The sequence below is a fragment of the Spirosoma sp. genome (genome assembly GCF_026391055.1).
GTDB lineage: Bacteria > Bacteroidota > Bacteroidia > Cytophagales > Spirosomataceae > Spirosoma.
Window position 1 is genome coordinate 1 of the sequence record NZ_JAPLET010000019.1, and the last position, 57,671, is coordinate 57,671.

The following is a 57,671-nucleotide window of genomic DNA, read 5'->3' on the forward strand; positions in this document are numbered from 1 at the left end:
TGTTCACCTCTACCATTTCGAACAGAGCCGTTAAGCCCCGTACTGCCGATGGTACTGCTGTCATAAGCGGGAGAGTAGGAAGATGCCACCTATTGAAACAGCGAAAGCCGTTCACCCAGTGAACGGCTTTTTGCGTTTAATCGGGTTTTAGCTACGAGTAGAAATCCATACCTAATCTTTTTGTACATTAGTCTTTTCAACTCCCCTTGCCCTAAAAATGGCTATCTTCAAACTTCAAATCAACGGTCGTAGTTATCAGGCTGATGTCGAACCAGACACCCCGCTTCTTTGGGTACTACGCGACAATTTTGGACTAGTGGGCACAAAGTACGGGTGTGGTATAGCTCAATGCGGAGCTTGTACTGTACATCTGAACGGTGAAGCTACACGTGCTTGTGTACTACCAGTTTCTGCGGTAGGTAAATCGAAAGTCACTACAATTGAAGGATTATCTGTAGCTGGGACTCATCCTGTTCAACAAGCCTGGGATACAATGGATGTGCCTCAGTGCGGTTATTGTCAGGCTGGCCAGATCATGACGGCAGCAGCACTACTCAAACGTAACCCAAAACCCAGTCAAGCTGAAATTGACGAAACCATGACCGGTAATATTTGTCGGTGTGGAACGTATCACCGTATCCGAGAAGCCGTCAAACTGGCTTCTATGTCTTCTCCTGCTGGAACTATCAAATCCTCGAAAACGAAATAGCGATGCAAACGATAGAGCATTCAAGTAGAAGAGGCTTTTTAAAAATAGCCGCGGCTACAGGTGGCGGACTTATTTTAGGATTTAACTGGTTTGAATCAGAAGCCGCGACCGCAACTACGACTGCTGCAGCAGTCGCAGCAGGAGCTGATTTTAATAGCTACCTGTCTATTAGTCCCCAAGGCATAATTACCATACTTTCCCCAAATCCGGAAGTCGGACAAGGTATAAAAACCGCTTTCCCGATTATCGTAGCAGAAGAACTGGATGCAGACTGGACCAAAGTAGTTGTAGAACAGGCGCCCCTTGACACGAAGAAGTTTGAACGGCAGGTAGCCGGTGGTAGTGGGTCAATTCCTCACTCCTGGGAACGACTACGGAAAGCAGGCGCTACGGCCCGACAAATGTTGGTGGGGGCAGCTGCTAAGCGGTGGAGCGTTCCGGGTTCGGAATGCACAACCGAAAAAGGATTTGTTATCCATTCAGCCAGCAACCGGAAACTCAGTTACGGCGAACTCGCCACAGAAGCGGCTCAACTGCCCGTTCCTGCCGATGTAAAGCTCAAAGCCGTAAAAGATTTCAAGCTGATTGGAACTACGGTTAAAAACGTTGATAACGCGAAAATAACAACCGGTAAGCCTTTATTTGGTCTCGACTTCTACCGTGAGGGGATGTTGTTCGCCATGCTTCAACGTCCGGCATTTGGGTATAAGCTTAAATCCCTGAATGCTGAAGCCGCTAAAGCAATGCCGGGCATTGTAAATGTAGTGACGTTTGATAATAATGTAGCTGTGGTCGGAAAATCGACCTGGCAGGTTAAGAAGGCTAAAGACGCCCTGAAAATTGAATGGGAAAAAGCCGATGCACTGGAAAGCACTACAGATCATAATCGCTTGTTTAAGGAATTATTAGATAGTTCCAACGCAACGGTCCGCCGGAAAGATGGCGACGTTGAAACTGCATTCAAAAATGCCGCCAAGGTTGTGAGGGCTGAATACCAATGCCCGTTCTTGTCTCATGCACCCATGGAGCCGATGAACTTTTTCGCGCACGTTCGTCCGGATGGCGTTGAGCTTGTAGGGCCAACGCAAACCCCCGAACTGGCTCGGAACGAAACCGCTAAACTTCTTGGCATCACACCCGACAAAGTTTCAGTCCAATTAACGCGCATGGGTGGCGGTTTTGGTCGCCGTTTGAAGGCCGATTACGTGGTCGAAGCCGTACAAGTGTCGAAGCTGGTGAATGCGCCTGTAAAGCTGATCTGGACCCGCGAAGACGATATGACGGGAGGTAGTTACCGGCCAGCCGTGCGTTACCGATTTGAAGCGGCCCTGGACGCACAAGGTAACATGATCGGCTATAAACTTCGTGGCGCTAGTATAAACGCCGGCAACGCAACGCGGGAGGATAATTTTCCTGCTGGTGCAGTTGACAACCTTTTAATTGATAGCGTTGATCATAAATCCCCAATTACAACCGGCCCTTGGCGTGCACCCATTACCAACTTTCTTGCTTTTGCTGAGCAGTCGTTTATTGATGAAGTTGCACAAGCAGCGGGTAAAGATCCGGTGCAGTTCAGACTTGACCTTTTAAATAAAGCAAAGCAGAAGCCAGTGGGGGCTATTAAGTACGATATCGATAGAATGAAAGGCGTAATTGACTTGGCCGTTGAGAAATCGGGATGGGGTAAAAAGAAGGGCGCAGATGGTAAACTAGTAGCACAGGGATTCAGCGTTTACTTCTCGCATCGTTCGTACGTAGCCCAAGTAGGCGAGGTGGTGCTGCAAAAAGGTAAGCCGGTTTTACAAAAGGTTTACTCAGCCGCAGATTGTGGTGTGGTTATTAACCAGAGTGGTGCGCAGCAACAGGTACGGGGTTGCGTCGTTGATGGTATTGGGCATGCGATGTATGGAAATCTTACATTCAAAGATGGTATGACGCAGCAGAAAAACTTCAACGAATACCGGCTTATTCGTCTGAATGAAATCCCTGAGATAGAAGTTCATTTCGTGCAAAATGAAGTTGACCCCACAGGTTTGGGAGAACCATCGCTTCCACCTGCTGGCGGTGCGGTTGCCAACGCTATTTTTAAAGCAACGGGCAAGAGGCTTCGGAGTCAGCCGTTTGTTGAGCAGGATGAGTTTAAAGGAGTTTCCTGATGATTACTTTCCTGAAGATTTCCTTAGTCAATGGCTAGTATATACTCTACAAACAAAGAATGCCCAGATTCACCTGGGCATTCTTTGTTTGTAGAGTAGTGGTGTTTAAACGGGTTATGATTTGCTGCTTACAGCTCGTATTTGTTGTTTACTGGTCGCATTTATTATGCCAAAATATATGCCAGATTAAAGCTAGCTTTGATAGACAAGGGGTTATTGAAATCAAGGTTGTCGCACCTTGTCCGTAAGTGGACAGCCTACGTTCACTTACGGACAAAATTATATGCTGTACTAGCTGAGCGAAAGTGACAGCGTATGAACTGTATAATTTGATGGATAAACCGAGCGGAACTCATGATGAAGTAGTGCCTAGATAGAAAATTTTGACTGGCTGTTAGACCCTGTTATAAACAACCCGGTGTCATGTCTGTTACGTTTATACACAAGGTATATCCAAAATGAGCAGGGCTTTTTTGAAAAATGAGAGTGCAGATGACCCGGTTGTAATTCCTGCCAGAGCTCCATTGCCAGCTGGATCAGTAAATTATGTGACGCCCAGAGGCCTGGCTATGCTACGGGATGAGCTTGAAAGACTTGAGAAGGAGCGTACATTGGCTCAGACGCAATTTACTGACGAAAATGAGCGTACCCGGCAGCTTGCCCTGCTGAACGGACAAATAGCTGCGCTTAATCAGCGAATCGCTACGGCAAAAGTTGTTAATATGCAGGATCATCCGCTGGATGAAGTTCGGTTCGGTGCTACAATTACCTTGAGCAGTCACGGCACCGGTAAGGCTGACAAACAGCTAACTATTGTCGGTGTTGATGAGGCTGATGTCATTCATGGAAGAATTGCCTTCCCGGCACCCATTGCCAGATTATTGCTAGGGAGAAAGATTGGCGATCTGATTACCCTTCGTACTCCACAGGGAGAAAACGTACTGGAAATCAAGTCTATTTCTTATAATGATTAGCTTATGTTAGTCAGAGTCATTCGATTGCATTAGGCCGTTTATTTAGTTGTTAACTACATCTTATACACGTTTACAGAGTCCCTACCATTTCGCATGCAAACTGTTGATTCCATTCTACTCACTTACGCTATCGTGGTTACGACAGCGTCGTTTATTAACTTTATAAGGCTGGATTACTGGTGGATTAGGATGTGGGATTTTCCTCATCTACAGCTTACTGCAATGGCATTCATTGGACTGGTAGCCTGGGCTATTTTTAGTCGTCACACCGGTTGGCCAACGGGAATTGTACCGGTTGGCCTATTTGTAACGCTTCTTTACCAGGGATGGTTGATTCATCGATTTACTCCCTTTCATAAGAAACAGGTCTTGCGAGTGCCTAAACATATGGATCAGCAGATTGCGGATAAAAACACTATACGCTTGCTGGTAAGCAATGTGTACATGGAAAATACCCAGACACCGAAGGTTTGGGCTATGGCAAAGAAGTATGATCCTGATGTTGTCTTAGTGCTTGAAGCCAACCAGCGTTGGCAGGATGAGCTAGCACCAATGGAAGCAAGCTATCCGTACCATATATTACACCCACTGGAGAATACGTATGGTATGCTTCTTTACTCTCGCCTGCCAATGCGGCATCATGAGGTACGATTTCTTATCCAGGATGATATTCCATCGGTATATATACAATTTGAACTGCCCTCCGGGCAGGTGATTCATTTTTATGGCGTTCATCCGATGCCGCCTACGCCAACGGAACATTACCGTTCGGCCGAACGGGATGCGGAACTTCTGCTGGTTGGAAAAGAAGCCCGAAAGCTAAAAGAACCAGTTATTGTAGCCGGTGATTTGAATGATGTAGCCTGGTCGCATACAACGCGTTTGTTTCAGCGGGTAAGCGGCTTATTTGATCCGCGTGTTGGCCGGGGCTTATACAATACATTTCACGCAAATTACTTTCTCTTTCGCTGGCCGCTCGACCACGTATTTGTATCCCATCATTTTAAGCTCCGGAAAATTCGTCGGTTGCCCAATTGTGGCTCCGATCACTTTCCGATATTCACTGCGCTCACGTACGCACCCGAGCCGGATGAGCGTCAGGAGGAAATTCCACAGCCTGAACACGATGACCTGGAAGAAGCTCACGAAATAATTGAACGTGCTACGTAGGAACAACGCATCTTGATTACCCTTTCGCCGGTATGATCTTACTTTGGAGTACTTTTGTAATCAAAAATTTTCCTTCCAAACTAATTAGTTCATGTCAATACCAAATCAACCGCTACGTGTGTTGGTTGTTGGATGTGGTAATATGGGTGCGTCGCATGCCATTGCCTATACAACAATCGGTGGTTTCGAAATTTGCGGTATCGTGTCAACCGGGAACAGCAAAGTTGTTCTAAACGAACGGCTGGGCGGTGGTTATTCATTATATGATGATTATGCGAAGGCACTTGCCGAAACCAAACCGGATGCCGTTTGCATTTCCACCTACCCGGATACACACGAAAAGTTCGCCATTATGGCTTTTGAGCAAGGGTGTCATGTATTCATGGAAAAGCCTATTGCGGATACGGTAGAAGGAGCCCGGAATGTGATGGCGGCTGCCCAGAAAGCCGATAAAAAACTGGTTGTGGGCTACATTCTGCGGCATCATCCATCCTGGGAAAAATTTGTCGAGATTGCCCAGGGATTAGGTAAACCGCTGGTGATGCGGATGAACCTGAATCAGCAAAGCCACGGCACCATGTGGACCGTACATCGGAACCTGATGAAAAGCCTGAGTCCTATCGTAGACTGCGGAGTGCATTACATTGACGTGATGTGTCAGATGACCCGCTCGAAGCCACTACAGGTAAATGCAATTGGTGCCCGCTTAACCAACGATATTCCGGCTGGTAATTACAACTACGGTCAGTTGCAGATTCGGTTTGAGGATGGCTCGGTTGGATGGTACGAAGCTGGCTGGGGTCCCATGATGAGCGAAACCGCTTTCTTTGTGAAAGACGTAATTGGGCCCGATGGCTGCGTGTCGATAGTAGCCAAAAATGCGGGCGCTGCTGGTAAATCAGACAATGTCGATTCACATACCAAAACGGAATCGCTGCGGGTACACAAAGCCGCTCTGGACGCCAATGATCAGTTTGTTGAAACGGATACCTGGATTGATATGCAGGACGAACCTGACCATCAGGAACTCTGCAACCGCGAACAGCGGTATTTTCAGAAAGCTATTCTGGAGAATCTGGACCTGACCGACCATATGCAGGATGCTGTGAATAGTTTGCAGATTGCTTTTGCCTGCGATGAATCTGTCCGCACGGGCCAACCGGTTATGTTATAACGAATCGGCATACAAAAAGGGGCTATAGTCTGCAACTATAGCCCCTTTTTGTATGCCGATTCGTATAGGACACTGGTCTTACACGTAGCGTTCTGTGATATGACGGGCCAACTCGGCAGTTTCGAGCAGCAAAGGGTGGCGCGGCTGACTCAGGGCTGTTTCCAGTTCCGCAATGGTATCCTTGAAGAGCAGATTAACCGGAATTTCGTGCGACTCCTGTTTGCTCTTAATGTACATTAAGGAAGGTCGTACGGTGCCTGATGCGGCCAACTCGTTATACTGCTGTTTCGCTGCGATAAACTCCTCGTCGCCGGACCCGAAGGAAATAACCCGTTCGGGCAGCGGATTGGCTTTGCGGTGCGCCAGCTGAGCGTCGAGTTCAGTGAGCAGATGTTTTAAATGAAAGGTGTCTTTTCCCGTGCGGATACGTTCACGCAGCGACTGGCGGATAAGGTACGTCAATGAGTTTGCCAGATTCAAGCCGATTTCTGCCATCTGCTTGAAGATAAGTGAGGAAGGCGACATACCCGGTATGGTATTGGGATCATGCAGCAGCACATCCCCGGCGGGCGTCAGAAAACCGTCTATTCTGGAATAGACATTAATGCCCAATCGGGTAAACACCTGAGCAACCGCCAACTGAATTTTACGGTTGTTCTCCAGACTCGTTTCGACCGGAATCCGCTTTTTTGTCGTGTTTAGTTTGTATTTCGACTCGAAGTCAAAGCTGGTTACGTTGTAGATTTCCGTTGGAGGCAGAGCAATCGCAACTTGATCGTCATCTTGGATTACTCCACACGAGAACTCCTGGCCTGTAATGAACTCCTCAAAAAGGACTTCATCTTCCGCATTGAGCGACGCCAAGGTAATAGGCTGACTGCTTTGCGCCATTAGTGCATCTAGTCTGGCAACAAAGTCGGCCGGATGCTTGATTACTTCACCCGTTTGTTCGATAACAACCGGGAAGCTGATTCCTGAATCCAGACTGACCATCTTTTGCGCCAGCTCGTGCTTTTCTATATCCGATAAACTCGTCCATTCGCTCAGCTTACTCCATCCGTCCGGTTGAATGCTCATCGTGAAAAAGCATTGTTCAACAGACCGGCAAAACTGAGCCAGATCGGCTTCGCGTACAATGGCCACCCCAATGGATGAACCTTGGTGGGGGGCTTTTACGACAATTGGCAAACCCACATGCTCGACCAATGATTGAAAGAACTGCGCTTTATCAGCCTTTTCGTAGTCGTCCCGGCTAATGGTTGCCGTTTTCTTTTTCTGCCCGTTCGCCAGTGCTATAAGCTCGTTTTGCAGGATTTTATTGATACCTACCGCCGATCCAACGAGGCCTGGTCCAGTATACGGCATTTTATGCCATTCCAGCAATCCTTGAATAGCACCATCCTCGCAATCGGGGCCGTGCATGGCCAAAAAGGCAAGATCGAAGTGGTTGCGAAACTGTTCCGGGCGAAGTTCAGGTAGTATTACGTCGAGGGCATCGACTCCGAGCGACTCATCGTAGACTGAAAAACCTGAGCTATCTTGCGGGAGTGCTTCGCGTAGAGAAGGTGATTGAAGAAAATCGGGCGACACAAGCCGGAACCGTCCGCGGCCATCAACAAATACCAGAACTGGCTCGAATAAGCCTTTGTCCAAATTAGCCAGTGCGGTACGTCCGCCCGCAAAGGAAACCTCACGCTCCCGCGCCGGCCCACCGAAGAAAATGCCTATTTTCACTGAATTGAGGGATAATACGAGTTACAAAGAAACAAAAAAACGCCTTATTCGGCGTTCTAATGTTGGAGAAACACATGACTGACGTTAATCAGGGAAATGACAGATAACAAAAAGATAGGTGTCTCTTCCACAATTCGGGGGACCCGCCCATGACATCTTTCGCTGTCATGGGCGGGTCCCGTATTTAAAAAGCAGGTGTAATGTTTACCGCTTCAACCTTTGTGATCTCGGGTACGGCTTTGAGGATGGCTTCTTCTAGACCGCCTTTAAAGGTCATTGCCGACATAGGACAGGAACCACACGACCCCATCAGTTCAAGCCGAACCGTTTTATCTTCTGTTATTTCCAATATCTTCACATTGCCGCCGTCGGCCGCCAGATACGGCCGCATGCTATCAAGTGCCCGCTCTACCTTACTAATTAGTTGATCGTTGTTGACTACCGTCTGCATTGAAAAGTTGATTTACGGTAAATTTATACTTTCTGTGTTGTTTATGCAACCTGTACCCGTTCGGTCCGGTCGATGGTAGCGTTGCGGATAGCGACCTGTTGTGCCAGGGCTTCGGCCGCATCCTGGAAGGCTGCCGTTGCGATGGGGTCGCCTGAACTAATGGCGGGGCGTCCGTCGTCGCCGGATTCACGAATACTTTGCACAAGGGGAATCTGCCCCAACATCGGCACATCAAATTGATCGGCCAGCAACTGGCCACCTCCTTTACCAAAGATATAATATTTATGATCGGGCAATTCAGCTGGCGTAAAGTAGGACATGTTTTCGATAACCCCCAGCACCGGCACGTTGATCTGTGGCTGACGGAACATGGCCAATCCTTTCGTTGCATCGGCCAGTGCCACTTTCTGGGGCGTTGTAACAATAATGGCACCCGTAACCGGTACGGTCTGTACCAGCGTTAAATGAATGTCGCCCGTACCCGGTGGCAGGTCGATGAGCAGGTAATCCAACTCACCCCAGTCGGCATCGGAAAAAAACTGCTGCAACGCCCGACCGGCCATGGTGCCTCGCCAGATAATTGCCTGACCCGGCGCTACGAGCAAGCCCATCGAAAGGATCTTAATACCGAACTGCTGAATGGGTTCCATGCGTGTCAGGCCATCCTGCTGAAAAATACGTGGCTGAATATTTTCTGCTCCGAACATCGTTGGCATGGATGGTCCGTAAATGTCGGCGTCGATAATGCCCACTTTCGCACCTGATTTGTGTAAGGCAATGGCCAGATTAGCCGTAACCGTTGATTTGCCAACTCCACCTTTGCCCGACGAAACCGCAATAATATTTTTTACACCCGGTAGCGTCGGCGCGTTCATGCGCGTTGAGGTCACGTCCGAAGTCATATCAATCGTTACCTGAATATCGGCACCAATATGGGTATGAATGGCATCTTCACAACGTTTGCGGATGACTTCTTTAAGCGGACAGGCTGGCGTTGTTAAAACGACGGTAAAACGAACGGAGCCGATACCCAGCACAACATCCTTTACCATGTTGAGCGAAACGATGTCGCGCTTTAAATCAGGTTCTTCAACGGTGCTCAATGCCCGCAGAACAGCTTCGGTAGATAATCGGTAATCAGACATAGTTAACTGGAAAAAGGAGGGAGGCAAAGAGCCGGGAAAGTTTAAACAAGTTCTCCCGTTCCCATTTCTTTCTTTTCTCCCTGTTTTAAACGAGTTCGAATATCAGCCAGTTCCGTCGAAAGATTGATACGTTTTGAAAGTACCTCTAATTCGGCCAGCAGTTTAACCAGAAACTGCTGGTGAGCCGGGCTGTTGTCACTATAAAGCGGGCGGTGAGCCAGCGATCTGCTGATCTGTGCCCATTGTGTAACGAATGCACGAAGTTCGGTATCAAATGCGCTTTGGGCAAACTTCTCGAAAATATAGTCGTGTGCCTGAGCATTTGGATGGATCATGTCCGGTTCGTAAAAACGATAATCGCGCAGATCGTCCATCATTAACTCATAAGCCGGGAAATAGGTCACCCAGCTGTTCCAGATTGTTAGTTCATGGCTGAGAACCCGCAGTGTTGACTTGCTTACACTATTAAGGGGCATCGTATCGCGTGTGTGGCGAACAGGGCTCACCGTCAGTACAACCTTGAGCCTGGGGTTCGCTTTGTGTAGTGTTTTCAGCAACCGGGTCAAGTCGTCACGTAAGTGATCGATATGATACAGATATTTTTCAAACAATGTACCCGGCATCTTATGGCAGTTTGCTACGACCTCACCGGTTTCCAGGTGGCGATAGACGATAGCGGAACCGAGCGTCAAAAACAGAAAGTCGGCTTGTCGGATGGCTTCGGCCGTTGTCGACAAGGCGTCGGTTAGTTTGGTCCGTAATTCATCCTGCGTGTTGGCCCAGAGAGACGAATGGAAATCATAATGGAACCAGACGCCATCCCGTTCAACATAGCCGTTGTCGTCGGGTGTAGCGCCACGCAGCGCCATGGTTAGCAATTTAGCGATGGCGATCGGATTGAAAATCGTACCGAATGGATTGTTGAGTACCTCCAGCTTATTGTCAATCAACCGACGTCCCATTACATCGGCAAAACACGACCCAATGGTAACAATCCGACTGTCGGGACCAAGGCGAAAGGGGAGCGGTTCGGGCGAAAACTCTGTATGAAACTGCATACTTTACCAACAAAAAATCGGACTGATTAGGTCCGATTTTGGGAAAAGAATCTTGCAGGTAAAAGGCTGATTATTAGTGCTGATAAGGTCATGTTTAACGAACCAGGTTGTCTCATGTATAAGAAAAATACCGCCTGATACATTAGACAAAAAATCGACCGGCTCATTTCGCAACGAGCCGGTCGATCTCATCAAAAATAGTACTGCTTATTCAGCCGAAACTACTTCAAATTTCACTTTATGCTTTACATCCTTGTGCAAATCAAGAGCTGCTTCGTAGGTGCCCAGTACTTTAACATCTTCAACCGTAATTTTCTTCCGGTCAATGTCAAAGCCTTTTGCGCGAAGGGCTTCTGCCACCTGGGTGTTGGTAACCCGACCGAAGATTTTGCCGCTGTCGCCCGCTTTCGCTGGAATCGTCAGCGTCATATCACCAATACCATCGGCAATATTCTGAGCTTCGGTTTTAATCTTCTCGGCTTTGTGAGCAGCCTGACGAATGTTTTCGGCAACGATCTTCTTGTTCGAGTCGGTTGCCATCATTGCAAATCCCTGAGGAATCAGGTAATTGCGACCGTAACCGGGCTTCACCGTAACGGTGTCGTTCTTATAGCCCAGGCCGGCAATATCGGTTTTTAAAATGATATCCATTTTTGTGAGAGTCGGTAAGTTGGTAGGTCGATAAGTCGGTAAGTTATTAACCGCATAAGCGTCACTTACTGACTTACTGACTTACTGACTTGATTAACTTATTTCAGTGAATCGCCTACGTATGGCAATATGGCCAGATGACGAGCGCGTTTGACGGCCTGGGCCACTTTGCGCTGGTTTTTCAGGCTTGTGCCGGTTAACCGACGGGGAAGGATTTTACCTTGCTCGTTCAGTAATTTCAGCAGGAAGTTGCCGTCTTTGTAGTCGATATACTTGATACCGGCTTTCTTGAAACGGTCGTATTTTTTACGGTTCTCGGTTTTCGAGACAGATTCGTTTTGCAGACTCATGATTACTTGGCCTCCCCGGCGTTTTCGGTTTGTTTTTTCTTACCCACTAAGCCATTGCGCTTACGATCGTTGTAGGCAACAGCGTGCTTGTCGAGCGAAACCGTCAGGTGGCGGATGATACGCTCGTCACGAAGATACTCGGTATTGAGTTTCTCGATGATCGTGCCGGGGGCCTTAAACTCGAAGAGTTGGTAGTAACCCGTGTTCTTATGCTGAATTGGATAGGCTAGCTTGCGCAGGCCCATGTGGTCTTCATGAACAAGTTCCGCACCGTTGTCGGTCAGCACTTTACGAAACTTGTCAACGGCGTCCTTCATCTGAGCTTCAGATAAAACGGGAGTTAAAATGAACACCGTTTCGTAGTTGTTAGGAAACATTTTTTTGTAATTTGTTTGAAATGAGGGCGCAAAGGTAAGAAATAAACAGACAAATGCAAAGGGAGTTGTCGGTAAGTTAATAAGTCGGAAAGTGGCTGGTGCGAGTGTTACTTTCGCACCAGCCACTTTCCGACTTATTAACTTACCGACTAAAAAACTATTTTATTAAAAACTCGCCATCACCAATTCGGAACCCTTCGCAATAGACTTCAACGGTATGTTTGCCCTCAATAAAACGCTGACCACCCCGACCATAGTAGAAGTCGAGCCGCTGCCGGGTATTATCGAAGGTGAACTTCTGCATGGCCGTGTAAATCATTCCCTGGTTGTTATACATAAACTCGCCCGAGCCGGTGGCCAGATCGGAAACAACAGCGCCATTTGGGTCAATGATCCGGATATAAAGTAGTTTCTCGTCCTTTTTGGCTAATCCGTTCGGCGAAAGCTGCATCGAGATGTGCACCTTGTCGGTTCGCTTTGCCTTGTACTCCCCGCCGTCGGTTTCCTTTCCTTTGGCATTGACACCCGTTACCGTAACCGTTTCAGCCCTAAGGGCGGCTGCAATGGTTACTTTCTCCGCCAGTTCCTGATTTTTAATCGTGACCGACACTACCGAGTCACTCAAGCTTTGCTTCTCAGATTTTAAGCCATTGTTCTCTTGAGCCAGAGTTTGATTCTGTTGCGCCAGAACGCCATTCTCTTCTTTTAATCGGGCAATTTCCTGGTCTTTCTGCGCCAGTAAAGACTGATAATTACGAATCTTCTGATCGTACTTCTTACTGTCAAACGACCCCACATTTTTAAGCTCACGCTTATCGACCTCAAGCTGGGCTTTTATTTTCATTAACGAATCAACACTGCCGCCTAATTGCCGAATTTCAGCAATTTTCTCATCTAATTGAGTTGAAATCGAATCAAGTTTTGTTTTAGCAATAAGTACCTCTTCCGTTTTTGCTGCAATGGTTGCGTCTTTTGTCTTGTTGTCCTGCCGCTCCTGATAATAGAAATACAGCAGTAGTACGTTAAGAGCAGCCAGAATCAGTAAAGCCGCCAATAAGTAACTACGACTGTTATTCCGGGGTTGTGGTCTAGGTTCCATTGGGTTCATATGTTAGACTGAAGAGTTAAGGTAGAAATCCTTTCCAAAACTAAACCATATTGGGATTTATTGTACTGGAAAGGCGGCTTTTGGCCACAAACTACGCGTTTAGCCTTAGTTCTCAAACCTATATTTGCACAATATTAATAAAGCATTAGTTCAGGACCACTACCTTTCCCATTATGATCGCTAATACGATTCGACTGATTGAACGTGAATTACACGACAAGGCCAGGCTAATTGCCGTTACAAAAACAAAGCCAGTCGAGTTACTGCGCGAAGCGTATGAGGCTGGTTGTCGCCGGTTTGGTGAAAACAAAGTGCAGGAAATGGCGGAGAAACAACCGCAACTCCCCAACGATGTGCAATGGCATCTAATTGGTCATTTGCAAACCAACAAAGTTAAATATATCGCTTCATTTGTTACCCTGATCCACTCGGTCGATAGCCTGAAGCTACTGCAGGAAATAAACAAACAGGCTGCCAAATCCAATCGGGTGATCGACTGTCTGCTTCAAATCTATATTGCCGATGAGGAAACGAAGTTCGGCTTGTCGCCGGAAGAAGCAGAAGCGCTATTGAACGCACCCGAACTGGATGTCCTGCCAAATGTGCGAATCGTCGGTCTGATGGGCTTGGCTACGAATACGGATGATACCGATAAGGTCCGGCTGGAATTTCGTGGGCTCAAAGAATTGTATGACAAACTGGGCCAGATCAAGCGGCCTATAATTCAGTTTAGCGAACTGTCGATGGGTATGAGTGGCGACTACCGCATTGCCGTCGAAGAAGGGAGTACGCTGGTTCGGGTGGGTAGCGCAATCTTTGGAAGCCGAAACTGAATCGCCGGGCGGCCCCGCAGGATTTAATAGGATGTCTGAACCAAGATTTTAATAAGATTGTAAGGATTTACAGGAAAAGGACAAATACGCTTAAAAATCTTTACAATCTTGTTGAAACCCTGGTTTAGACTATGAAATTCTTTATTCAATCCGGGGCCATTCTGGGCCTGCTGGGTGTTGGTCTTGGCGCGTTTGGGGCACATGCCCTGCGCACTATGCTCGATGCATCGGGCCGCACGGCTACATTCGAAACCGCTGTTAAGTATCAGTTTTACCATGCCCTTGCGCTTGTCCTGATTGGGTTACTGATGCATACGTTTGGCAGTAACCCCACGACTGTGAAGCTGCTCAACTGGTCGGGCTATTCATTTTTGGGCGGTGTCCTTGTTTTTTCGGGCTCGCTGTATGTTCTGTGCTTCACCGGAATCACTTGGCTGGGCGCCATAACTCCCATTGGCGGACTCGGCATGATTGCCGGCTGGGCACTGCTGCTGTGGGCATTTTTATAAAAGGCAAAGGGATAACTAAAGAGGGCAGACGAGCGGAAATTCATACATTACCCTCGCCATGCCCTTCGCTTTTTTTCGTATCTTTGTATCTTGATTCTGAGAATAATGCAAACGAATATACAGGCTGAAACGGCCCGTCGACGGACGTTCGCCATCATTAGTCACCCTGATGCCGGTAAAACAACGCTCACTGAAAAGCTCCTGCTTTTTGGGGGGGCTATCCAAACGGCCGGGGCTGTAAAGTCCAACAAAATAAAGAAAACTGCTACCTCCGATTTCATGGAAATTGAGAAGCAGCGCGGTATTTCGGTGGCGACGTCGGTAATGACGTTCGAGTACCACGATCTGAAGATTAATATTCTCGATACACCGGGGCACAAAGATTTTGCAGAAGATACATACCGGACGCTCACCGCTGTAGACAGCGTTATTCTGGTGATCGACTGCGTAAAAGGGGTTGAGGAACAAACGGAGCGGTTAATGGAAGTATGCCGGATGCGCGATACGCCGGTGATTATCTTTATCAATAAACTTGACCGCGAAGGCCGCAATCCCTTCGATCTGCTCGACGAACTGGAGGAGAAGCTGAATATCCGGGTTCGACCCATGACCTGGCCGGTCAATATGGGTTCTGATTTTAAAGGCGTTTATAGCCTGATCGAGAAAAAGTTATATTTCTTTAAAGCCAACAAAACTAAAGTAGAGGCCGATGTTCTACCCATAGACCTGGCTGATGATCTGCTTGATACAAAAGTGGGTCAGCGCGACGCGGCTCAACTTCGCGAAGATGTTGAGCTAATTGATGGCGTGTACGACAGCTTCGATCGGCAGGCATATCTGGATGGTAAACTGGCCCCCGTGTTCTTTGGGTCGGCGGTAAATAACTTCGGGGTAAAGGAATTACTCGAAGGTTTCTGCGACATTTCGCCGGAACCTATCGCGCGCCCAACCGACAAACGTGAAGTGCTGCCCGGCGAAAAAAACTTCAGTGGCTTTGTTTTCAAAATACACGCTAACCTCGACCCGCGCCATCGCGACCGTATTGCGTTCCTGCGGATATGCTCGGGGGTATTTGAACGGAACAAGTTCTATCACCATACCCGTCTGGACAAAAATGTTCGGTTTGCCAGTCCGTTCAGTTTCATGGCCGATAGTAAGAGCGTGGTTGAAGAAGGTTTCCCCGGCGATGTAGTGGGTCTGTACGATACAGGTACATTTAAAATTGGTGATACCCTAACAGAAGGCGAAGGACTTCAGTTTCAGGGAATTCCGAGCTTTTCGCCCGAAATCTTTAAAGAACTGGTGAATCTGGACCCCATGAAGTCGAAGCAGTTGGATAAAGGCATCCAGCAGTTGACCGATGAGGGTGTCGCCCAGTTATTCAATTTGGAGTTAGGTAACCGGAAAATTGTTGGAACGGTAGGAGAACTTCAGTTTGAAGTAATTCAGTATCGGCTGGAAAACGAATACGGAGCCAAATGCCGCTGGGTACACCTGAACTACACAAAAGCCTGCTGGATTACTGCCGAGAACCCGGCCAAACTGGCGGAGTTCATTCGCCTGAAAGGCAATCAGATTGCGTACGATAAAGATCAGAATCCGGTCTTCCTCGCCGAGTCGGATTGGATGCTTCGCATGAATCAGCAGAATAATCCGGACGTTACGTTCCACCTGACTTCGGAGTTTAAGGTCGCAGCCTGACCGGTATATACAAATTAATAAAAACTCATGCGTTCCTGATTAGTTATACCTGTCAGGGCGTTCAAAAAAAGCCGGGTCACGGTTCTTTGGGCAAGCCTCAAGAGTCGTAACCCGGTTTTTTTTGAACGTTACTGTCCTATTACTCACGTTAACTGAAAAACAATGATTCATTCATTCGCAACCGTTGCGCTGGTGCTGGCACTTGCCGGAACAGCCGCTGCTCAGCAAAAGCAGCCCCGTCGTACCAATGACAACAAATCGGCTACGGGTACCGTCTCGTCCAACGATGCCGCCCGCTCAAACCCGTCGGCGGCCAATACCCATGACGGGACCAATGGCGCTTCGACTGGGGCGTCAACCGGTACGGGCCTGACCAACGACCAGTACCAGGCAAACGGCAGTTCGCCAAACCGTGGCACTACCAAAGTAGATGCTGCCAGCAGTGTAAGAACCGGCCCATCGAACGTAAAGGCAAAGAAGAAAACGCCTAAGGAATCGAACCAGTAAACACTGCAGTACCGACCGTCCGGGTTGGGTGTGACGTTTGCTTTTGCTATTCACGTACGCCCGACCGAGACGGTTGATATTACAAGAACCTCTCACAGTGAGAGGTTTTTTTATGCTCTGTAAATTAAATGCTGTTAAATACTTGACTTAATTAGTTATCGTACCTACTATTGCAGTGTACTATTTATCTAATACACTATAACGGTTGGCTTTATGATTGAGTTTCGCGATTTGTCGTTTGGCTACAAGCGGGGTAAGCCTTTGTATGAAGGACTGAACCTGACGCTTTCGCCCGGATCTATTTATGGGTTACTCGGGCCGAATGGCGCCGGAAAGTCGACCTTGTTACGGTTACTATCCGGTTTACTGTATCCGAAGTCAGGGTATGTCCGGGTGGGAGATTACATGCCCAAAGATCGACAGCCGGCGTTTCTGGAGGATTTATTTCTGGTACCCGAAGAGTTTTACCTCCCGGCTGTACGAATCAACCAGTTTGTCGATAGCAACGCGCCGTTTTACCCGCGCTTCGATCGGGCGCAAATGACCGCCTATATCCGCGAGTTTGGCCTGACTGACAATCAGAAACTGAGTGAACTCTCGTACGGGCAGAAAAAGAAGGTGCTGATCGGGTTTGGGCTGGCAACCAATACCGCAGTACTCCTGATGGATGAGCCGACCAACGGCCTGGATATTCCGTCGAAGAGCCAGTTTCGGCGGTTGGTGGCCGGAGCCGTGAATGAACACCGGACGGTCGTGATCTCCACTCACCAAGTGCGCGACCTCGAAGCCCTCATTGATCCCATTGTTATTCTGGCCGAACGTTCGCGTTCACACATGACCGTTGCGTTGAAAGCTACCGTTGAGGAGGTCACGGCCCGGCTCTGGTTCGGGCTGGTGCCTGAGCTGGATAAAAACAGAGCGATTTTGTATTCAGAACGGGCGGTTGGTGGCTATGCTATTGTAGCGGAAAACCCCATAGGCGAATCCAGTCGGCTGGATTTGGAACGGCTTTTCAACGCTGTACAGGCCGAACCTGCGCGTATTCAGCAATTATTCTCTACCTCAACTTTCGCAACCGTATGAACCAGACATTTTCAATTAGCCGCTTTGGCCGCTTACTGCGTAAATACTTTATCGATAACCGGGGACAGTTGCTGACCAATCTGGCGCTGCTACTGGTTATTTTAATAACCGTTGCTCTTCTCCTGTATAGAGGAAATCCGGTGGCTGTAGAGCGTAACCGTGCTATACCGTTTTTCTTTATTGGCTGGGCTGCCTGGTATGTGTTTATCTGGCAACAGACAGAAGCCTTGAACCATAAGGAGCGGGCCATGACGTATTTGATGCAGCCTGCCTCTCAACTGGAGAAAATCGTTCTTATCTGGCTGGTTTCCGGCGTTGGATTTGTAGTTGTTTACGGTTTACTCTTTGGGCTGGTAGATGCCGCAGGTGTTCAGTACGTCAATAGTAAAGAATGGCCCATCGGAACGCCAATACTTAAATCATACTATGCGTTCGACGGGTATATCCCGACACAATTGTGGGTATTCTCGGCTCTGCTTCATCCGGTTGCACTCGCCTTCCTGCTGGTAGTACGACGCTACAGTCTTCCCTTAGTGGCGGTTTTGACGTTTCTTCTCTTGTTTATCGGAGTGATCGTAAACACCCTGATCATTCGGAGTGTCATTGACTTGGGAGAAGGGAATATGGCTGGTCCTTTTGATCGCATTGGTGTTCCATCGCCGATCAATGAAAAGCAATATCGTATGCTTGACATTCCGCAACCCATTGGCGATCAAATCCGCTACGCCGTGGGTATTCTGGCGGTCGTGATCTTGTACATCACCGCCTATTTCAGACTTAAAGAACGGGAGGTATAACGATGGATTTTCGAGACAAACAAGCCATCTATCTGCAAATTGCCGAGCATGTAAGTGAGCAGATTCTCCTGGGTCACTGGTCCGCAAATGAGAAGGTCCCGTCGGTTCGTGAACTGGCAGCGGAGCTGGAAGTAAACCCAAATACCGTCATGCGGACGTACGAATTTTTAAACCAGCAGGGGGTTATTGCCAACAAACGGGGCATCGGCTATTTCGCTACCGACGACGCCGTCGATAAAATCCGAACCTATCGGCGCGAGCAGTTTTTACAGAACGATCTGCCTTTATTTTTTAAGAACCTGACATTGCTGGGTATCGACCTCCGCGAAATTGAAACCCGTTACGACGAATACATAAACGCCCCAACGAACACGCAATGAAAACAAGTCATATTTTATTGGCCCTATTGACCATTATCACCTTGTCGGGAATGGTGGCAACCGATGTGCTGCTCAAGCAGCAATACGATAAACTGGATTGGAGTGATCCGTATCAGGATTTCGACCATCGGGCGTTACCGGCGGCAAAGCATCTGGTCATTGAAGCTGCCCCTATTTCAGAAATTATCGTTGAACCGAGCAAGGATACGGCTCAGGCTATACTCTGGCCCAACATGGCAAACTCGTACCGGACCCGGAAGCAGGGCGACACCTTGTTCGTCACTTTTACGATGAATTACGAAGGAGAGAGCCGTGACCCACATGAGGATAAAGAATATCCTTTAGGACCCGGTCTGGTGCTTCGACTGCCTGATTTACAAAGTTTACGGATTGCGAACGGGCGGTTGACCATACGACAATTTAGTCCGCAGCAACTGGCCGTATCACTACAAAATACCCGGTTGATTACGGATGAGCTAGCGGTTAACGGACCATTCCGGCTAACCGCCCGTCAGAACAGCTTTGCGGTGTTAGGCGCGGATCATTACAAATCGTTAACCACTATTGTGCAGGATTCAAGTGGGGTGCGGCTTAACAATAGCGAGGTGGATAATTTTTTAAAGCAAGTTTCTTCTAAAGCTGAAATGCAATTGCGCGGGAAAGCCTTGAAATGGTTAAAATAAATGAATGACACTTGCATAGCGGGTTAACGTTTATAGGTTAGAGTGAAATAATCTCGCTATACATGTTTTAAGTGTGTAACCTCCTATTTCGCGCGTCCATACATGGGGTTTCCTTTATGTATAGACGCGCGCTCTATTTATTGACATCCGCAAAATCACTTTTATAGTGAGCCGCTCTCTGGCTTTATTCAGCTTCCTGTTTTTAAGGCCGATTTAAGAGTTCTTAAAGCAATTAAAAATAAATTAAACAAACTTTACTTAAACCAAGATAAATTTGGTTGTTTCCTTGAATATTGAAAAATGGTATTAAAATGCCATGAAAAAGTTTGGCCCAGCCCTATTAAGCCTCTTAACTTATACATCACAATAGAAAGAGGTCACTTACTGGAGCCACAGACTATACGTAAAAAGTGTAAACCGTTTAGGTTTGTATTGCTTAACAGCCTTCCATTGGCCTTAGCCGTATTAACTGGGTCACTGCTTATAGAAAAAAGAAAGTTCTGATAATAATTTGCTTTCCTTTTCTACTCCTTTTTCGATTCAGCTTTTCTTTTCTACTCACGTAAATCCGACAAACGCGCTGGTTGCTGCATCGCAACGGCTCACTCTTTTTGTCCGGTACAAAAAAGTTAATAGGTAAGGTATACAGGGCTAACGGGCTTTTCGGGCTGTCTGGTCTGTACATATACATTGTTTTGTTGCCCCTAGCTAATCGTCGATTGGCTCAACTAGTTATTAAGTGCTGGTTAGGCCATGTCGAGTGGTTGCTAACTGATTAGAAACCCACCGCTGCTATCGTTCATTCGCTATGAAAACACACGATTCTACATTTGATGAACACCACGTTCTTCATGAGTTGAAGCATTATCTTCCGGCTCAGGCGCCGTTGAAGGACTTCGTTCATCACAATACACTACACTCGTTTCAGGATTTACGGTTCGATAAGGCGCTCCACAAAGCATCTGAACTTTTCGGTTATAAAACCCTGCTCTTGCTGAACGAATACCGGTCTTTCTTTGCCTCGCAACGAATCCGGAAAGACGTGCTTCAACGGATCATCATACAGCACAAGGGGGTAGAACTGGCTGCAGAATGGTCGCAGAAGGTGCTGGCCAAACCCTATAAAACGGCTTTTCAGCCCCGGATTGGCTCGTTGCGGGCAAGCTGGAAGAAAGAACACCATGTAGACCTGGATTCACTGGTTCACCCGCTGCTGTTCCGCATTCTGTGCAGCTACCTCGATCAGGGCATTTCGATCTGGAACTTCCCGGTTCGGGATAAGGATTTTCTGTCGTCTATGCGCGAGATGGAGGAAACAAGTTTCACCAGCGTGTTCAGAACAAAAGCCGCTAAAGACCTTTTCCTGCATGGTGACTGTAACCTCAATGCCTTGTTGGATAAACTCGTTGGTGACGAATCGCTGTATGAACAATACCTGTTCGACCAGCAGTTTGCTCATTCGGGCTGGTCGGGAATGGTAGCCGTAATTGAGGATTTGCCGCAAACGCTGCTGGATACGCGTAAAATATCACTTCATGACCTGATCGTTTTTGAATTGCTGCTCGAAATCGACGCCATAAACTACCAACTGGGAAACGAATGGACACCTATGCGGAGCTGGCTCACGCACACGCCGGTTCCGCTCTTCGCCGACGTACCGGATACAGAGTTGAGTGACGTTATGACCATCTGGCAGGAAGCTTTCGAATGGAGCTACTATGATCAGGTTATGGCCGGGCTTGAGCTGGAAGAACGCAACGAAGTCCGAATCCCAACGAAAACCTTCCAGGCGATGTTCTGCATCGACGACCGGGAGTGTTCGTTCCGGCGTTATCTGGAAGATCTGGATCATTCCTGCGAAACCTTTGGAACACCGGGTTTCTTCGGCGTTGATTGTTTTTTTCAACCCGAAGAAGGCAAGTACTACACCAAAATCTGTCCGGTTCCGCTTTCGCCAAAGCACTTGATCAAAGAGATCGATTCAAGGAACAAACGGCAGCGGGATATGCACTTCAATAAGCACGCGCATTCCTTTCACAGCGGCTGGTTAATTTCGCAGACATTGGGCTTCTGGGCCGCTCTGCGGTTGTTCGCAAATATTTTTAAACCAACCATGACGCCTGCGGCTGCGTCGTCGTTTAAGCATATGGACCATCTCTCGAAGCTCACAATTGAGAACGAGCATCCCGAAGACATGGAGAACGGCCTCCAAATTGGCTACTCTGTCGACGAGATGGCGGTGCGGGTTGAAGGGCTTCTGAAAAGTATTGGCCTGGTCGAAGACTTCGCATCCATTGTGTATGTGGTTGGTCACGGGGCTAGTAGCGTGAACAATCCGCACTATGCTGCCTATGACTGTGGCGCGTGTTCAGGCCGGGCGGGTTCGGTGAATGCCCGGGCCATATCGTACATGGCCAATCACGCCAAAGTACGGGCCATTCTCAAGGCCAAAGGATTAACCATTCCCGATACAACCCAGTTTATCGGGGCGCTGCACGACACCACCCGCGATGAAATTGCTTTTTTCGATGAAGCTTCACTTACGCCCGCGAATCTTGAGAAGCACAATCAAAATAAACGAACCTTCGAAACCGCACTCGACTATAACGCCAAAGAACGGTCGAGACGCTTTGAGTCTATCGACAGCCGGGCCAGTCTGAAGCGGATTCACGAGCGAGTTAGGGAGCGTTCTGTGTCGTTGTTCGAGCCGCGCCCTGAACTGAATCACGCCACCAACGCCCTCACTATTGTGGGCCGTCGTTCGCTTACGAAAGGCTTGTTCCTGGACCGCCGGTCGTTCCTGAACTCGTACGATTACCGCGTGGACCCCGATGGCAAATACCTGTTCAATATCCTGAAAGCAGCCGCGCCCGTATGCGGAGGCATCAACCTCGAATATTTCTTTTCGAGGGTCGACAATCAGCAACTGGGAGCTGGAACCAAGCTGCCCCATAACGTGATGGGCCTGATTGGTGTAGCCAACGGAATGGACGGTGATTTACGCCCGGGATTGCCCAGTCAGATGATTGAAGTGCATGACCCCGTGCGGATGTTCTTCATTATCGAGCAGTTTCCGGATGTGGTGCTGGATGTCATTAAACAGTCGAGTGCAACCTATGAGTGGTTCATTAATGAGTGGGTACATCTGGTGGTTGTAAACCCCGAAACGCAAAAGTTTTTTGTGTTCAAAGAAGGGGCCTTTACGCCGTATGAGCCCATAATTCATCATGTGGATACGATAAAAGATATTGCCCCGTTGCTCGAAACCCATCAGGAAGACCTTCCTGTTTACCTACTTTCTTAAGATTAACGCATGGAATCATTTCTTCAAGTTTTTATTTTATTGCCTATTCTTGGGTTTCTACTTCTGTTGTTGATTCCCGAGGATAAAGAAAAGGTTATCTCCCTGACCTGCTTTAGTATCGTCGGTCTACATTTTGCGCTGTCGATGGGATTTCTGGTCTACTGGCTAATCATGAGTCGAACGGAGCTTAACCTCAAAGATATTGTGCTGCTTAGCTCAGGAAATTATGAGTTTCTGATCGATTTTTACTTCGATAAAGTCACCGCTGTTTATCTGTTCGTCGGGGCCATTCTAACGTTTCTGGTAACCATTTACAGTCGGGCGTATCTCCACCGAGAAACCGGCTATAAGCGTTTTTTCACAACCATTCTGTTCTTTTACACCGGGTATAACATCACCATTTTTGCGGGCAACTTCGAGACGCTGTTCATTGGCTGGGAGATATTAGGCATCACATCGTTCCTCTTGATTGCCTTCTACCGAAACAAGTATCTGCCGGTGAAAAATGCGGTGAAAGTGTTTTCGGTATACCGAATCGGCGACGTTGGTCTATTGTTGGCCATGTGGATGAGCCACCATCTGTGGCATGAAAATATTACGTTTATTAAACTGGGCGATTATGCGCTGGTGCACGAACATCTGCAAACGCATAGCTTCATCGGTGTTTTTATCTCCCTTATGATTCTGGCGTCGGCTGCGGCCAAGTCGGCGCAACTTCCCTTTTCGTCTTGGCTGCCCCGTGCTATGGAAGGGCCTACGCCGTCCAGCGCTATATTTTATGGATCGCTGGCCGTTCACCTTGGCGTTTTTCTGTTGCTGAGAACTTATCCGTTCTGGGAACAGCAGACATCGGTACGCGTCCTGATTGTAGCTCTGGGTTTGATCACAACCGTCGTTTCTACAGGTATTGCCCGGGTTCAGTCGTCCATTAAAGCGCAGATTGCCTATGCGTCTATTGCACAGATCGGATTGATGTTTATTGAGGTAGCGGCTGGTTTGGAGAGTCTGGCGTTGTTCCACTTTGCCGGAAATGCGTTTCTCAGAACCTACCAGCTGCTGGTGTCGCCATCAGTGGTGAGCTACCTCATTCGAGAGCAATTTTACACGTTCTATCCATCGCAGCGGTCGCTGGAGGATTTCCTGCCGAAGAAGCTTGCCAATACATTTTACATGCTGGGCATTAAAGAATGGAATTTAGATTCGTTCCTGTATCGGTACTTATGGAATCCGTTAAAATGGGTAGGCAACCTGCTTGATTTTATAACCCTGAGTACGCTCCTGACGGTTTTTGTACCGTTCTACCTCGTTGGGGTATTCTGCCTTTATAATCGTAACCTTGTTCCTGAGCCGGTATTGAACTGCCTGCCTATTGCCTTTTCCTTTACGGCGGTGGTTATGGTACTGAAATCGTTCACGAAACGAAACAGGGCGCGAATGGCGTGGTTATTGACCATCTTCAATCACTTCTTTGTTGTACTGGCCATTTCATTCAACGAAAAATTTAATTATTCATCGCAGGGATTGCTCTACCTAAGTGGCGTTTTTGTGGCGGGTGTTGTTGGGTTCGTTTGCCTGAGTCGTTTGAAGGCGGCCGAGAAGAGCCTTAACCTGCAGCAGTTTCATGGCTATTCGCACAAGTACCCTCGGCTGGCGTTCCTGTTTCTGCTGGCTTGTTTGGGCGTTTCGGGCTTTCCCATTACGCCCACGTTCATTGGTGAGGATTTGATGTTTTCCCACATTCACGAAAACCAGGCTATGCTGGCGTTGTTCACCGCGCTGAGCTTCATCATCGACGGGCTGGCCATCATTCGGATTTACGCCCGGATATTCCTTGGTCCCTACGAAAAGTCGATGTACGAAATGGCCTACCGGTCGTATTAATGGTGTACGAGACCGCATAGCCAAGTGGCCGGAGCCATGCGGTCTCGCCCGGTACTTGGCTTAATTTTTTCGTGATTCGTCAGTCGATTTACGCAGTTGGTCAGCGATGCAGCCGGGCTTTTGCAGGACCTTTGTCATGTACTAAACGTCGAACAAGTCCATGAAAACGCTCCTGAAATCCGAAGAATTAATTCAGTTCCTGGCTGCTATTTATTTGTTCTCCCGCCTGAGTTTCGCCTGGTGGTGGTTCCCCGCTTTGCTTCTGCTCCCGGACATCAGCATGATTGGTTACCTGATTAACCCAGCCGTTGGCGCGGTGTTGTACAATATCGTACATCACAAGGGACTTGGTATTGTCATTGGTCTGATTGGTCTTGCCCTTGGTAATCAATACCTGATGCTGGCCGGTGTCATCCTGTTTGCCCACTCCAGTATGGATCGGGTAGCGGGTTACGGACTGAAATACGCCGATAGTTTCAAGCATACCAGTCTCGGAACGATGTAGACCAGCATCAGGCTGCCCGATTAGCCGATTTTCAACACCCAAACGGGTTGACCTGCCAATTGCTGGCGAATCTTCTCGGGAACGACAACGCTAAAGCCGTCTTTCGTTTTAGTTAGCTTCAATGATTGCGATGCGCCCAGTACGGTCACTTTGGCATTGGGTGCAACAGTAAGCGCTGGCAACGTAATGCTGGCTGGAAGCTGTTGTTCCGACTCGCTGGGCAGGTAGGAGGCATAAACAGCCCTGCTATTTGAGGTGAACGCCCACTGACCCTGCCGATAGGGAGCCAACGGTTTGGTGCCGTAAATCGACTCGCCGTTTACGGTAATCCATTTGCCAATTTCCTGCAATCGCTGATAGGCTTCTTCGTGCCATTCGCCATCGGGGCCGGGGGCGATGTTGAGCAAAAGATTCCCGTTTTTGGCTACGATGTCGACCAATGTCTGTACCAGTTTACGGGCGGGCTTAAAGTTTTCTTTGGGAATATACGACCAGCTGTTGCCCATGGTTAGGCAACTTTCCCACGGAATGGGCATGTAATGGTCGGGGATAGACTGTTCGGGCGTTACGTAATTTTCAAATTCGCCCGATACTGTCCGGTCGACAACCAGAAGACCCGGCTGGTGCTGGCGCGCCATACCGGCAATACGGGCCATGTTTATATCCTGGCTGTATGGAATCGTGCGCTGCCAGCTAACAGTTGAGTCGATGGTGCTGGCCGGACGAACCCAGCCGCCGTCGAGCCACAGAATATCGACGTTGCCGTAGCCGGTCATTAGTTCTTCGATCTGGTTGTAGGTGAAATCGCTGAACTTCTTCCAGTGGTCGGGGTATTTTTTCGGGTCGTAGCTCACGTTACGATCTTTGGGCGGAAAGTACGTCCACCAGTAATCTTCCGTATGCCAATCGGGTTTCGAAAAATACGTGCCGACCATAAAGCCCTGCTGGCGAAAAGCGCCAAGAATCTCTTTCGTGACGTTACTGCGGGGGTTCGCTGAGAACGGGGTTTTCTTATCGGTAATCTTGTAATCCGTCAGCTTCGTGTCGAACATGCAAAAGCCGTCGTGGTGTTTAGTGGTGAAAACCACATATTTCATGCCCGCGCCTTTTGCCGCATTGGCCCAGCGTTCCGGGTTGAACTTCGTTGGATTGAAGGTCGTTTGGAGGTTTTCGTACGCCTTTTTATACTCAAACCAGTTGGCGGCATACGGGCCTCTACGCTCACACCAGCCCTCATCTTCGGGGCAGAGGGACCACGATTCCACCACGCCCCATTCGCTGTAAGTGCCCCAGTGCATAAGCAGGCCAAACTTAATATCCTGCCAGTTAGCCAGCTTTTTCTTCACCAGCTCATCTTTTGGCCAGACATATTTATCGTGGTTCTGCTCCGAGTGCTGTTGCGCAAGAGCCGATGTTGAAACCAGTAAGCTGAAGAGAATGGAGGTAATTTGTTTTTTCATATACAGGTATATTTTTTGGCAATGTACTAGGCGTAGGCCAGTCGGTATGCACCCGGCGTCTGGCCCGTCCATTTTTTAAAGGAACGGAAAAAGACACTCGGTTCGGCAAAACCCAGCAGATAGGCAATGTCTGTTGTGCTCACATTCGGTTCGCGCAGGTGCCCAATGGCTAGTTCTTTGCGGGTTTCGTCGAGGAGCTGCTGATACGATGTGCCCGATTCTTTGAGGTGAAGCTGCAAGGTTCGTACGCCCATCGCCAGCCGGTCGGCAACGCTGACCAGTGTGGGCTCTTCGCCTTTCATCAGCGAAATAATCTCGGTTTTCACCCGGCTTTTCAGCGAGGGGGTATGGAGTTGGTTCAGTATATCATTGGCGTGTTTCTCAAACAACGGGAACAGGCTGGAATTGGCATTTAGAATGGGTGTGTCCAATAGAGCCGCATCGAAGACCAGTGTGGTTTCGCTGGCATCAAATAAGAGAAGGGTAGGGTCGAATACACGTTCATGCTCGCGCGTGTCGCTTGGACGCGGGTAGGCAAAACGCGTTTCAAGCGCGGTCAGTCGCTGACCCGTCAGGGCACGAATGACCGACATATAAATCGATAGCTCGGAATTAAAGGTATGTTCCGGATAGATAATGTCAGGGCTGGTGATGCGCAGCGATAAGGTGTACTTCGCGCCCGATTGGTTGTCAGCCGGCATTAACTGGCCCGTTGTTCGGACGCCTTCGCAGACGATATCCTGATAGTGACAAAGCTTATCAAATACATGTCCAAGTGTAGGGCAGTGCATCATCACGTAGGCCAGCACACCAAGAGCCAGCGGGTTCACCATTTCGCCTAACTTGAGCGGGAGAGCAGAGTCGTTGGTCGCAATAATGGCTTCGTGCCAGAGGGCCTGCACCTGCTGGATGAGCACCCGCCCGTCCGGGTTCTTAAGCTGAACTGCGTTGATACCTACCGCACGGGCTAGTGCATCGGCATCGGCCCCCTGCTGGCGGGCTGCAAACAGGATGAGGTTGATAGAGCCAACAGAGAGGGAGTCGTTGGTTTTAGGCTGCATTTATAGGCCTGGTATTATCATTAAGTAGCGTTTAAGGTAATAATAATGATTGAATTTGATTGCGGAAACCACAAGATAAAACGTTTTACAGACCTAATGAGGCCACTATCTATTAAAGGATACTAACAATACCCTTGCGTCTTCACCTCGTTCAGCCTATTTTGAGTAAACTAAATAGACAGTGAGCTTTCACATTTTGGACTAATAACCAAAGTATTTATTGGACAGTTGGAACAGACTAACGGTTTGCATTGAAGTCACCAGCTCAATCCATGAACCGGTTGGGATGCAGGCTGCTCTTCCAGTAATTGATAATCGCTTCCAGTTGCTCTTTCATCTCGCTATGGCTGCTTTGTTTTTCGAAGAAACCCTGAATAGTTAGCTCATATGCTTCTTCAACCAGGTGTTTATAGGCCGGATGAGTGAAGAAAATAAAAGGAACAGCTCGTCGCTTCAGGTCTGCATCCGCTTCAATCTGTCGGCGCAGTTCAAGGCCGTTCATGACCTGCATACTTACTTCGGAAATAATAATAAAAGGAGGTTCCTTGCTTGTTCTGAAATAATCAATGGCCTGCTGGCCGTTCGTAAAAAAGACGACCTTATTGTTGGGTGCAAGTCGTTCCAGCAGGGGTTTAAACAGCAGTTGATCATCCTGATCATCGTCAATGAAAATAATGGGGCCTCTCGAATCTTCCACGGGTCTACGTTAAGCATAATTGAATTAACTTATACAACCAGAAGAACCGCTGAAGGATTATTTTTTTGCCAAAAAATTAATAATCAATAAATTAATATGCCTTCATTTGATTGGCGGTTTTTTACTGACCCGTGGTGTTATTGAGCTAGATTCGCTTACTTGATATGCTGATTCACAAGGCTAAGGCAATGGGCTGCCCTAACCAAGAAACTGAAGAAGTATTTAGATTTGACGTAAGTCGACGTACAGAAATTTCAACCTGTCGTTGCTGTTTGTGGGTTCAATGGGCCATGATATTGAAATACAGCATCATGATTGATTATCCGTGAAGGCGATCAAGCGATACCTAGCAAATACCTGATAGCGAGAGTCAAAATAACACTAAATCCTAAACCCCATTCTACGGTAAATGACCTGTCTTTCTCAAGCGATACGAACTGTTTTTAAAGGCACCCTGCTTGGCTGGTTGGGCTTTGCTACACCGGCATACGCGCAGACTCGCATTTTTGTGTCTCCATCGGGAAGCGATACACAGGCAGGTACGCTGGCATTACCTGTGGCAACGCTCGAAAAAGCTTTGGAGAAAGTGAAAACTGCCCCTCAGAACGAGGTACATATCTACCTACGTAAAGGCACTTATTATTTAGCCAAAACGGTACGTATAACCCCGCATATAATTGGCAATAAGCGGCTCTTGATCAGTGCATTCCAGAATGAATCCGTTGAACTCAACGGCGGGCGGAAACTGGCTTTGCGCTGGCAAAAATCCGGCGACAGAATCTGGGTAGCTAACGTAGCAGGCGAACCGTTTGAGCAACTATACATCAACGGGAAGAAGCAGGTACTGGCTCGTTACCCAAACTATGATTCCACGGCCCGGGTGTTTAACGGAACAGCCGCTGACGCCATCAGCCGAACACGAATCAGCCGGTGGAAAAACCCGTCTGGCGGCTACCTTCATGCTATTCACCAGCACGAGTGGGGCGATTTTCATTACCGTATAACGGGTAAATCAGGCGATACGCTCACCTACGAAGGTGGCTGGCAGAATAACCGCCCGATGGGGATTCATAAGAACCAGCGGTTTGTCGAAAACATCTACGAGGAATTGGACGCCCCCGGTGAATGGTTCTATGACAAAGCCACCCAAACGCTTTCGTTTATTCCGCCTTCTGGCTTTGACCTGAATTCGGCCGTTGTTGATGTGTCGCGGTTGAAATCGTTGGTTGAGTTGGTGGGCACACCAAAAACTCCGCTTCGTCAGGTGCGTATTCATGGCATACGGCTGGTTAATACCGAGCGGACGTTTATGGAGCCGTATGAACCGCTGCTGCGTAGCGACTGGATGTTGTACCGGGGTGCCGCGATTTATCTGGAAAATACCGAGAATTGCCGCATCGAAGCCTGCGAGCTTACCCACCTGGGCGGAAACGCCATTCTGGTGAGTAGGTATAATCGGAACACATCGGTCGATGGCTGTCATATTCATCATATAGGAGCTACTGCCATCGGGTTTGTTGGCGATACGTCGGCGGTTCGGTCACCTGCTTTCCGGTATGAGTGGTTTGTGCCTTATGCTGACATGGACCTGCGGCCGGGTTCAAAAAACAACCGGTACCCGGCAAACTGCACCGCCAGCGACAACCTCATTCACCACACCGGCGAGATTGAAAAACAGTCTACCGGCGTTGAAATCTCAATGGCTTCCGACATAACAGTACGACATAATACGATTTATCAGCTGCCCCGCGCGGGGATCAATATTGGCGACGGCACCTGGGGCGGGCATTTGCTTGAGTTCAACGACGTGTTCGACACCGTACTGGAAACGGGCGATCATGGTTCGTTTAATTCCTGGGGGCGCGACCGCTTCTGGCACCCCAACCGGAAAACGATGGATAGTCTGGCAGCCGCTCACCCGGAGCTGATTAAACTCGATGCTCAAAAACCAGTCGTTATCCGGAATAATCGGTTCCGCTGTGACCACGGATGGGATATTGATCTCGACGATGGCAGCAGTAATTATATTATTTTCAATAACGTATTGCTAAACGGCGGGCTGAAGTTTCGGGAAGGGTTTTACCGGACTGCCGAAAACAATGTGATCGTCAATAATTCCTTTCATCCCCACGTATGGTTCAAAAACAGTGAGGATGTGTTTCGAAAAAATATCGTCATGCGGCCTTACTTTCCTATTCAGATCGCTCATTGGGGTAAAGAGATCGATCATAATCTTTTTCCGGACCAGACCGCTTTACAAAAGGCGCAGCAGAACGGTACTGATCTTCATAGTCAATTTGGTGATCCGCAATATATCAATCCGGAGCAGGGCGACTATCGGGTAGCGCAGATAAGTCCGGCACTGGCTGCTGGGTTCCAGAATTTTCCCATGAATCAGTTTGGGGTACAGAAGGCGTCTTTACGAGTCTTGGCGCGTTCTCCTAAACTTCCCCAGCTAAGTAACGACCGGAAAGAGTCGAACGTTACGGAGAAGACCTGGTTAGGCATTCGGATACGTAATGTGAATGGATTGGGCGACCGGTCGGCATTCGGGTTGCCAGATGAAAAGGGAATTGTTGTGCTGACCGTGCCTAAAGAAAGCAAACTGGCTACGTCGGGTTTGCAAAAAGATGATGTTATTCGAACTATCAACGGCACCGATGTAGCGACCATCGCTCAGTTGGAGAGTATACAGCAACAACTACATTTCATGAGCACCATACCCGTTGGCGTAATGCGAAATCAACGGATCATTGACATACAATTACCCATGAAGTGAATGGTGTGGTCTTTTGATCGACACGAATAAAAAGCCTACGTCGATATACCTCAACGTAGGCTGTAAACGTCTCGCTCACTTCTGGCATTCGTTCATGCGTTATAACCGGCCTTGTTCTTTCAGCCAGGTAAGCGATTCCTGAATAGCTTCCATAGACGTATAATGGGGATGAAAGCCTAACCGCTGGCGTGCTTTGGTAATGCTGCCATTGGTACTATGCAGCAAATGCCCCCAGCTTTGGTTGGCGTACTCCTCGGAGGTGGTCTGTTTAAATTCGTCAAACGTGACGAAGCGTAGATTCGCTGAGGTGCCATACCAGGTAGCCAGGGCCTGAGCATACCCGCGCCAGGTCATGGCTCGCTCAGAAAGGATGTGGAAACTTTCACCAATCGATGCTGCTGGATTGTCAAGGGCCAGCATAAAGCCTAAAGCCACATCGTCGGCATGCACATGATGCAGGGTTTCAAGGCCCTGGTTGGGAAGCAGGACCTCATGGCCCGTGGCTAACTTAGTGAAGATCCGGGCGTCCAGATTACCCGCCGGCGTAATGGGCGTCCAACCCGGCCCAACAATGTGGCCCGGGTGAATTACCGTCGAGGGTAGATCCGCCTGATCAACTTCCTGTAGCAAATACGTTTCAATGGCCGCCTTCCGAAGGCCATACGCATCAATGGGGTATCTGGGGTCTGATTCGTTGACGGGAACCAGCTCATTGTAGCCGTGAACCCAAATCGTACCGCAGTGCAGGAAGTGCCTGACACGACCTGCCAGGGCATCGGTCAGTTGCCTGGTGCTGTCCAGCTCGAAACTAATTAAATCAATGACCGCGTCGGGGGTTAAATCCGCTATGGCTTGCCCGAATTTCCCTTGTTTTTCCAGCTCAGTACGATCTAAGGCGACAAAGGCCACCTGTTGCCAATCGTCGTGAGTCTGGTAAGGATCACGACGACGGCGGCTAACAACGGTTACGTCATGTCCAGCCGCCACAAGTCGGGGCACTAAAAAGGTACCAATGTGTCCGGTACCGCCAATCACTACAATTTTCATCGGTATGTCAGTGAAAAATATGTCTAATCAATCCACTTTGTTAACCAGTAAAATGGGCGTTTGCTTATTCTAGCCGGTACGGTTCTTATATGCATGTGATTTGATTAATGGTTAACTACTATTTTACTTAGATAAGGCTTACAAACCAGATGTAAGTTATCAATAGTACTGTTTTGTGCGTTCATGGTCTTTGCGGAAAAGGGAGTGGATCATTAAAAGATAGCACCCACTGGCTTTTTGTTGTGCCTGAGCTACATAAGCCGAGAGGTCACTGCAACTTCCGGCCATTTTGTATCCATTGCATCTATATATTCCTCCAAACCCAATTATGAAACGGTTTACCTACCCAGCCTTACTCCTGACCCTTGGCCTGCTCAGCCTGGTCGAAAAGCCCCCCACCACCGACTGGCCCGAATACAACGGCGGGCCGGATCGCAATCATTTTTCACCCCTCACCCAGCTAAATCCCAGTAATGTGGCAGGCTTGAAGGTCGCCTGGGAATATGCTTCGGGCGGAGTCGATACGCTCAAGAATAACACTCAGATTCAGTGCAATCCGCTTATCGTCGACGGTGTATTGTACGGTGTTTCGGCTGGCTCGCAGGCCTTTGCCCTCGACGCGGCCACGGGCAAAGAGCTTTGGAAAACAGCTTTTACCGACGATACCTTCGCCATGAATAGCCGGGGCGTTACCTACTGGACCGATGGACGACAGGCTCGGATTTTCTTCGCCTACGGATCGCTGCTCTATGCCCTCGACGCCCGAACGGGAAAGCCGGTGGCTAGCTTTGGAAAAGGCGGAAAAATCAACTTAAAAGAGGGCCTCGCTCGTCCCGGAGCCGACGAGTACGTAGTAAGCAACACACCGGGCGTAATCTATAAAAATCTGCTCATCATGGGCCACCGGGTGTCGGAGGTTGCCCCGGCTCTGCCCGGCGATGTGCGTGCTTACGACCTGCGCACGGGGCGGCTCGTCTGGACGTTCCACACCATTCCGCACCCCGGCGAGTACGGCGCCGACACCTGGCCTAAAGACGGCCACCTTAACTTCGGCGGAGCCAACAACTGGATGGGCATGGCTATTGACCGGCAGCGCGGCATCGTGTACGTACCTACAGGAACGGCGGCATTCGATTTATACGGCAGTACCCGGCCCGGTAAGAACCTGTTCGGCAACAGCCTTATAGCCCTCGACGCGGCCACTGGCAAGCGACGCTGGCATTTTCAAACGATCCACCACGACATTTGGGACCGCGATATTCCGGCTCCTCCTAATTTATTTACCGTCGTTCATGACGGCAAAAAAGTGGATGCCGTTTCGGTTCTATCTAAACAAGGTTTCCTGTTTGTCTTCGACCGTGTCACGGGTAAGCCGCTGTTCCCGATTGAGGAACGGCCCATGCCCGCTTCCACTGTTCCGGGAGAAAAAGCCTGGCCCACCCAGCCGATTCCTCTCAAACCCGCACCGTTTACACGGCAATCGCTTTCGGAGAGCGATATCAGCGACTTTGTCACCGACCGCGATACGGTATTGGCTCAGCTCCGGCGCTGGCAATCGGGGAAGGAGTTTATTCCTCTTCCATTGAGCCCTAATCGTACTGTATTTTTTCCTGGTACCGACGGTGGGGCGCAGTGGGGTGGGGCCGCAGTGGACGAAGAGGGAATTATGTACGTTCCCGCCAAGCAAATTCCGGTCACCATGGGGCTGGTTCCGACCGCCGACGGTTCGTTGTCAGCCAAGGCTGTTGATCGCACCGGTAGCCAACTCTACCAAACGCACTGTGCCGCCTGCCACGGCCAAAACCGCGAAGGCAGTCATGACGGTAGCTATCCGGCCCTGACCAGCATTTCTCAAAAACGTAACCAGACGTCCGTGGCCCAGGTTCTGGCCAAGGGTCAGGGCATGATGCCTGCATTCACTTACCTGAAGGAAGATGAGCGTAAGGCCATTGTGGATTTTTTGTTTGGTAAAACAACGTCCGTCGTCAGCAAGGCGGGACTGAACACCTCGCCCTATCACCATACCGGGTTTACCCGTTGGTACGACCGGGCCGGGTACCCCGTGAGCCGCCCACCCTGGGGAACACTGACGGCGATCGATATGAACACGGGCGAACACCGTTGGCAGGTCCCGCTGGGAGAATATCCTGAACTAGTGGCGAAGGGACTGCCCCCGACGGGCACCGACAACTATGGTGCTCCGGCAGTCACGGCGGGTGGGTTGCTCTTTATTGCTTCCTCGCGCGACGAACTGATTCGGGCTTTCGATAGAAAAACGGGCCGTGAACTCTGGCGTGCCAAACTGCCGGCTGCCGGGTATGCTTCGCCAAGTACCTACGCCGTTGATGGCAAACAATACGTGGTAATTGCCTGTGGGGGTGGCAAACTCAAAACGAAGTCGGGGGATCGGTACGTGGCGTTTGCGTTGCCATAAGCTGCAACTTCGTCAATTGGAGGCTATCTAAAGCTTCATAAAAAACAGAAAGCAGCACTGGGTGTCCGGTGGAAATCCGCGGACACTCAGTGCTGCTTTCAACAAGAACGATCGTACGGCTGTCCTAAAAGCCTCATTACTCAAATTTGGTGACCCGGATGAAACGGGCTTGTCCCAAAACCAATTGGAGGGTTTTCTGGATGGTTTCTAACAGCTGTAAACTCTGTTCCGTACAATACAGTCGAGACTTTACTTGATGGCCGCAATCGCAGCAGCGTAATCAGGCTCTTGTCCTATTTCCGGCACTTGCTGTTCATAGACGATTTTTCCTTCGGGATTCACTACAATTACCGCACGGCTTAGCAGCCCTTTCATAGGTCCATCGGCAATTTGTACGCCGTAAGAACTGCCAAAATCAGTTCTGAAATCAGAAAGCATTACAACATTCTTTATTCCTTCTGCACCACAAAAAGCTTTTTGAGCAAAAGGCAGATCTTTGGAAATACACAGTACGGTTGTGTTTTTTAGTCCAGCTGCATCCTCATTAAATTTTCGTACCGATTTAGAACAAACGCCAGTGTTTACACTTGGAAAAATATTCATGATTACATATTTGCCCTTGTAATCGGCTAACGTCTTATCCGTAAGATCAATACCGGTCAATGTGAACTCTTTGACTGGAGTTCCCACTGCCGGTAGTTTACCAACAGTATGAATTGTTTTGCCGCCCAGAGTAACAGCCGTGCCTGTCGTTTGTCCCAGCGAAATACCCGTAATGAATATTCCGGCTAGTCCCAAAAAAAAGATTTTAAACGCGTGTATGGAGTTCTTGATGCTGGTCATAAGGTGATTTATTACATTAATAGTGATTCCACAAATGTGCAAAGAAAACGGTAATGAAAATTAGTCGGATGCGACTGATAGCCGTTAATCGTCAGGAAAATTAGCGCATGAACGCCCAATCTGGATTAGTCGTTTTGGTGGGCGAATTCGCTTTGTTTCGGAACTACCCGAACTCTGTTTAAAAGTAGGGTGGGTAATCTGCTAAAGCTCACCATGTATTGTGTATAGAATTAACAGATGTATGCTTGATATTTACCTTATAGATGATATAGACGAACAGAGGTCTATATTGCAACACTTAATGAAGGACTGTCCATTTGGACAGCCTTGATGGTGTGGATAGAAGCGGAAACACCGACCTGACTTAGGTCGGTGTTTTTCTTAGAATAAGACAGCAAAAATCTTGAACGTAAGCATTACCCACTTAACTCGCTACGAAACTTTTCGAAATAGTCGGACGCCTGCAACAATCGACTCCCGTACCAGGAAAACACCTCTCCATCGACCAGCAGCACCCGCGCCGATGGGCAAATCTCCTGTAACTCAGCAATATGTTTCTCCCTAAACGGATAAGGTTCTGACGATAGAAAGATCAGATCGGGCCGGGCGTTTTGTAAATCCTGCGGTGTAACCGCCGGATAGCGAATTTTGTTGGCAAATGCATTGGTGAAACCCGCTGTGCTCAGCATGGCGTCAATAAACGTATCGCTGGCCGCTGCCATGTATGGTTTCCGCCAGATTAGATAAGCAACGGACAAACGCATAGGCAGGAGAGGGGGAAGCAGACGAGATTCGATCTGCTGAGCCATTTTTTCGGCTTCCCGGCTTTTTCCCACCAACGTTCCTACTTCCCGAATCATACTGATTGCATCGGGCACCGTTGTCATATCGGTAATATGTACAGCGTACTGTTGCTGAAGGGCTTCGATCTGCTCGCGGGTATTTTCCTCTTTATTGGCAAGAATAAAATCAGGCTCCAGCGCCTGAATTTTGTCGAGATCGAGCGTCTTGGTACCACCAACTACGGCTTTGGTTTTCACCTGTTCCACCGGATGAATACAGAATTTGGTGACGCCAATAATTTCATCATTCAGGCCAAGCTCGAAGAGCAATTCTGTTTGAGATGGGACGACAGAAACGATGCGTTTAGGGTTCATAAATGAGACGTTCAGCAAGCGAAAAAGGTAACTCAGCGGCTGTTTCACAGCTTTTAAGAAACTTTTGAAGAGGAATTGAAATTTTTGTGCAACGTTTACTCAATGAATCCTTCATTCACCATGAGACAATCAATTTTCACCTTTCTTGCCGTCGGTTTATGCGTTACGACGCTGTACGGCCAAACGCCAGCTTCGGGTAAAATCACCTACGAAGGTATGCGTCAGTTTGACCGCTCACAAATGCGGATGGTTATTAACGGACAGGAAGTTCGGCCTGGTAGCGCGGGGGCTCCTGATGCGCCCGAAGGCATGCCCGAGGTTATTTCGTTCACCCAGAAACTGGTGTTTGCCGGAACAATGGCTAAAGAAGAACGCGACAGGCCGCAGAATATGATGATGCGCCGAACAATGGGCGACGGGCCATCGGATGGCTCGGGCGGAAACCGCGAGGGGAGACCCCGAACGATGCGGATGACTCCCCCCTTCGAACAACGAACCTACCTTGATCTGGCTAACCGCCAGCGCATTGATGTGCTGATGGTGAAGAAGGATACAGTGGTGACGGATACGTACCGTTCCGAAAAGCCCATGCCAACCGCCACCGACTGGACGACAGCCGATAAAACGAAAAAAATTGCGGGCTACACCTGCCACAAGGCAACGGCTAGCCGTCGGAAAGAAACGTACACCATCTGGTACACAACGGATTTGCCGTTCACCTATTCGCCCGTTGCCGATTTAACGCCCCCCAAAGGCGTTGTGCTGCAAATCGAATCGGATACCGAATCATATAAAGCAACGGGAGTCTCGATGGAAGCTATTGCCGAGGCCAGTGTACAGCCACCTAAAGGGGCTAAAACCGTTTCGAGTGAAGAAATGGAAGAAATACGCCGAAAAGGTATGGCCGATTTCCGGCAAAAAATGATGCAGAACATGCCCATGCGGAGCCAAAACTAAGTTTGTATTGAATAATGTATACAGGAAAACGTATAATGAAAAATGATAAACTTACTGAATTTGAAGCAATTAACTCGATTCTTGTTGATCGTTCTTCATTGTACATTATTTATTAGCTTTAAATCCTTCGCCCAGTCGCCAGGTACAATCAGCGGGCAGGTAGTGGACTCACTGACCCGGAAACCGCTCCTTGAAGCTTCGGTTTCACTTTTATCGGCAAAGGACTCCTCGTTGGTGAGTTTTGGTATTACAGATGGAGAAGGACGTTTCTCGTTCCCGAAAATAGCCGAGGGACAGTACCGCGTATTGGTTACGTATGTGGGGTACCGGAGCCGCGTCCGCCGGGTTTCGGTAACCAAAACCGACCCCTCGTCAAATGTTGGGGCCATTGACCTGGTCGCTCAGTCGCAAACGTTAACCGAAGTGTCCGTGCAGGGCGAACGAGCTCCCATCGCTGTAAAAGGGGATACACTGGAATTTAACGCCGGTTCGTTCAAAACCCGCCCCAATGCGCAGGTAGAGGACTTGCTGAAGAAACTGCCCGGCGTAGAAGTTGACCGGGATGGCAACGTGAAAGCGCAGGGTCAGGCCATTACGAAAGTGCTGGTGGATGGCAAACCTTTCTTCGGCAATGATCCCAAAATGGCGACCCGAAACCTCCCCGCCGACATCATCGACAAGGTACAACTCTTTGACCAGGCTTCGGAACAATCGGCTTTTTCGGGGGTGGACGACGGCGACCGGGAAAAAACGATCAATATCACGACCAAGAAAGACAAACGGAAAGGCTCATTTGGTCAGCAGACCATTGGTGCCGGGCCAAAACCGGGCGACGATGCAAGATACTCGGGTCGGGTGAGCTTCAACCGGTTTAACAACGGCCGACAGATTTCCATGCTGGGCATGGCCAACAATGTGAACCAACAGGGTTTTACGGCCTCGGATTTGGGTCTTGGGAATAACTTTGGCGGAGCCGGACAAGGGCAGGGCGGTGGCGGAGGCAGTAACGTGGTACGCGGTGGCGCCGGTGGCGGCAGCGGGAATGGTGCCGGTCAGGTGGGGAGCAATGCGATCACCCAATCGTGGGCAGCCGGTATTAACTACCGCGACGGCTGGGGCAAAAAGATTGATGTGGTTAGCAGCTACAACGCCAGTAATACCAACACCCTCACTAACCAGCAAAGTCACCGGGAAAACGTGATTCCGAGCGGCACTGCCGGTACGGTGATTACGCGCCCCGATGCTGGCTTTATCCGCGACCAGACTAACGGTTCTGACAATACCAATACCAACCAAAGGGCCAACCTGCGGCTCGATTATCGCGTCGATTCGATGACAACGATCCGGGTTATTCCGAATTTGTCGTGGCAAAATTCGACGTATAGCAACCAGAGCCAGGCCCGAACGATTACCAACGAAGGCGTGCTGGCCAATTCGAGCCTAACCAATTATAACTCAACCGGTAGTGGCTTTAACGGCAATAACTCACTGCTGCTTTTGCGCAAATTCCAGAAAAAAGGCCGGAGCTTTTCCGTAAACTGGAACATCGCGTTCAATAACCAGGACAACGAAGGAATCAACAAATCGGTCAACCAATTCAACGGCTCGTCGACCAGCCTGACGTCGGGTATTATAACAAAAGATACCCTAACAGGCATTATTACGCAGACCATTAATCAGCGGAACAATCAGCAAACGCATTCGATGACCAACACCATCAATGTGAGTTATACGGAGCCGTTGTCTATGCGCCAGACCCTTGAATTTCATTACAACCTGTCTGATAACCATAATACGTCGAACCGGGCGGTGAATGATTTTAATGGGCTGACGAACCAGTACGATCAGTTGAATACATTCCTGAGCAACAATTTTGTGAACGACTACGTAACCAATCGCGGTGGATTGACGTGGCAAACCCGGCGGTTGAAGTATACCTACGCATTCGGGCTGGATGCGCAACAGGCGAGCCTCAACTCCGATAACCTAAGCCGGGAAACGAACCTGAATCGCACGTTTTCGAACTTGTTGCCCAATGCCTTGCTGACCTACAATTTTGCCAAAAGTCGGCGGCTCCGGTTCAACTACCGAACTCGTATCAATGCGCCGTCGGTGAACCAGTTGCAACCGGTAGCCAATAACACGAACCCGCTTAACATTCAGTTAGGTAACGCTAATTTGCAGCCGGAATATAGCCACACGCTGTCGTTGAACTACAACCAGTTTGATGCTGCTACGTTTAGGAATATGTTCCTCTTTCTGAACGCCAGCCGAACGGATAACAAAATCGTCAACTCAACGGTATTCGACAGATCAGGTGCGCAGACTACCATACCCGTCAATACCAATGGCTATTACACGGTGAACGGATCGTTGGTCTTCGGTCGGCCGCTTAAATTAGGTGCGCAGAAAACCAACCTGAACCTTTCGACAAACATGACTTTCAACCAGGGGACGAGCTTCATCAACAACCAGTCTAACCAGGCGAAAAACTGGCTGATTGGTCAGGGGGTTGGCCTGAGTTCGAACTTTACGGAGAAACTGGACTTGAACCTGTCGGGGAACATCAACTGGCAATCGGCCAAGTACTCACTGCAACCCCAGCAGAACACCACCTTCCTGAATCAGACGGTTACGCTCGATGTCTACTATCAATTGCCGCTGAAGTTTACCTTCTCTACGAACGTTTACTTCAATCATTACGGTGGCAACTCGGCTAACTTTAACCAGTCGTATACACTCTGGAACGCTACGCTGGCCCGCCAGTTGTTCAAGCAAAATCAGGGAGAACTGCGCTTCCAGGCATTCGATTTGCTGAACCAGAACCAGAGTATCGTCCGAAATGTGACTGATACGTATACGGAGGAAGTTCGGAGCAGGGTGCTGAACCGGTACTTCATGGTCAGCTTCGTGTATAATCTGCGCCGGTTTAGTGCGGGCGTTACCGCGCCACGTGATCCGTTCCAAGAGCGGAATGGGGGAGGCCAGCGCGGACAGGGGGGAGGCTTCCGCCGGAATAATGGCTAACAAAATACATGAACACAGCGACACAAAGATTAATCTCTGTGTCGCTGTGTTCATGCCTCTTACTTTATATACCGAAAATCTTCGCCACCTTTCAGTGCAAGGAGCGTTTCGTACATCAACTTAATTACGTTCTGTACGTCGTCCATATGCACCGTTTCGACGGTGGTGTGCATGTACTTAAGCGGAAGCGAAATAAGGGCCGAGGCAATGCCTTCTGTCGCGTAGGCAAAAGCATCTGTATCTGTACCTGTCGAACGGCTCACAGCCTGCCGCTGAAACTCAATTCCCTGTTGTTCGGCCACGCCGATCATGAAATCGAGTACGTTATTTTGTACGGCCGGGCCGTAACATAATACGGGGCCACCGCCACATTTTAGATCACCCTGTTCTTTTTTGTCGTATTTGGGCGACTGCGTATCGTGGGTTACATCGGTACAAATAGCCAGATCGGGCTTGAGCCGCCGGGCAATCATCTCCGCCCCTCGCAGACCAATTTCTTCCTGAACCGCGTTGACGATGTACAATGTAAACGGCAGGGTGATGTCGTTTTCCTTTAAAAGCCGGGCTACTTCGGCGATCATGAACCCACCCATGCGGTTATCCAGAGCCCGGCCAACGTAATAGCGGCCGTTCAACTCCATCAATCCGTCGGTAAAGGTGCAGACGGTACCAACGTGAATACCCATGTCCAGCACTTCCTGTTTGGTGGAGGCCCCCACGTCAATGAACAGGTCTGTAACTTTGGGGGCCGTATCTTTCGCCAGATCGCGAACGTGGATAGCGGGCCAGCCAAATACACCTTCAACTACGCCTTTTTTCGTGTGAAGGTTAACCCGCATGGATGGCGCAATGAGGGCATCGGAGCCCCCGTTTCGGCGTACGAACAGGTAGCCATCGTCAGAAATGTAATTCACAAACCAGGAAATCTCGTCGGAGTGGGCTTCAATAACGACTTTATAGTCTTTACCCGGTCCTATAACGCCTACAGCCGTGCCATAGGTGTCGACAATGTACTCGTCGGTATAGGGTTTGAGGTAATCCAGCCAAATCTGCTGCCCCGACGATTCGAAGCCGGTGGGGGAGGCATTGTTTAAATACTTGTAGAGGAAACTTTTACTTTGTTCGTTCATTACGGAGTTTAATTAGGATAAGAGCAAGGCCAAAATAGGCACGCCCTTCTCGTAAAGTAAAGGGAAAAAATATCAAAACCCAATCCGCTCACGCTTCTGCTCAACGCCCATTGAGCGAAGAACTTCCATGGCGATCCGGTCGTCGTATTTGCGTTTCCAGTAGTCGGCTTCCAGCCGGAGCTTGTCCAGTTCCAGCTGTTGTTTTTCGACTACCAGTCGAAGTGTTTCCAGTTCATGACTGACCAGTTCCTCGGATTTTTCCTCCACAACCTGCGCAGAAACAACGTCGTCGGTGAGCAGGGCGAGGGGCGAAATAGCCAAAACGTTCGCTATTTGGGTCAGCCGGGAGAGGGTCAGGTCAGTTTTGCCGCGTTCAATATCGCCGTAGGCCGTTGTGGACAGATTGAGTAAATCGGCCATGTTTTCCTGCGATAAACCGCGCTGTAGCCGTTGTAGGCGTATTTTTTCGGCCGGGCCACGATTGGAGATAGTGCTCATATCAAGTAACAACGATAAAATCTAAACCAAAACTGACAGTGTTTTTCGTGATGATAACGCAATTTTGTAACGAAACAATTCTCGAACTTACACCAAGCGTTCTTGGTTTTCAAATCAAGAAGTAAACCCAATTATGAATTACGAAAAAGAATTCCGCAATTTCGCCGTGCATCACATGGGTCTTAACGGCCTGACGGTGGACGGTTACGTGAAGCACACTGTCCAGAATCATAGCGTTGAAAACATGACCCGTTCGGTCATTGAAGAGCGCCCCATGAACTTCCGCGAAGTAGACGTGTTCTCGCGCCTTATGGCCGACCGCATTATTTTTATGGGTCTGCCCGTTGACGACAACATCGCTAACATCATTGTGGCCCAGCTGCTCTTCCTGGAGTCGGCTGATCCTAAAAAGGATATCCTGATGTACCTGAACAGCCCTGGTGGTTCTGTCTACGCCGGTTTAGGTATCTACGACACCATGCAGTATGTGCGGCCGGATGTGGCTACCGTTTGCACCAGCCTGGCTGCGTCGATGGGTGCTGTATTGCTGGCTGGTGGTGCCGCTGGCAAGCGTTCGGCGTTGCCACATGCCCGTGTCATGATTCACCAGCCATCGGGCGGTGCGCAGGGACAGTCGGTCGATATTGAAATCACTGCTCGGGAAATCGTGAAGCTGCGTGTTGAATTATATGAAATTCTGGCGCACCACTCCGGCAAAAGTGTTGAGGAGATCGAGAAAGATTCGGACCGCGACAAATGGATGCGGGCTGAAGAGGCTAAAGAATACGGCCTGATTGATGAGGTTCTGCGCCGGGAGAAGTAATTCCGGCCCTATCGTTTAAGAAGCTATCGTTTGTATGTGGTTACCGGATACTATCTGTGGCCGCTGCGAACGATAGCTTTTTTAGTTTATCACTTCTGTTTGTTGTTGCCAGAAATGACTGTACACCTGTCCGTTAGTTAATAACTCGGAATGTACGCCTTCTTCTATAACGGCTCCATTTCTGAGCACAACAATTTTATCAGCTGTACGAACGGTACTGAGTCGGTGGGCAATCAGGATAATGGTTTTCCCGGCCTCCCGTAACCGCTGAATGGTGCGCTGTACGTACTGCTCGGAGCCCGAATCGAGGGCTGATGTGGCTTCATCCAGAATCAAAACTTCCGGATTTCGATATAAAGCGCGGGCGATGGCGAGCCGTTGCTTTTGGCCACCGGAGAGCATAGCTCCGTTTTCGCCGAGGTAGGTGTGGAAACCGTTCGGTAATTTCTCGATGAAGTCGGTAATGCCTACTTGAGCACAAAGGTCCACAATACGCTGTATATCGGGCAGGGCTTCACCAACGGCAATATTGTCAATGACATTACCCGCAAATAAATCAAGTTTTTGTGGGACAACGCTTACGATCCGGCGCAGACTGTTGAGGTCAATATGTTGTATGTCGTATGCGCCTAGGTATATGCTCCCTTTCTGTAACGGATATAAACCCTGTAGTAGAGACAGTAAGGTTGACTTCCCCGAACCGCTCTCACCCACCACAGCGGTAATTTTGCCGACGGGTATAGTTAGTGTGAGGTCGTCAAAAACAGTGGTCCGGGTGCCGTACCGAAACGCTACGTTCCTGAACTGGATATCGCCAACCATATCTGGCCGGAGTAGAACTTTGTTTTCGGTCGCTTCCCGGTCCAAATCCATGATTTCGAACAGTCGGTCGGCGGCAATGAGTGCGTCCTGAATGGTACGGTTTGCGCCAATCAGGCTGGAAGCCGGGCCGGTAAAATACCCAATAAGGGCATAGAATGATAACAATTCGCCGGGCGTTATCTGGCGTTGAAGCACGAAATAGCCACCAACCCAAAGCAAAATAATCGTAAATAAGCGGGTTACCAGTTCAGATGCCGAGCCGAGGTAAATACTACGCTGGCCCGACGCAAAGATCGTTTGCAGAACCTGTACAAAGCGGGTTTCTGTTTTGTCACCGGCAAACTCCTCCAGCCCAAACCGTTTGATAGTGCTTACGGCGTTGAGCGATTCGACCAGTTGGGTTTCAAGATCGGCTGCATTTTCCATTAACTGGCGTTGATACCGGCGGTTGATGCGGTTGGCCAGCCAGTAAAGCCCGACATATAAGGGCACCACCAGCAACATTACCAGCGCCAGTTTCCAGTAATAGGTGAACATCAGCCCAAACGAAAACAGGATGATCAGGACGTTGACAATCAGACCCAGCGCCGTATCGTTGATGAACGCCCGAATCTTGACGGCGTCGTTAATACGGGAGATGATTTCGCCCACGCGCATCGTGTCAAAAAACGACTGCGGAAGTTTCAGCAGGTGCTTGTAGTATCCCAAAATCAGGGCTGCGTCCATGCGCTGGCCGGTTTTGAGGTTAAACAGGCTTTTGGTGGTGCCAATGAATAGTTGCAGCAGCAGTGCGACGACCATCACGACACTGAGCAGGTTCAACAGGTTCTGGTTGGCATCGGGTAGTACGTTGTCAATAATTTTCTGTACGTAAATCGACGTAGTCAGGCCCAGAAGGGTATAGACAACGGCACCCACCAGGGCCTGAATCAAAATAGCCCGATGAGGACGTACCAGTTGCCAGAATCGTTGCGTAACGGAGGTTCTCTGATTTACCTGCTGAAAGCCGTCGTCGGGTAGCAGGAGCACCAGTACCCCCGTCCATTCGGCTTTAAAGGTAGCCAGGGGTTTACGGTGCATCCGGCCATCGCCGGGGTCCATTACCTCGACATAGTTACGGGTAACGCGGTAAATGACGACGTAGTGGTGTAAGGTGCCACGTACAATAACATGCGCAATGGCTGGTAATGGTATTTTGGTCAGGCTTTCGAGCGGGTCGGCATTCGTGCCGGCTTTTACCCCTTTGGCCTGAAACCCCATTTGTTTAGCTGCTTCAATCAATCCAAGTACGTTGGTGCCTTTTTGATCGGTACTGGCTAGCTGCCGGATACGGGCCACGGGCATCAGTAGCCGGTAATGAGCAGCGATTGATGCCAGGCAGGCCGCCCCACAATCGGTAATGTCGCGTTGTTTGATCTGAATACGTTTCATACCCGTGTAGGGTTTAGCCAGTCGTCGGCTTTGTCGTAAAGTAGTTGAAAAAGCGACCGCCGGGTTACGGTGAAACGAGCCTGCACAGTCATCCCTTTTTTGAGTTGACCCCGGTAACCGTTGGGCAATTGCAGAAAGGATTGGTTGAGTTGACAGCGTACTTTAAACGCCGGTTGTTGCTTGTCGAGCAGCGAAAAATCATTGGCTACGTCAATTACCTTCCCGTCTACCATTCCCCACTGGTTGTAGTCGAACGCTTCGACCTGAAAGCGGGTCGATTGCTCTGCCCGCAGTAAACCAATGTCTTTGGGCGGTACGTAGCATTCGACAATCAGCGTAGAGTCGGGTGAGACAATCCCCAACACCTCGCCAGCCTGTACAACGCTTCCTGCATAACGTCCTGTCAATTGACTGACGGTGCCGCCAACGGGGGCTTTAAGGGTATATAGCGCCTGTTCCTGCCGAAGTTGCCGTTCCTGAGCCTTTAATTCTGTAAGAGTAAGCCGGTACTGGGCCAGTGCCTGCTGCCACTCGACCCGTTGCCGTTCGACCTGGGTCTGGTGCTGCGCCACGGCCGATTGCCAGGTAAATTCTTTGTCTTCATGTTCATTGCGGGCAATAACCTTATCGTCCAGAAGTTTCTGGCTGATTTCCAGTTCCCGCTGTCGTTTGGCCTTCGTTTGCTGGTTTTCCCGGTTCAGAAACCGAAGCTGTTCGTACTGTTGTCGATAAAGAGGAGAGTTAAGCCCCTGTTCCGTAGCCGCATCCGGCGTTGTCGTAAGGTACTCCTGGGATAGGCTGGTTAATTTTTCCAGATCGTGAATGTAGGCCAGCTTTTCGCCTTGTTGCAGGGTCAGCAGGTGAAGTTTGGTGTCGAGCATGTCGCTCTGTAGCCGCAGCAACGGTTGTCCGGCTTTAACGGTTTGCCCTTCGTGCACATACAAAACAGCCACATTCCCGCTCATTTGGGCTTTCACCTCTGAGCGTTCGGCCACGGGCCGTACCAGTCCACCCGCCCGCACCGATACATCAACATAGATAAACGGCAATGCCGCCACCGCACCCAGTACCGACAATAGAATAGTCGTGTAAATGAGTTGCGAGCGGGTGGAGATGGTAGGGAGATAGGTCAGGGTGTCCATAACCTCTAACGGGAATGACTATTTATTGAAGAAGAGGATTTGGTAAGTCTCTCAGTAGCATAATTAAATCCCCATTTGAAGCATTTAGTCGCCAGAAATAAACAGATTAACCCTCTTAAAATAGCCATAATAGGTTTGTGCATTTCTTAATGTTAAAAAATATGGTTTAAAGTGAAAATTCTTAGATTTAGAATGAAATGAATAAAAATGATAGTTGTGTTGGCTACTGATACATTAAACTGGTTTTTTGTTGCTAAATAAACGTGTGAAAAATATAGGCCTATTCCAAATGCAAATAGAAAATAATTTATATCAAATAAATGCCACACCCCAAAGGAAAAAGCAGATAATAAACCTACAAGTATTCGATTATTACTTATACTTGATATTAGTTCAATTATTGCATATTGGAAAAGTAGAGTTTCTATTATTGGTGCCCAAAATAGAGTTTCATAGGCTTCTTCACTAATAGTATCAAAAGAGTGATAGCTAACTTTTACGTTCGGATGAAAAATATCAAAAAATATTTTGGCTAGAATGTAATGAATTAACATGGCAATGCCACCATAATAAATCATTGATTTGATTATGGCATTCTTCTTAGGATTTAGTCTCATAATTTTCCTGAAAATGGCGTCGATGAGTTTGTGTGAAATAATGGCAAGCTTTTATCAACTTGCCATTATTTGAGAAATTTATTTACCAAATCCAGTTTCTCTGCGATACTGGTCATATAAGTGTGCCCCCTCTCCCCAATGTGTGAATATTGAGTGGAAAAATTGACCAACTATATAACCAACTTGGCAGCCCTGACATTTTACGTCTTGACCGCCATTTACCAAGTACAAATCATTAATTTCTAACTCTGCAAATTCGTTATTAAATAAGGAAGTTGAATAAGTTTCCATAGGTTTCATTACATTATTGATTTAATTATTTCTTATGACAACAATCATTTGGTTGGTTAAAAAGGCCATTTAGAAAGCCTCCAATAAAACCGTATGTGAAATCTTTTAGGTACTCTTTAACCCCTTCTTTAATACCCTCAAGAAAGGGATTAGGCTGGCTAGTTCCGCCATTAAACAGAAGGGCTTCATCAAAAGTCATTTCGTCAAAGCCACCTGCGCTAAGTTGTAACGTATTCATGATAAAGAAATGGTTTAAGATCTCCCAATCGCTCATCTGGTCATCACCGCCCGGACCGGCGTGCCTCTCTGTGATTGGTTGAGGCAAAATTGATAAGCCGAAGTAGGGCATCCTATTCAAAAATGAATCAGTTAATTCAATTCTGAATAACTTTATTCAAATTTGAATAAGGTACAATAAAGAATTTTCAAAATCACATGTATCCTAAGGAAAATTTTTCGTTACTTAGTAGCTCTAGATATACACACAGTCAACCTTTATGCCCTTCAATCACATAAAACTCCGGCGCTTACGGGAGCTCTTCGGCTACTCACAGGCAGCTGTAGCTTATTCATTAAACGTAGCACAGGCTACCTATCATCGGTTAGAGTCTGGAAAATCAAAGCTTGATGCTGATCAGTTGGAAGCAGTCACCCGTTTGTATGGTATTACTGTAGAGGAAATGCTGACGTACGACTCCACGCAGCTGCTTCAATTGGTGGTAACACGTGAGGCTTTCATGAAACTTAGCCATGAGCAGTCGTAAGGGAATGCCAGTGAAGTAAACCGCTTGGGGTTTCCCGTTGCCATATCATTACTTGCCACTTGATAAATCTGTAGTTAACTTTACACACTTGTGTTAGGCTCAGGCTCGCCTGAGTCATTTTTTTTATCGAAATTAGCCTAACAAAGTCTTTTCGTATACTGTTAAAAAGAAACCTGGATAGCAGATAGCTATAATCTTATTATCTGATAAACCCCCAGCCATTTTACTCTGCAACCGTTCATGCCACAAATTAGTTGCTCGTTCTGTGGACGACGCAAAAACGAAGTAATGATGCTCCTTTCGGGCATCGATGCACACATCTGTAACTACTGTATTGAGCAGGGACATCAGGTGGTGCTTGAAGAAATGCGCCCCAAAAAGAGCGAACCCACGGAGTTAAATATCAACCTGATAAAGCCGATTGATATGAAGCGGCACCTCGACCAGTACGTTATTGGTCAGGATGAAGCGAAAAAGTCGATTACGGTGGCGGTTTACAATCATTACAAGCGCTTGATGCAGCCCAAAACCAATGATGATGTGACGATCGAAAAATCGAATATCATCATGGTGGGCGAAACCGGTACGGGTAAAACCTATCTGGCCCGATCCATCGCTAAAATTCTGGAAGTCCCTTTCTGCATTGCCGATGCCACCGTAATTACCGAAGCCGGATACGTAGGCGAAGATGTGGAAACGATTCTGACGCGCCTGTTGCAGGCCGCCGATTATAATGTCGAAGCGGCCGAACGAGGTATTGTGTACATTGATGAGATCGATAAAATAGCCCGTAAGTCAGACAACCCCAGCATCACCCGCGATGTGAGTGGCGAAGGCGTTCAACAAGCATTGCTGAAACTGCTCGAAGGCTCGGTTGTAAACGTGCCCCCTCAGGGCGGACGCAAACACCCCGATCAGCGCCTGATAGCGCTCAATACTGAGAATATCCTGTTCATTTGTGGGGGCGCTTTTGACGGTATCGAGCGACATATTACCAAGCGGATAAACACCCGGCCCATTGGCTTCTCCGGAGACCGTCGGTTGAATGATACGTTTGAGCGGGGGCATTTGATGCGGTATATCTCCGCCCTCGATTTGAAATCCTTTGGTTTGATTCCGGAGCTTATTGGCCGCTTACCGGTATTGACTCACCTCGAACCGCTTGATCGAGACGCGCTGATGCAGATTTTGACGGAACCCAAAAACGCCATTACCAAACAATACAACAAACTATTCCAGATGGAGGGTATTACCCTGCACTGGGACGCCAGTGCGCTGAATTATATTGTCGATCAGGCATTGCAGTACGGCCTTGGGGCCCGCGGTTTACGCTCAATCTGTGAATCCATCATTACAGATGCAATGTTTGAGATGCCTTCTCAAACGGGTGTGAAAGAGCTAACCGTTAGTCTGGAATATGCGCGTGAAAAGTTCGGCAAATCCAGCACCTATCAACTTCGATCCGTAGCCTAATTTGGATAATATTTTCTTAAACGAAAGGGCCCGCCTTCATTTTTGAAGGCGGGCCCTTTCGTTTAAGAAAATATTTTTTACACTCAGTTTTATTGATCTATTAAATATATAGAATAAAAATAATATCAATTAGGGGTTGAATGTTTTTGGAATTACTTCATTCTGAAGAGGAAGGCTAGTTGATTATTGTGTTTATATTCAGATTGTTACTTGCTCGTTTGGCGTGTAAAGGGTATTGACTTTAGAGATCGGGGAAATTTGGTTAATTCTTGTCATGGTTAACCTTTGGAATAAGTGCATATAGTCATGTTGTTTTTAATCTGCTATACAAAATCATTTTTTTATTCTGTACGCTAACAAATGAATAGCGTTCTAGTTCATCAGGGTGATAACTCAAACGTTCACTTTTAAATCATACACTATGCGTATGTTTTCCAAATACCTTTTCACTGCGCTTTTAGGCACCGCTATTTTTTCATCCTGTAGCCGTCCCGTAGCCTATTTTCAGCCAAGCGCCCGTGAGCACTACACAACAGCTTCATCAACTGCTACACCCGTAGTCTCTTCAAAAAAAGAAACGTCTGCACCTGTTGAGGCAACGGTTCCCCTTGCTGTAACGACACCCGCCGAACAGGTTGCTCAAACTAACACCGCAATCGATCAGGTGGATGCGCTGGTGCGGAACGATAGCAAATTAAGTGCTGACAAAACGGTTCAGAAACGTCTAAACCGGGTTCGCACATTGTTGGCTTCTACGTCGGCAAAAGCAACGGCCACTCCAGAAGTCGCTAGTGCGCCGAAAAAAATGAATCTGATGGAGCGGATGATGCTCAAGAAGATGAACAAAAAAATCAGCAAACAACTGGCCCCAGCTAATCCTGACCAAACCATGTCGAGCCGGGGTACACTAGCTGCGGGTGCTGTGCTGGTTATTATCGGGTTGCTGCTGCTGGTGCTAACCTCGGGTACGGCATCGACAATTGGTCTGGTGGCGGTTCTGGTCGGCGCGGTGATTTTGCTGATTGGGTTATTGTAACTGCCCCGCAGCAACAGCCAAAATTTTTATCAATCTCTTAACAAACGATCACAGTTGAAGTTGTTAGGAATGTTATTTCAATCATTCATTTTTAAACCATACGTTATGAACACGTTGTCTAAGCATCTTTTTGCTGCTCTTTTAGGTACAGCTATTTTATCATCCTGCAGCCGCCCGGTGGCTTATTTCCAACCAAGTGCCCGTGAAAGTTTCAAGTCAGCCCAACCCGAAGTAGCTGTGGCCTCTACACCCGTTGACGGTGCTCAGCCAGTAGCCGAGGTATCGCCCGTAGGCGTTTCTATAGCAGCTCCCGCTACATCGACTGATGAGCAACTTGCACAAACCAAAGAGGCCGTAAAGCAGGTCGACGCTTACGTTCGGAATGATAATAAACTGGCCTCGAATAAAAAGCTGGCAAAGCGTATGGAGCGGTTAAACGAGATGTTGGCAACGACTACGACAAAAGCAACCGTCGCCACGAAGATGGCTTCGACTAAAAAGATGTCCCTGATGGAGCGCACTATGCTCAAGAAAATGGACAAAAAGATCAAAAATCATGTTGCGCCCGACCAAACAAAAGCGATGAACAGCAACGTACGACTGGGTATCATTATTGGTATTGTCGGCTTGCTGTTGCTCATCTTGGGCGGTGGCAGCGTACTTGGTGTGATCGGCGGTATCGGTTTTGTGGTTGGTCTGGTGCTGGTTTTGCTGGGCGTCATCAATTCATAAGTAGTTCTTATCAACTGGAATGAGCCAATCCACCTTACTTTGTCTCATCCATGGCCACGGCGTAGATGCTTCCATTTGGGAGGGCATCTACGCCGATTTGGCTTTGGAGCATCAGGTTTTAACCCCTGACTTTTCGCAGCTTACTCATCTCACCACGATTGAGAACTATGCTGATGAGCTGTACAATCGGCTGGCGTTGGCTGATGACCAGAAAGTTATTCTGGCAGGTCACTCAATGGGCGGCTATATGGCTCTTGCTTTTGCCGAAAAGTACCCGGATCGTATACAGGGTTTAATTCTTTATCATTCAACTGCTACCGCCGATGACGACGCCAAACGAGCGGCCCGTCAACAGGTGATTCAGGAATTAAAGACAGCAGGAACTCTGCCATTTATTCATAAGCAAATGCCCAAAATGGTGGCCCCATCCTATGCGCCCGAACGGATAGAAGCATTGGAGGAGCGTTTCAGAAATCTGCCGGCCGAAGCGCTCATTTCCGGTATGAAGGCCATTGCCGGCCGACCCGACCGGACGGATGTTTTGCGGAATGCCAAATTCCCCGTTTTGCTCGTTCTGGGCCGGGAAGACCAGCTTATACCATCTGAAAAAACAGCCCAGCTAGCCAGTCTATCTGCACACATAAGGGTTGTTACAATTGAGCAGGCCGGACACCTGAGTATGGTTGAACAACCCACTCAATCGACGGCTGTTCTTCGGGATTTTGGTAGCCAATTCTAAGATAAGGCGTTAGTGAGTTTACGAAGGGCAGCCGATTTGGCTTCCTTTTCATGTTTTAAGCCCTTTTTAAGTCGATTATCCGTAAACTTGCACCTCATTTATAGGAACGTAAGGGACAGCCTAAGTTGCCCGATCAGTTTATATCGTCAAGAGAATGGCAGAACTGTTTAATGTTTATCCGCTATACGACATCGAGCCCGTTAAAGCGCAGGGGAGCTACCTTTGGGATACCCACGGCACCCGTTATCTCGACCTCTACGGTGGTCATGCAGTCATATCCGTTGGTCATACGCACCCGCGCTATGTACAGGCATTGACAGACCAGCTGAATAAAATTTCGTTTTACTCCAATTCGGTCAAAATTCCGCTGCAACAGGAGCTGGCTGATAAACTGGGCGCGCTTTCCGATCATCCGGACTATGCACTGTTCCTTTGCAACTCGGGTGCGGAAGCCAATGAAAATGCGCTGAAACTGGCCTCATTTCATAACGGTCGGACGCAGGTGGTAGCTTTTTCCAAATCGTTTCATGGCCGTACGGCCGGAGCCGTAGCCGCTACCGATAATCCGGCTATTGTAGCTCCCATAAATTATAACCAGCACGTTACGTTTCTGCCTTATAATGACGTAGAAGCCGCCCGAACGGGCATTACAACGGATACCTGCGCCGTAATCATTGAAGGTATTCAGGGCGTTGGAGGCATACAGGTAGCTACTGATGAATTTCTTCAGGCCCTCCGCCAGCGGTGCGACGAAACGGGTACCGTGCTCATCTTGGACGGTGTTCAATGCGGATATGGACGGTCGGGAAAATTCTTCTCGCACCAGTTCAGCGGTATCGAAGCCGATATAATCTCGATGGCGAAAGGCATGGGTAACGGGTTCCCGATTGGCGGTATCCTCATCTCGCCCAAATTTAAGGCGAGTTACGGCTTGCTCGGAACAACCTTTGGCGGCAACCACCTGGCCAGTACGGCCGCCATTGCCGTACTGGACATTATGAAAGACGAGGGTCTGATGGAAAATGCCACCCGGATGGGCAATTACCTCATGGATGGCATTCGGCAGATTGGCGGCTACAAAGAACTGCGGGGCCGTGGGTTGATGATTGGGATCGAGTATGACTATCCGGTCGATACACTGCGCAAAACACTGCTATTTGACCACAAACAGTTTACGGGCGTAGCGGGTAAAACAATTATCCGACTGCTGCCATCGCTGGCTATTGGCGTCGATGAAGCCGACCAGTTTCTGGAAGCGCTGGCTCTGGAAACGAAACAGACAGTTTAGTTTAAATCGAAGGAAACGATCAATTGCCTAACGAGTACCAATGACCAATTTTCTCTCCCTTGCTGACGTCACGGATATCGACGCTCTTATTCAGTCTGGTCTTGCTGCCAAAGCCAATCCATTTGCCGACCAGCATCTTGGTAAAAACAAAACGATTGGCCTGATCTTCTTTAATTCCAGTTTGCGTACGAGATTAAGTACGCAGAAAGCGGCCCAGAACCTTGGTATGAACGTGATGATGATGAACGTCGGGCAGGATAGCTGGGGACTGGAAATGGAAGAGGGCGTGCTCATGAATGGTGACAAAGCCGAACACGTTCGGGAAGCAGCCGCCGTAATGGGCCGCTACTGCAACATCATTGGTATTCGGGCCTTTGCGGAACTGAAAGATCGGGAAAAAGACTACCGTGAACAGGTGATGCACCAGTTCGCGAAATATGCCAGAGTACCTATCGTAAATCTGGAATCGGCTACCCGCCACCCCCTTCAGTCGCTGGCCGATTGTATCACCATCGAGGAAGCGAAAACAGTGGCCCGGCCAAAGGTAGTACTTACATGGCTGCCTCACTTCAAACCCTTGCCGCAGGCCGTTGCCAACTCTTTCTGCGAGTGGATGAACGCCCGGGCGAAAGCCGGTCATATCGAGTTTATCGTAACGCATCCCAAAGGGTACGAACTGGCCCCCGAATTTGTGGGCGATACCTACGTAACCCATAATCAGGCCGAAGCCTTTGCCGGAGCTGACTTTATTTATGGGAAAAACTGGTCGTCGTACATGCAGTACGGGCAAGTTCTCACGCAGGACCCATCCTGGGCGGTAACAATGGACGATTTACAGGTAACGAATAATGGTAAGTTTATGCACTGCCTTCCGGTACGCCGGAATCTGAAAGTGGCCGATGCGGTACTGGATAGTCCTCAATCGCTGGTTATTGAACAAGCTGCCAACCGGGAGTGGTCGGCTCAGGCCGTGTTAAAAGAAATTCTGAAGCATAATGGATAAACTTACCGTTATTAAGATTGGCGGGAACGTCATTGATGACTCAGCCGCGCTCAAGCGTTTTCTTACGGCCTTCGCCGGTTTATCAACAGCCAGACTGTTGGTGCACGGCGGGGGAAAAGTAGCTACGCAGGTTGCCGAAAAACTGGGTATTTCAACGACCATGGTTGAGGGACGTCGTATCACAGATCAGCCCATGCTGGAGGTAGTGACGATGGTTTACGGTGGACTGGTCAATAAACAGATCGTTGCGCAGCTTCAGTCACTGGAGGTGAATGCGATCGGGATGACGGGCGCCGATGCCGGAACCGTGCTAGCTAGAAAACGACCCGTGAAAGATATCGATTACGGCATGGTCGGTGATATTGAGGAAGTTGACTCGGGACAGATTCAATTCTTCCTGCGCCAGAGCCTGACGCCCGTTTTTGCGCCTATTACATACAGTAGGGGGGGCGATCTGCTGAACACTAATGCCGATACGATGGCCTCCGCTATTGCTGTTGATATGGCCCATCACAACGAGGTAACGCTGATTTACTGTTTCGAGAAGAAAGGCGTGCTGAAAGACCCCACAGACGATAACAGTGTGATCAATGAGCTAACCCCGGCGCTTTATGCCGATTATAAGGCGGCTGGTGCCATTAATAAAGGGATGATCCCGAAGTTGGATAACGCCTTTAAAGCCTTGGAGAACGGTGTATCCAGAGTGATTATCTGTCATGCAGACGAAGTAGCCGAAGCGGTGAAACAGGGCGCTGGGACAACCCTGAAAAAATAAAGCGGCATCAGCCGCTTGTTTATTGGTATGGTAAAAGCAGCTTTCGGGCTGCTTTATTTTTCAGCTAAAAGGTGAACAACCCGTCGAATACCCATAAAACGGCGCTGGTAGTACCCGGCATGTAAATAATCGTAACGGACTCCACCATTCCAGGCAGAGTGAATGAATTTGATGCGGTCACCTACTACTTCGGTGATCAGGCCAACATGACCAATGCGTTTGCCGGATGCACTATGTCCTTTGAAGAGAATTAAATCGCCGGGTTGGGCAGATTCTTTGTCAACAGGCTTACCTACGTTACCTTGGGCAGCACTGGAATGGGGAAGCGAAATGCCAAATTTATTGTAACAAAAGCGGGTGAATCCCGAACAGTCAAACCCTCTTGTCGTTGTACCGCCTGAACGATAGCGGATGGAGAGGTGGTCTTTGGCGAAACTAATTACATTTTTAACGAGAGGGATCTGATTGTAAAAGCTTTCTTCAGCAGATGTTACGGTGGGTACGTCGGTAAGATCTTGAGTTACAGTGGGTACGGTTTGTGCTTTAAGGATGCCAAACGAAGCAAAATAAACTACTGCGAGAAGTACTTTTTTCGTCATAATGTTGAGGTTGAATTGCAATCACATGTCATAAAAGTAGCAAAAGCTCTACATTCTACCTACCCGTTGAGGAGGGTTTTCTACACTCTTTATTTAATAGACTATGCCAAACCCTGAAAGTCACTGATAGTAAGATATTTGCAGCATATGAAAAATATGTAAAATTTATTTTAATCTATGTTCATAGTAGGGAGTAGGGTGTTTTTTACATATGAAAAAAGCGGTTTAGCATTTGTAACCCGGTTGAGGGCTGTAAATGCTAAACCGCTTTTGAAACGTACAACAATTGATTCGGCTCAGAACCAGCCAGCTCCAACAATACGGAATGGCCAGGGGATAGACACCAGAATGAGTAGTAAGCCTATTCCGTAGAAAATGCTGATCAGTCGTTGTTTGGTAACGGCATCGGTTGCCCGTTTCGAACGGGAATAACCAATAGTAACCAGTATAATGGCAATGAGCATCCCGGCGGTGTGCTCGACACTATAAAAACGATACAGCTTTTCGCTCAACATACTGAAGTTTACTTTCGGACTGATGAACAAGAGAACAAGACCCAGCAGCAATTGGGTATGTACGGCAATAAGGGTAAACAGATAGAGCTTACGATTGCCATCTGTGTAGCCACTACGTCCCTGCCATTTGCCAATGGCAACAATAACGGCCACCAAAAGCAGAAGAAGAGCTATCCAGCGAAGCCCCGAGTGGGCATGTACTAATCCAGAATACATAACTAGGTTGATTTTACGGGTAAATTGATTTTCCTGGCAAATAAACAACCAAATCAGGACTTTTAACGGAAGCCGGTTAAGGGTTTCTATTAATGCTAAAACCAATTTGCCTGATAAATCGGTTGTTGGGTTACTATGATACTCTATAATACGACCTATAGTGTTGCTGAAGAAGTTGCCGAAGATTGGCTGCGCTGGATGAAGCGCTTCTTTCTGCCAGCCGCCATGGCAACCGAGTTACCCACTGGTTACCGAACGCTCCGGCTACTTACCGAACTCGATAACGGGGGGGTAACTTTTTCCATTCAGCTGGACTTCAACACCCGAACCGATTACGAGGCTTACCTCGAATCGCATGCCGATACGCTTCGCCAACGTATAAAACACCGCTTTGGCAATCAGTTCATCTCGTTCGATACGCTTCTTGAAGAAGCTTAGAAAGATGTGGGATATAGGATGTAGCTAGTCCACCGTTTATACAGTCTAAATCATACATCCTACATTATACATCTTTTCTCTTTCTTCGTTTGTCGACGGTCAGGAGGAAGGCGGGGAGGAGAATCAGGTTGGAGGCCATGCCCATAAGCAGGGTGATAGATACCAGAATGCCCAATGCTACGGTGCCTTGAAAGGTGGACGCGGCAAAGATGGCAAAACCCGCAAACAGAATCATGGCGGTGTAGAACATACTGATGCCCGTGTAGCGAATCGTTTCCGAAACGGCACGATCCAGCGTCATTTTCTGGTTTCGTAACTCATCCCGGTACTTCGTAATAAAGTAGATCGTGCCGTCTGACGATATACCGAAAGCAATACTGAAGATAAGAATAGTTGAAGGCTTCAGGTGAATGCCGCAGAATCCCATGATACCAGCCGTAACGATCAACGGTACGACGCTGGGCAGAATAGCAATCAGGCTTAGACGTACATCGCGCAGGAGGATGATCAGAATTACGGAAACGAGCAAAATAGCCAGCACAGTGCTTTCTGCCAAGTTTCTCAGCAGGTAGTCGTTACCACGGGTGAAGACCACACTGTTGCCGGTAATATGTACGTCGTACTCCTCGTTGGCGGC

54 protein-coding genes (1 of these 54 running past the window's edge) are annotated in these 57,671 nt (G+C 48.6%); 30 read left to right on the forward strand and 24 right to left on the reverse strand.

The window, feature by feature from the left end; all coding sequences use genetic code 11:
• Nucleotides 1-217: 217 nt before the first annotated feature.
• The 5 genes from NT073_RS10745 (at nt 218) to NT073_RS10765 (ending at nt 6,183) form a co-directional block, all read left to right on the forward strand.
• Entirely contained in the window at nt 218-709 is a 492-nt protein-coding gene (locus NT073_RS10745) for a (2Fe-2S)-binding protein (RefSeq protein WP_297372843.1), read from the forward strand.
• Nucleotides 710-711: 2 nt separating this feature from the next.
• Nucleotides 712-2,865 carry a molybdopterin cofactor-binding domain-containing protein gene (locus NT073_RS10750; RefSeq protein WP_297372845.1) on the forward strand — a complete coding sequence of 718 codons (2,154 nt, stop codon included), beginning with the start codon at nt 712-714 and terminating at the stop codon, nt 2,863-2,865.
• 548 nt (nt 2,866-3,413) lie between these two features.
• A complete protein-coding gene (locus NT073_RS10755; RefSeq protein WP_366107237.1) occupies nt 3,414-3,839 on the forward strand; it encodes a GreA/GreB family elongation factor in 426 nt (141 codons plus the stop codon).
• Between the two features lie 93 nt (nt 3,840-3,932).
• A complete protein-coding gene (locus tag NT073_RS10760; protein WP_297372849.1) occupies nt 3,933-5,009 on the forward strand; it encodes an endonuclease/exonuclease/phosphatase family protein in 1,077 nt (358 codons plus the stop codon).
• A gap of 91 nt (nt 5,010-5,100) precedes the next feature.
• Entirely contained in the window at nt 5,101-6,183 is a 1,083-nt protein-coding gene (locus tag NT073_RS10765; RefSeq protein ID WP_297372851.1) for a Gfo/Idh/MocA family oxidoreductase, read from the forward strand.
• A gap of 78 nt (nt 6,184-6,261) precedes the next feature.
• On the opposite strand, the gene NT073_RS10770 is transcribed toward NT073_RS10765, so the two are convergent.
• The 8 genes from NT073_RS10770 to NT073_RS10805 form a co-directional block, all read right to left on the reverse strand.
• Entirely contained in the window at nt 6,262-7,917 is a 1,656-nt protein-coding gene (locus tag NT073_RS10770; protein ID WP_297372853.1) for a D-alanine--D-alanine ligase, read from the reverse strand.
• A 184-nt stretch (nt 7,918-8,101) separates the two neighbouring features.
• A complete protein-coding gene (locus tag NT073_RS10775; protein ID WP_297372855.1) occupies nt 8,102-8,368 on the reverse strand; it encodes a NifU family protein in 267 nt (88 codons plus the stop codon).
• A gap of 41 nt (nt 8,369-8,409) precedes the next feature.
• Nucleotides 8,410-9,513, reverse strand: coding sequence for an Mrp/NBP35 family ATP-binding protein (locus NT073_RS10780; protein WP_297372858.1), 1,104 nt, complete (start codon nt 9,511-9,513; stop codon nt 8,410-8,412).
• Nucleotides 9,514-9,554: 41 nt separating this feature from the next.
• Nucleotides 9,555-10,571, reverse strand: a complete 1,017-nt coding sequence (locus NT073_RS10785) for a GSCFA domain-containing protein (RefSeq protein ID WP_297372860.1) — start codon at nt 10,569-10,571, stop codon at nt 9,555-9,557.
• A 207-nt stretch (nt 10,572-10,778) separates the two neighbouring features.
• Nucleotides 10,779-11,222 (reverse strand): 50S ribosomal protein L9, encoded by a 444-nt coding sequence (rplI, locus tag NT073_RS10790; RefSeq protein ID WP_012925714.1) that lies wholly within the window; start codon nt 11,220-11,222, stop codon nt 10,779-10,781.
• Between the two features lie 98 nt (nt 11,223-11,320).
• Entirely contained in the window at nt 11,321-11,572 is a 252-nt protein-coding gene (gene rpsR, locus NT073_RS10795; protein ID WP_012925715.1) for a 30S ribosomal protein S18, read from the reverse strand.
• Between the two features lie 2 nt (nt 11,573-11,574).
• Entirely contained in the window at nt 11,575-11,949 is a 375-nt protein-coding gene (gene rpsF / locus NT073_RS10800) for a 30S ribosomal protein S6 (RefSeq protein ID WP_012925716.1), read from the reverse strand.
• A 157-nt stretch (nt 11,950-12,106) separates the two neighbouring features.
• Nucleotides 12,107-13,048 (reverse strand): hypothetical protein, encoded by a 942-nt coding sequence (locus NT073_RS10805; RefSeq protein ID WP_297372864.1) that lies wholly within the window; start codon nt 13,046-13,048, stop codon nt 12,107-12,109.
• A gap of 182 nt (nt 13,049-13,230) precedes the next feature.
• Between NT073_RS10805 and NT073_RS10810 the strand changes: the two genes are divergently transcribed.
• From NT073_RS10810 to NT073_RS10860, 11 genes are all read left to right on the forward strand, one after another.
• The gene (locus NT073_RS10810) at nt 13,231-13,890 is read left to right on the forward strand and encodes a YggS family pyridoxal phosphate-dependent enzyme (protein WP_297372866.1); all 660 of its coding nucleotides are present in this window, start codon (nt 13,231-13,233) and stop codon (nt 13,888-13,890) included.
• Nucleotides 13,891-14,021: 131 nt separating this feature from the next.
• Complete coding sequence (locus NT073_RS10815; RefSeq protein WP_297372868.1) at nt 14,022-14,399, forward strand: DUF423 domain-containing protein; 378 nt, start codon at nt 14,022-14,024, stop codon at nt 14,397-14,399.
• A gap of 105 nt (nt 14,400-14,504) precedes the next feature.
• Complete coding sequence (locus tag NT073_RS10820) at nt 14,505-16,100, forward strand: peptide chain release factor 3 (RefSeq protein ID WP_297372870.1); 1,596 nt, start codon at nt 14,505-14,507, stop codon at nt 16,098-16,100.
• 162 nt (nt 16,101-16,262) lie between these two features.
• Complete coding sequence (locus NT073_RS10825; protein ID WP_297372872.1) at nt 16,263-16,607, forward strand: hypothetical protein; 345 nt, start codon at nt 16,263-16,265, stop codon at nt 16,605-16,607.
• A gap of 213 nt (nt 16,608-16,820) precedes the next feature.
• Nucleotides 16,821-17,690, forward strand: coding sequence for an ABC transporter ATP-binding protein (locus NT073_RS10830; protein WP_297372874.1), 870 nt, complete (start codon nt 16,821-16,823; stop codon nt 17,688-17,690).
• Nucleotides 17,687-18,487: a hypothetical protein gene (locus NT073_RS10835; protein WP_297372876.1), complete on the forward strand. Its 801-nt coding sequence runs from the start codon at nt 17,687-17,689 to the stop codon at nt 18,485-18,487. The genes NT073_RS10830 and NT073_RS10835 overlap by 4 nt, the downstream gene beginning before the upstream one ends.
• A gap of 2 nt (nt 18,488-18,489) precedes the next feature.
• Nucleotides 18,490-18,867: a GntR family transcriptional regulator gene (locus NT073_RS10840; protein WP_297372878.1), complete on the forward strand. Its 378-nt coding sequence runs from the start codon at nt 18,490-18,492 to the stop codon at nt 18,865-18,867.
• Entirely contained in the window at nt 18,864-19,550 is a 687-nt protein-coding gene (locus NT073_RS10845; protein ID WP_297372880.1) for a hypothetical protein, read from the forward strand. The genes NT073_RS10840 and NT073_RS10845 overlap by 4 nt, the downstream gene beginning before the upstream one ends.
• Before the next feature lie 808 nt (nt 19,551-20,358).
• Nucleotides 20,359-22,854: a DUF2309 domain-containing protein gene (locus tag NT073_RS10850; protein ID WP_297372882.1), complete on the forward strand. Its 2,496-nt coding sequence runs from the start codon at nt 20,359-20,361 to the stop codon at nt 22,852-22,854.
• 9 nt (nt 22,855-22,863) lie between these two features.
• On the forward strand, nt 22,864-24,735 hold the full coding sequence (locus NT073_RS10855; protein WP_297372884.1) for a proton-conducting transporter membrane subunit: 1,872 nt from the start codon (nt 22,864-22,866) through the stop codon (nt 24,733-24,735).
• Nucleotides 24,736-24,895: 160 nt separating this feature from the next.
• Nucleotides 24,896-25,240 (forward strand): DUF4260 domain-containing protein, encoded by a 345-nt coding sequence (locus NT073_RS10860; protein WP_297372886.1) that lies wholly within the window; start codon nt 24,896-24,898, stop codon nt 25,238-25,240.
• A gap of 20 nt (nt 25,241-25,260) precedes the next feature.
• Here NT073_RS10860 and NT073_RS10865 read toward each other — a convergent pair whose 3' ends face one another.
• The 3 genes from NT073_RS10865 to NT073_RS10875 all read right to left on the reverse strand — a co-directional run bounded on the left by NT073_RS10865 (nt 25,261) and on the right by NT073_RS10875 (nt 28,458).
• Nucleotides 25,261-26,700, reverse strand: coding sequence for an alpha-L-fucosidase (locus NT073_RS10865; RefSeq protein WP_297372888.1), 1,440 nt, complete (start codon nt 26,698-26,700; stop codon nt 25,261-25,263).
• A gap of 26 nt (nt 26,701-26,726) precedes the next feature.
• Entirely contained in the window at nt 26,727-27,761 is a 1,035-nt protein-coding gene (locus tag NT073_RS10870; protein WP_297372890.1) for an AraC family transcriptional regulator, read from the reverse strand.
• Between the two features lie 265 nt (nt 27,762-28,026).
• On the reverse strand, nt 28,027-28,458 hold the full coding sequence (locus NT073_RS10875) for a response regulator (protein WP_297372892.1): 432 nt from the start codon (nt 28,456-28,458) through the stop codon (nt 28,027-28,029).
• Nucleotides 28,459-28,867: 409 nt separating this feature from the next.
• Between NT073_RS10875 and NT073_RS10880 the strand changes: the two genes are divergently transcribed.
• Nucleotides 28,868-31,237: a PDZ domain-containing protein gene (locus NT073_RS10880; protein ID WP_297372894.1), complete on the forward strand. Its 2,370-nt coding sequence runs from the start codon at nt 28,868-28,870 to the stop codon at nt 31,235-31,237.
• Nucleotides 31,238-31,336: 99 nt separating this feature from the next.
• Here the strand turns inward: NT073_RS10880 and NT073_RS10885 are convergent, their stop codons facing one another.
• The gene (locus tag NT073_RS10885; protein ID WP_297372896.1) at nt 31,337-32,284 is read right to left on the reverse strand and encodes an NAD-dependent epimerase/dehydratase family protein; all 948 of its coding nucleotides are present in this window, start codon (nt 32,282-32,284) and stop codon (nt 31,337-31,339) included.
• Between the two features lie 328 nt (nt 32,285-32,612).
• Between NT073_RS10885 and NT073_RS10890 the strand changes: the two genes are divergently transcribed.
• Complete coding sequence (locus NT073_RS10890) at nt 32,613-34,718, forward strand: PQQ-binding-like beta-propeller repeat protein (RefSeq protein WP_297372898.1); 2,106 nt, start codon at nt 32,613-32,615, stop codon at nt 34,716-34,718.
• A gap of 249 nt (nt 34,719-34,967) precedes the next feature.
• On the opposite strand, the gene tpx is transcribed toward NT073_RS10890, so the two are convergent.
• Together tpx and NT073_RS10900 are read right to left on the reverse strand one after the other, a co-directional pair.
• A complete protein-coding gene (gene tpx / locus NT073_RS10895) occupies nt 34,968-35,561 on the reverse strand; it encodes a thiol peroxidase (protein ID WP_297372900.1) in 594 nt (197 codons plus the stop codon).
• 416 nt (nt 35,562-35,977) lie between these two features.
• Complete coding sequence (locus tag NT073_RS10900; protein WP_297372902.1) at nt 35,978-36,718, reverse strand: helical backbone metal receptor; 741 nt, start codon at nt 36,716-36,718, stop codon at nt 35,978-35,980.
• Between the two features lie 120 nt (nt 36,719-36,838).
• Between NT073_RS10900 and NT073_RS10905 the strand changes: the two genes are divergently transcribed.
• Both NT073_RS10905 and NT073_RS10910 read left to right on the forward strand, forming a co-directional pair.
• A complete protein-coding gene (locus NT073_RS10905; RefSeq protein ID WP_297372904.1) occupies nt 36,839-37,675 on the forward strand; it encodes a GLPGLI family protein in 837 nt (278 codons plus the stop codon).
• A gap of 42 nt (nt 37,676-37,717) precedes the next feature.
• The gene (locus tag NT073_RS10910) at nt 37,718-40,702 is read left to right on the forward strand and encodes an outer membrane beta-barrel family protein (RefSeq protein ID WP_297372906.1); all 2,985 of its coding nucleotides are present in this window, start codon (nt 37,718-37,720) and stop codon (nt 40,700-40,702) included.
• A gap of 59 nt (nt 40,703-40,761) precedes the next feature.
• Here NT073_RS10910 and NT073_RS10915 read toward each other — a convergent pair whose 3' ends face one another.
• Together NT073_RS10915 and NT073_RS10920 are read right to left on the reverse strand one after the other, a co-directional pair.
• Nucleotides 40,762-41,832, reverse strand: coding sequence for a M42 family metallopeptidase (locus NT073_RS10915; protein ID WP_297372908.1), 1,071 nt, complete (start codon nt 41,830-41,832; stop codon nt 40,762-40,764).
• 72 nt (nt 41,833-41,904) lie between these two features.
• Nucleotides 41,905-42,330, reverse strand: a complete 426-nt coding sequence (locus NT073_RS10920) for a helix-turn-helix transcriptional regulator (RefSeq protein WP_297372910.1) — start codon at nt 42,328-42,330, stop codon at nt 41,905-41,907.
• A 133-nt stretch (nt 42,331-42,463) separates the two neighbouring features.
• Here NT073_RS10920 and NT073_RS10925 point away from each other — a divergent pair, with 133 nt between their 5' ends.
• Entirely contained in the window at nt 42,464-43,153 is a 690-nt protein-coding gene (locus NT073_RS10925) for an ATP-dependent Clp protease proteolytic subunit (RefSeq protein ID WP_297372912.1), read from the forward strand.
• 81 nt (nt 43,154-43,234) lie between these two features.
• On the opposite strand, the gene NT073_RS10930 is transcribed toward NT073_RS10925, so the two are convergent.
• The 5 genes from NT073_RS10930 to NT073_RS10950 all read right to left on the reverse strand — a co-directional run bounded on the left by NT073_RS10930 (nt 43,235) and on the right by NT073_RS10950 (nt 47,694).
• Nucleotides 43,235-45,406 carry a peptidase domain-containing ABC transporter gene (locus NT073_RS10930; RefSeq protein ID WP_297372914.1) on the reverse strand — a complete coding sequence of 724 codons (2,172 nt, stop codon included), beginning with the start codon at nt 45,404-45,406 and terminating at the stop codon, nt 43,235-43,237.
• Nucleotides 45,403-46,548, reverse strand: coding sequence for an HlyD family efflux transporter periplasmic adaptor subunit (locus NT073_RS10935; protein WP_297372916.1), 1,146 nt, complete (start codon nt 46,546-46,548; stop codon nt 45,403-45,405). Before NT073_RS10935 ends, NT073_RS10930 begins: the two co-directional genes overlap by 4 nt.
• 152 nt (nt 46,549-46,700) lie before the next feature.
• Complete coding sequence (locus NT073_RS10940) at nt 46,701-47,165, reverse strand: CPBP family intramembrane glutamic endopeptidase (RefSeq protein WP_297372918.1); 465 nt, start codon at nt 47,163-47,165, stop codon at nt 46,701-46,703.
• Between the two features lie 78 nt (nt 47,166-47,243).
• Nucleotides 47,244-47,465 carry a hypothetical protein gene (locus NT073_RS10945; RefSeq protein WP_297372920.1) on the reverse strand — a complete coding sequence of 74 codons (222 nt, stop codon included), beginning with the start codon at nt 47,463-47,465 and terminating at the stop codon, nt 47,244-47,246.
• 16 nt (nt 47,466-47,481) lie between these two features.
• Complete coding sequence (locus NT073_RS10950; RefSeq protein ID WP_297372922.1) at nt 47,482-47,694, reverse strand: hypothetical protein; 213 nt, start codon at nt 47,692-47,694, stop codon at nt 47,482-47,484.
• Between the two features lie 259 nt (nt 47,695-47,953).
• Here NT073_RS10950 and NT073_RS10955 point away from each other — a divergent pair, with 259 nt between their 5' ends.
• The 8 genes from NT073_RS10955 to argB all read left to right on the forward strand — a co-directional run bounded on the left by NT073_RS10955 (nt 47,954) and on the right by argB (nt 55,266).
• The gene (locus tag NT073_RS10955; RefSeq protein ID WP_297372924.1) at nt 47,954-48,220 is read left to right on the forward strand and encodes a helix-turn-helix transcriptional regulator; all 267 of its coding nucleotides are present in this window, start codon (nt 47,954-47,956) and stop codon (nt 48,218-48,220) included.
• 240 nt (nt 48,221-48,460) lie between these two features.
• On the forward strand, nt 48,461-49,693 hold the full coding sequence (gene clpX, locus NT073_RS10960; RefSeq protein ID WP_297372925.1) for an ATP-dependent Clp protease ATP-binding subunit ClpX: 1,233 nt from the start codon (nt 48,461-48,463) through the stop codon (nt 49,691-49,693).
• Nucleotides 49,694-50,114: 421 nt separating this feature from the next.
• Entirely contained in the window at nt 50,115-50,729 is a 615-nt protein-coding gene (locus NT073_RS10965; protein ID WP_297372927.1) for a hypothetical protein, read from the forward strand.
• Nucleotides 50,730-50,834: 105 nt separating this feature from the next.
• The gene (locus tag NT073_RS10970) at nt 50,835-51,461 is read left to right on the forward strand and encodes a hypothetical protein (protein WP_297372929.1); all 627 of its coding nucleotides are present in this window, start codon (nt 50,835-50,837) and stop codon (nt 51,459-51,461) included.
• A 19-nt stretch (nt 51,462-51,480) separates the two neighbouring features.
• Nucleotides 51,481-52,200: an alpha/beta hydrolase gene (locus NT073_RS10975; RefSeq protein ID WP_297372931.1), complete on the forward strand. Its 720-nt coding sequence runs from the start codon at nt 51,481-51,483 to the stop codon at nt 52,198-52,200.
• A gap of 154 nt (nt 52,201-52,354) precedes the next feature.
• Nucleotides 52,355-53,488 (forward strand): aminotransferase class III-fold pyridoxal phosphate-dependent enzyme, encoded by a 1,134-nt coding sequence (locus tag NT073_RS10980; RefSeq protein WP_297372933.1) that lies wholly within the window; start codon nt 52,355-52,357, stop codon nt 53,486-53,488.
• Nucleotides 53,489-53,528: 40 nt separating this feature from the next.
• A complete protein-coding gene (locus NT073_RS10985) occupies nt 53,529-54,491 on the forward strand; it encodes an N-acetylornithine carbamoyltransferase (RefSeq protein ID WP_297372935.1) in 963 nt (320 codons plus the stop codon).
• Nucleotides 54,484-55,266 carry an acetylglutamate kinase gene (gene argB / locus NT073_RS10990; RefSeq protein ID WP_297372937.1) on the forward strand — a complete coding sequence of 261 codons (783 nt, stop codon included), beginning with the start codon at nt 54,484-54,486 and terminating at the stop codon, nt 55,264-55,266. Before NT073_RS10985 ends, argB begins: the two co-directional genes overlap by 8 nt.
• A gap of 53 nt (nt 55,267-55,319) precedes the next feature.
• On the opposite strand, the gene NT073_RS10995 is transcribed toward argB, so the two are convergent.
• A complete protein-coding gene (locus NT073_RS10995; RefSeq protein WP_297372939.1) occupies nt 55,320-55,865 on the reverse strand; it encodes a C40 family peptidase in 546 nt (181 codons plus the stop codon).
• A gap of 296 nt (nt 55,866-56,161) precedes the next feature.
• The gene (locus NT073_RS11000; RefSeq protein ID WP_297372941.1) at nt 56,162-56,596 is read right to left on the reverse strand and encodes a cytochrome B; all 435 of its coding nucleotides are present in this window, start codon (nt 56,594-56,596) and stop codon (nt 56,162-56,164) included.
• 135 nt (nt 56,597-56,731) lie between these two features.
• On the opposite strand from NT073_RS11000, the gene NT073_RS11005 reads away from it, so the two are divergent.
• Nucleotides 56,732-57,034 carry a DUF4286 family protein gene (locus tag NT073_RS11005; protein ID WP_012925762.1) on the forward strand — a complete coding sequence of 101 codons (303 nt, stop codon included), beginning with the start codon at nt 56,732-56,734 and terminating at the stop codon, nt 57,032-57,034.
• A gap of 64 nt (nt 57,035-57,098) precedes the next feature.
• On the opposite strand, the gene NT073_RS11010 is transcribed toward NT073_RS11005, so the two are convergent.
• On the reverse strand, nt 57,099-57,671 hold the 3' end of the coding sequence (locus NT073_RS11010; protein WP_297372944.1) for an MMPL family transporter. Its footprint extends 1,758 nt past the window's final position; 573 of the gene's 2,331 nt are visible here — the last part of the coding sequence; its start codon lies beyond the right edge, outside the window; the stop codon is at nt 57,099-57,101.

Coding starts and splice junctions, on each gene's coding strand:
- NT073_RS10745 (WP_297372843.1), top strand. CDS start 218: ATGGCTATCTTCAAACTTCAAATCAACGGTCGTAGTTATCAGGCTGAT.
- NT073_RS10750 (WP_297372845.1), top strand. CDS start 712: ATGCAAACGATAGAGCATTCAAGTAGAAGAGGCTTTTTAAAAATAGCC.
- NT073_RS10760 (WP_297372849.1), top strand. CDS start 3,933: ATGCAAACTGTTGATTCCATTCTACTCACTTACGCTATCGTGGTTACG.
- NT073_RS10765 (WP_297372851.1), top strand. CDS start 5,101: ATGTCAATACCAAATCAACCGCTACGTGTGTTGGTTGTTGGATGTGGT.
- NT073_RS10775 (WP_297372855.1), bottom strand. CDS start 8,368: ATGCAGACGGTAGTCAACAACGATCAACTAATTAGTAAGGTAGAGCGG.
- NT073_RS10780 (WP_297372858.1), bottom strand. CDS start 9,513: ATGTCTGATTACCGATTATCTACCGAAGCTGTTCTGCGGGCATTGAGC.
- NT073_RS10785 (WP_297372860.1), bottom strand. CDS start 10,571: ATGCAGTTTCATACAGAGTTTTCGCCCGAACCGCTCCCCTTTCGCCTT.
- rplI (WP_012925714.1), bottom strand. CDS start 11,222: ATGGATATCATTTTAAAAACCGATATTGCCGGCCTGGGCTATAAGAAC.
- rpsR (WP_012925715.1), bottom strand. CDS start 11,572: ATGAGTCTGCAAAACGAATCTGTCTCGAAAACCGAGAACCGTAAAAAA.
- rpsF (WP_012925716.1), bottom strand. CDS start 11,949: ATGTTTCCTAACAACTACGAAACGGTGTTCATTTTAACTCCCGTTTTA.
- NT073_RS10805 (WP_297372864.1), bottom strand. CDS start 13,048: ATGGAACCTAGACCACAACCCCGGAATAACAGTCGTAGTTACTTATTG.
- NT073_RS10810 (WP_297372866.1), top strand. CDS start 13,231: ATGATCGCTAATACGATTCGACTGATTGAACGTGAATTACACGACAAG.
- NT073_RS10815 (WP_297372868.1), top strand. CDS start 14,022: ATGAAATTCTTTATTCAATCCGGGGCCATTCTGGGCCTGCTGGGTGTT.
- NT073_RS10820 (WP_297372870.1), top strand. CDS start 14,505: ATGCAAACGAATATACAGGCTGAAACGGCCCGTCGACGGACGTTCGCC.
- NT073_RS10825 (WP_297372872.1), top strand. CDS start 16,263: ATGATTCATTCATTCGCAACCGTTGCGCTGGTGCTGGCACTTGCCGGA.
- NT073_RS10830 (WP_297372874.1), top strand. CDS start 16,821: ATGATTGAGTTTCGCGATTTGTCGTTTGGCTACAAGCGGGGTAAGCCT.
- NT073_RS10835 (WP_297372876.1), top strand. CDS start 17,687: ATGAACCAGACATTTTCAATTAGCCGCTTTGGCCGCTTACTGCGTAAA.
- NT073_RS10840 (WP_297372878.1), top strand. CDS start 18,490: ATGGATTTTCGAGACAAACAAGCCATCTATCTGCAAATTGCCGAGCAT.
- NT073_RS10845 (WP_297372880.1), top strand. CDS start 18,864: ATGAAAACAAGTCATATTTTATTGGCCCTATTGACCATTATCACCTTG.
- NT073_RS10850 (WP_297372882.1), top strand. CDS start 20,359: ATGAAAACACACGATTCTACATTTGATGAACACCACGTTCTTCATGAG.
- NT073_RS10855 (WP_297372884.1), top strand. CDS start 22,864: ATGGAATCATTTCTTCAAGTTTTTATTTTATTGCCTATTCTTGGGTTT.
- NT073_RS10860 (WP_297372886.1), top strand. CDS start 24,896: ATGAAAACGCTCCTGAAATCCGAAGAATTAATTCAGTTCCTGGCTGCT.
- NT073_RS10865 (WP_297372888.1), bottom strand. CDS start 26,700: ATGAAAAAACAAATTACCTCCATTCTCTTCAGCTTACTGGTTTCAACA.
- NT073_RS10870 (WP_297372890.1), bottom strand. CDS start 27,761: ATGCAGCCTAAAACCAACGACTCCCTCTCTGTTGGCTCTATCAACCTC.
- NT073_RS10880 (WP_297372894.1), top strand. CDS start 28,868: ATGACCTGTCTTTCTCAAGCGATACGAACTGTTTTTAAAGGCACCCTG.
- NT073_RS10885 (WP_297372896.1), bottom strand. CDS start 32,284: ATGAAAATTGTAGTGATTGGCGGTACCGGACACATTGGTACCTTTTTA.
- NT073_RS10890 (WP_297372898.1), top strand. CDS start 32,613: ATGAAACGGTTTACCTACCCAGCCTTACTCCTGACCCTTGGCCTGCTC.
- tpx (WP_297372900.1), bottom strand. CDS start 35,561: ATGACCAGCATCAAGAACTCCATACACGCGTTTAAAATCTTTTTTTTG.
- NT073_RS10900 (WP_297372902.1), bottom strand. CDS start 36,718: ATGAACCCTAAACGCATCGTTTCTGTCGTCCCATCTCAAACAGAATTG.
- NT073_RS10905 (WP_297372904.1), top strand. CDS start 36,839: ATGAGACAATCAATTTTCACCTTTCTTGCCGTCGGTTTATGCGTTACG.
- NT073_RS10910 (WP_297372906.1), top strand. CDS start 37,718: ATGATAAACTTACTGAATTTGAAGCAATTAACTCGATTCTTGTTGATC.
- NT073_RS10915 (WP_297372908.1), bottom strand. CDS start 41,832: ATGAACGAACAAAGTAAAAGTTTCCTCTACAAGTATTTAAACAATGCC.
- NT073_RS10920 (WP_297372910.1), bottom strand. CDS start 42,330: ATGAGCACTATCTCCAATCGTGGCCCGGCCGAAAAAATACGCCTACAA.
- NT073_RS10925 (WP_297372912.1), top strand. CDS start 42,464: ATGAATTACGAAAAAGAATTCCGCAATTTCGCCGTGCATCACATGGGT.
- NT073_RS10930 (WP_297372914.1), bottom strand. CDS start 45,406: ATGAAACGTATTCAGATCAAACAACGCGACATTACCGATTGTGGGGCG.
- NT073_RS10935 (WP_297372916.1), bottom strand. CDS start 46,548: ATGGACACCCTGACCTATCTCCCTACCATCTCCACCCGCTCGCAACTC.
- NT073_RS10940 (WP_297372918.1), bottom strand. CDS start 47,165: ATGAGACTAAATCCTAAGAAGAATGCCATAATCAAATCAATGATTTAT.
- NT073_RS10945 (WP_297372920.1), bottom strand. CDS start 47,465: ATGAAACCTATGGAAACTTATTCAACTTCCTTATTTAATAACGAATTT.
- NT073_RS10950 (WP_297372922.1), bottom strand. CDS start 47,694: ATGAATACGTTACAACTTAGCGCAGGTGGCTTTGACGAAATGACTTTT.
- NT073_RS10955 (WP_297372924.1), top strand. CDS start 47,954: ATGCCCTTCAATCACATAAAACTCCGGCGCTTACGGGAGCTCTTCGGC.
- clpX (WP_297372925.1), top strand. CDS start 48,461: ATGCCACAAATTAGTTGCTCGTTCTGTGGACGACGCAAAAACGAAGTA.
- NT073_RS10965 (WP_297372927.1), top strand. CDS start 50,115: ATGCGTATGTTTTCCAAATACCTTTTCACTGCGCTTTTAGGCACCGCT.
- NT073_RS10970 (WP_297372929.1), top strand. CDS start 50,835: ATGAACACGTTGTCTAAGCATCTTTTTGCTGCTCTTTTAGGTACAGCT.
- NT073_RS10975 (WP_297372931.1), top strand. CDS start 51,481: ATGAGCCAATCCACCTTACTTTGTCTCATCCATGGCCACGGCGTAGAT.
- NT073_RS10980 (WP_297372933.1), top strand. CDS start 52,355: ATGGCAGAACTGTTTAATGTTTATCCGCTATACGACATCGAGCCCGTT.
- NT073_RS10985 (WP_297372935.1), top strand. CDS start 53,529: ATGACCAATTTTCTCTCCCTTGCTGACGTCACGGATATCGACGCTCTT.
- argB (WP_297372937.1), top strand. CDS start 54,484: ATGGATAAACTTACCGTTATTAAGATTGGCGGGAACGTCATTGATGAC.
- NT073_RS10995 (WP_297372939.1), bottom strand. CDS start 55,865: ATGACGAAAAAAGTACTTCTCGCAGTAGTTTATTTTGCTTCGTTTGGC.
- NT073_RS11000 (WP_297372941.1), bottom strand. CDS start 56,596: ATGTATTCTGGATTAGTACATGCCCACTCGGGGCTTCGCTGGATAGCT.
- NT073_RS11005 (WP_012925762.1), top strand. CDS start 56,732: ATGATACTCTATAATACGACCTATAGTGTTGCTGAAGAAGTTGCCGAA.